At 53.3% G+C, this 45,814-nt stretch carries 43 protein-coding genes (1 of these 43 running past the window's edge); 26 read left to right on the top strand and 17 right to left on the bottom strand.

From position 1 onward, the window contains the following. Positions 1-458, bottom strand: the start of a protein-coding gene (locus VI01_RS18120) for an ABC transporter permease (protein ID WP_045816151.1). It extends 463 nt beyond the left edge of the window; only the first 458 of its 921 coding nucleotides appear in the window; the start codon lies at positions 456-458; its stop codon lies beyond the left edge, outside the window. Positions 459-461: 3 nt separating this feature from the next. Then, positions 462-1,997 (bottom strand): ABC transporter substrate-binding protein, encoded by a 1,536-nt coding sequence (locus VI01_RS18125; protein ID WP_045816152.1) that lies wholly within the window; start codon positions 1,995-1,997, stop codon positions 462-464. A 201-nt stretch (positions 1,998-2,198) separates the two neighbouring features. Between VI01_RS18125 and VI01_RS18130 the strand changes: the two genes are divergently transcribed. Genes VI01_RS18130 through VI01_RS18140 form a run of 3 tightly spaced genes read left to right on the top strand, consistent with a single transcriptional unit; the run spans position 2,199 to position 6,572 of the window. Next, the gene (locus tag VI01_RS18130) at positions 2,199-3,332 is read left to right on the top strand and encodes an ROK family transcriptional regulator (protein WP_045816153.1); all 1,134 of its coding nucleotides are present in this window, start codon (positions 2,199-2,201) and stop codon (positions 3,330-3,332) included. Between the two features lie 10 nt (positions 3,333-3,342). Further along, entirely contained in the window at positions 3,343-4,785 is a 1,443-nt protein-coding gene (locus tag VI01_RS18135; RefSeq protein ID WP_045816154.1) for a M81 family metallopeptidase, read from the top strand. Beyond that, positions 4,782-6,572: an ABC transporter ATP-binding protein gene (locus VI01_RS18140; protein ID WP_045816155.1), complete on the top strand. Its 1,791-nt coding sequence runs from the start codon at positions 4,782-4,784 to the stop codon at positions 6,570-6,572. The genes VI01_RS18135 and VI01_RS18140 overlap by 4 nt, the downstream gene beginning before the upstream one ends. Here the strand turns inward: VI01_RS18140 and VI01_RS18145 are convergent. After that, entirely contained in the window at positions 6,569-7,024 is a 456-nt protein-coding gene (locus VI01_RS18145) for an acyltransferase (RefSeq protein WP_045816194.1), read from the bottom strand. The genes VI01_RS18140 and VI01_RS18145 overlap by 4 nt on opposite strands. 370 nt (positions 7,025-7,394) lie before the next feature. Here VI01_RS18145 and VI01_RS25010 point away from each other — a divergent pair, with 370 nt between their 5' ends. Both VI01_RS25010 and VI01_RS18155 read left to right on the top strand, forming a co-directional pair. Further along, on the top strand, positions 7,395-7,643 hold the full coding sequence (locus tag VI01_RS25010; protein ID WP_075564116.1) for a hypothetical protein: 249 nt from the start codon (positions 7,395-7,397) through the stop codon (positions 7,641-7,643). Between the two features lie 393 nt (positions 7,644-8,036). Further along, entirely contained in the window at positions 8,037-8,738 is a 702-nt protein-coding gene (locus VI01_RS18155; protein WP_045816157.1) for a GNAT family N-acetyltransferase, read from the top strand. A 127-nt stretch (positions 8,739-8,865) separates the two neighbouring features. On the opposite strand, the gene VI01_RS18160 is transcribed toward VI01_RS18155, so the two are convergent. Then, positions 8,866-10,035: an ROK family transcriptional regulator gene (locus tag VI01_RS18160; protein WP_045816158.1), complete on the bottom strand. Its 1,170-nt coding sequence runs from the start codon at positions 10,033-10,035 to the stop codon at positions 8,866-8,868. A 261-nt stretch (positions 10,036-10,296) separates the two neighbouring features. On the opposite strand from VI01_RS18160, the gene VI01_RS18165 reads away from it, so the two are divergent. From VI01_RS18165 to VI01_RS18185, 5 genes are read left to right on the top strand one after another with little or no spacing between them, the layout of a single operon-like run. Next, a complete protein-coding gene (locus VI01_RS18165; protein WP_045816159.1) occupies positions 10,297-11,544 on the top strand; it encodes an extracellular solute-binding protein in 1,248 nt (415 codons plus the stop codon). Between the two features lie 9 nt (positions 11,545-11,553). Beyond that, a complete protein-coding gene (locus tag VI01_RS18170; RefSeq protein ID WP_045816160.1) occupies positions 11,554-12,462 on the top strand; it encodes a carbohydrate ABC transporter permease in 909 nt (302 codons plus the stop codon). Then, complete coding sequence (locus VI01_RS18175) at positions 12,452-13,291, top strand: carbohydrate ABC transporter permease (protein WP_045816161.1); 840 nt, start codon at positions 12,452-12,454, stop codon at positions 13,289-13,291. Before VI01_RS18170 ends, VI01_RS18175 begins: the two co-directional genes overlap by 11 nt. A gap of 8 nt (positions 13,292-13,299) precedes the next feature. Continuing rightward, complete coding sequence (locus VI01_RS18180) at positions 13,300-14,241, top strand: carbohydrate kinase family protein (protein ID WP_045816195.1); 942 nt, start codon at positions 13,300-13,302, stop codon at positions 14,239-14,241. Between the two features lie 3 nt (positions 14,242-14,244). Next, on the top strand, positions 14,245-15,327 hold the full coding sequence (locus VI01_RS18185; protein ID WP_045816162.1) for an ABC transporter ATP-binding protein: 1,083 nt from the start codon (positions 14,245-14,247) through the stop codon (positions 15,325-15,327). Between the two features lie 189 nt (positions 15,328-15,516). Here the strand turns inward: VI01_RS18185 and bamA are convergent, their stop codons facing one another. Further along, positions 15,517-17,955, bottom strand: coding sequence for an outer membrane protein assembly factor BamA (bamA, locus tag VI01_RS18190; protein WP_045816163.1), 2,439 nt, complete (start codon positions 17,953-17,955; stop codon positions 15,517-15,519). 205 nt (positions 17,956-18,160) lie between these two features. Then, entirely contained in the window at positions 18,161-19,570 is a 1,410-nt protein-coding gene (locus VI01_RS18195) for an MFS transporter (RefSeq protein ID WP_045816164.1), read from the bottom strand. 116 nt (positions 19,571-19,686) lie between these two features. Between VI01_RS18195 and VI01_RS18200 the strand changes: the two genes are divergently transcribed. Then, positions 19,687-20,541, top strand: a complete 855-nt coding sequence (locus tag VI01_RS18200; RefSeq protein WP_045816165.1) for a helix-turn-helix transcriptional regulator — start codon at positions 19,687-19,689, stop codon at positions 20,539-20,541. Between the two features lie 107 nt (positions 20,542-20,648). Here VI01_RS18200 and VI01_RS18205 read toward each other — a convergent pair whose 3' ends face one another. Next, on the bottom strand, positions 20,649-21,551 hold the full coding sequence (locus VI01_RS18205) for a LysR family transcriptional regulator (RefSeq protein ID WP_045816166.1): 903 nt from the start codon (positions 21,549-21,551) through the stop codon (positions 20,649-20,651). Between the two features lie 95 nt (positions 21,552-21,646). Here VI01_RS18205 and VI01_RS18210 point away from each other — a divergent pair, with 95 nt between their 5' ends. Then, positions 21,647-22,654, top strand: a complete 1,008-nt coding sequence (locus VI01_RS18210) for an NAD(P)-dependent alcohol dehydrogenase (protein ID WP_045816167.1) — start codon at positions 21,647-21,649, stop codon at positions 22,652-22,654. A gap of 116 nt (positions 22,655-22,770) precedes the next feature. Here the strand turns inward: VI01_RS18210 and VI01_RS18215 are convergent, their stop codons facing one another. After that, positions 22,771-23,292 (bottom strand): type 1 glutamine amidotransferase domain-containing protein, encoded by a 522-nt coding sequence (locus VI01_RS18215; protein ID WP_045816168.1) that lies wholly within the window; start codon positions 23,290-23,292, stop codon positions 22,771-22,773. Positions 23,293-23,749: 457 nt separating this feature from the next. On the opposite strand from VI01_RS18215, the gene VI01_RS18220 reads away from it, so the two are divergent. Next, positions 23,750-24,949: an MFS transporter gene (locus VI01_RS18220; protein ID WP_045816169.1), complete on the top strand. Its 1,200-nt coding sequence runs from the start codon at positions 23,750-23,752 to the stop codon at positions 24,947-24,949. Between the two features lie 152 nt (positions 24,950-25,101). On the opposite strand, the gene VI01_RS18225 is transcribed toward VI01_RS18220, so the two are convergent. Continuing rightward, the gene (locus VI01_RS18225; RefSeq protein WP_045816196.1) at positions 25,102-25,992 is read right to left on the bottom strand and encodes a LysR family transcriptional regulator; all 891 of its coding nucleotides are present in this window, start codon (positions 25,990-25,992) and stop codon (positions 25,102-25,104) included. A gap of 156 nt (positions 25,993-26,148) precedes the next feature. Here VI01_RS18225 and pckA point away from each other — a divergent pair, with 156 nt between their 5' ends. Together pckA and VI01_RS25435 are read left to right on the top strand one after the other, a co-directional pair. Then, positions 26,149-27,768 (top strand): phosphoenolpyruvate carboxykinase (ATP), encoded by a 1,620-nt coding sequence (gene pckA / locus VI01_RS18230; RefSeq protein ID WP_045816170.1) that lies wholly within the window; start codon positions 26,149-26,151, stop codon positions 27,766-27,768. Between the two features lie 169 nt (positions 27,769-27,937). Continuing rightward, a complete protein-coding gene (locus VI01_RS25435; RefSeq protein WP_156149381.1) occupies positions 27,938-28,138 on the top strand; it encodes a hypothetical protein in 201 nt (66 codons plus the stop codon). Positions 28,139-28,187: 49 nt separating this feature from the next. On the opposite strand, the gene VI01_RS18235 is transcribed toward VI01_RS25435, so the two are convergent. Beyond that, positions 28,188-28,655 (bottom strand): GNAT family N-acetyltransferase, encoded by a 468-nt coding sequence (locus tag VI01_RS18235; protein WP_045816171.1) that lies wholly within the window; start codon positions 28,653-28,655, stop codon positions 28,188-28,190. 207 nt (positions 28,656-28,862) lie between these two features. Here VI01_RS18235 and VI01_RS18240 point away from each other — a divergent pair, with 207 nt between their 5' ends. Further along, positions 28,863-29,345: a glutathione peroxidase gene (locus tag VI01_RS18240; RefSeq protein ID WP_045816172.1), complete on the top strand. Its 483-nt coding sequence runs from the start codon at positions 28,863-28,865 to the stop codon at positions 29,343-29,345. 17 nt (positions 29,346-29,362) lie between these two features. Here the strand turns inward: VI01_RS18240 and VI01_RS18245 are convergent, their stop codons facing one another. Beyond that, the gene (locus tag VI01_RS18245) at positions 29,363-29,902 is read right to left on the bottom strand and encodes a GNAT family N-acetyltransferase (RefSeq protein WP_045816197.1); all 540 of its coding nucleotides are present in this window, start codon (positions 29,900-29,902) and stop codon (positions 29,363-29,365) included. A gap of 230 nt (positions 29,903-30,132) precedes the next feature. Between VI01_RS18245 and proP the strand changes: the two genes are divergently transcribed. Then, positions 30,133-31,641 carry a glycine betaine/L-proline transporter ProP gene (proP, locus tag VI01_RS18250; RefSeq protein WP_045816173.1) on the top strand — a complete coding sequence of 503 codons (1,509 nt, stop codon included), beginning with the start codon at positions 30,133-30,135 and terminating at the stop codon, positions 31,639-31,641. Between the two features lie 295 nt (positions 31,642-31,936). Continuing rightward, positions 31,937-32,992, top strand: a complete 1,056-nt coding sequence (locus VI01_RS18255) for a mechanosensitive ion channel family protein (protein WP_045816174.1) — start codon at positions 31,937-31,939, stop codon at positions 32,990-32,992. 37 nt (positions 32,993-33,029) lie between these two features. Here VI01_RS18255 and VI01_RS18260 read toward each other — a convergent pair whose 3' ends face one another. From VI01_RS18260 to VI01_RS18280, 5 genes are all read right to left on the bottom strand, one after another. After that, on the bottom strand, positions 33,030-33,248 hold the full coding sequence (locus VI01_RS18260; RefSeq protein ID WP_369800373.1) for a hypothetical protein: 219 nt from the start codon (positions 33,246-33,248) through the stop codon (positions 33,030-33,032). 101 nt (positions 33,249-33,349) lie between these two features. After that, positions 33,350-33,841, bottom strand: coding sequence for a GNAT family N-acetyltransferase (locus VI01_RS18265; RefSeq protein WP_045816176.1), 492 nt, complete (start codon positions 33,839-33,841; stop codon positions 33,350-33,352). A 101-nt stretch (positions 33,842-33,942) separates the two neighbouring features. Next, positions 33,943-34,968 (bottom strand): Gfo/Idh/MocA family protein, encoded by a 1,026-nt coding sequence (locus VI01_RS18270; RefSeq protein ID WP_045816177.1) that lies wholly within the window; start codon positions 34,966-34,968, stop codon positions 33,943-33,945. A 119-nt stretch (positions 34,969-35,087) separates the two neighbouring features. Then, positions 35,088-36,269: an FAD-binding oxidoreductase gene (locus VI01_RS18275; protein WP_045816178.1), complete on the bottom strand. Its 1,182-nt coding sequence runs from the start codon at positions 36,267-36,269 to the stop codon at positions 35,088-35,090. 117 nt (positions 36,270-36,386) lie between these two features. Continuing rightward, entirely contained in the window at positions 36,387-37,328 is a 942-nt protein-coding gene (locus VI01_RS18280) for a 2-hydroxyacid dehydrogenase (protein ID WP_045816179.1), read from the bottom strand. Positions 37,329-37,569: 241 nt separating this feature from the next. Here VI01_RS18280 and VI01_RS18285 point away from each other — a divergent pair, with 241 nt between their 5' ends. Genes VI01_RS18285 through crtB form a run of 5 tightly spaced genes read left to right on the top strand, consistent with a single transcriptional unit; the run spans position 37,570 to position 43,334 of the window. Further along, positions 37,570-38,475 (top strand): polyprenyl synthetase family protein, encoded by a 906-nt coding sequence (locus tag VI01_RS18285; RefSeq protein ID WP_045816180.1) that lies wholly within the window; start codon positions 37,570-37,572, stop codon positions 38,473-38,475. Positions 38,476-38,489: 14 nt separating this feature from the next. After that, on the top strand, positions 38,490-39,761 hold the full coding sequence (locus VI01_RS18290; protein WP_045816181.1) for a glycosyltransferase: 1,272 nt from the start codon (positions 38,490-38,492) through the stop codon (positions 39,759-39,761). Further along, the gene (gene crtY / locus VI01_RS18295) at positions 39,761-40,927 is read left to right on the top strand and encodes a lycopene beta-cyclase CrtY (RefSeq protein ID WP_045816182.1); all 1,167 of its coding nucleotides are present in this window, start codon (positions 39,761-39,763) and stop codon (positions 40,925-40,927) included. The genes VI01_RS18290 and crtY overlap by 1 nt, the downstream gene beginning before the upstream one ends. Further along, a complete protein-coding gene (locus VI01_RS18300) occupies positions 40,927-42,408 on the top strand; it encodes a phytoene desaturase (RefSeq protein ID WP_045816183.1) in 1,482 nt (493 codons plus the stop codon). Before crtY ends, VI01_RS18300 begins: the two co-directional genes overlap by 1 nt. Continuing rightward, positions 42,405-43,334, top strand: coding sequence for a 15-cis-phytoene synthase CrtB (gene crtB, locus VI01_RS18305; RefSeq protein WP_045816184.1), 930 nt, complete (start codon positions 42,405-42,407; stop codon positions 43,332-43,334). Before VI01_RS18300 ends, crtB begins: the two co-directional genes overlap by 4 nt. On the opposite strand, the gene VI01_RS18310 is transcribed toward crtB, so the two are convergent. Beyond that, positions 43,273-43,803 (bottom strand): sterol desaturase family protein, encoded by a 531-nt coding sequence (locus VI01_RS18310; RefSeq protein ID WP_045816185.1) that lies wholly within the window; start codon positions 43,801-43,803, stop codon positions 43,273-43,275. The genes crtB and VI01_RS18310 overlap by 62 nt on opposite strands. A 154-nt stretch (positions 43,804-43,957) precedes the next feature. On the opposite strand from VI01_RS18310, the gene VI01_RS18315 reads away from it, so the two are divergent. The 3 genes from VI01_RS18315 to VI01_RS18325 form a co-directional block, all read left to right on the top strand. Continuing rightward, positions 43,958-44,197 carry a type II toxin-antitoxin system CcdA family antitoxin gene (locus VI01_RS18315; RefSeq protein WP_045816186.1) on the top strand — a complete coding sequence of 80 codons (240 nt, stop codon included), beginning with the start codon at positions 43,958-43,960 and terminating at the stop codon, positions 44,195-44,197. A gap of 3 nt (positions 44,198-44,200) precedes the next feature. Then, positions 44,201-44,509 (top strand): CcdB family protein, encoded by a 309-nt coding sequence (locus VI01_RS18320; RefSeq protein ID WP_045816187.1) that lies wholly within the window; start codon positions 44,201-44,203, stop codon positions 44,507-44,509. Between the two features lie 131 nt (positions 44,510-44,640). Beyond that, positions 44,641-45,814: MFS transporter (locus VI01_RS18325; protein WP_045816188.1), on the top strand; the 1,174-nt coding region annotated here is incomplete at its 3' end.

A 45,814-nucleotide genomic window follows, 5' to 3' on the forward strand; every position in this document is an offset into this window, starting at 1 on the left:
TTCATCGCCAGCAGCGCCAGCCAGAAGTTGGCTATCGACGCGCCCGCAATGGTCAGCACCATCACGATTTGATCGGGAATCCGCTGGCGATAAATCGCCCCAGTCATACCCGCAGGTACGCCGATGGCAATCGCCAGCAGATACGCCAGCGCCGCCAGCGATAAGGTGTAAGGCAAGCGCTCACTGATTTCGGTGATCACCGGACGTTGCGACTGCAAAGAGTCACCCAAATTGCCGTGCAACGCTTCAGTGGCAAACTTGACATATTGCAGCGGTAGCGGCTGATCCAACCCCAGCCGGATGCGCATGTTATCCACCGCTTCCTGCGGTGCTTCCGGTCCCGCCATCAGGCGCGCCGGATCGCCCGGCAGCGCGCGGATGGCGATGAATACGATGATCGAGACACCGAAAATAATCAGCGGCAGCGAGAGCACCTTTTTCGCAACGTACGCTTTCATCAATCAGTTCTTCACTGCATCACGAACCACAATCTGTCCGCCTGGCTGCATGGTGACGCCACTGATGTTTTTGCGCGAGGCATAGAGATCATCCTGATAGAACAACAGCACCTGCGGCGCCAGCCCGCTGATCTGTTTCTGTGCCTGGAAGTAGAGATCTTTGCGTTTCGCATCGTCGAGCGTGGAAGCGGCGGTATCGATCAGGTCATCAGTTTGCTTATCGCTAAAGAAGCCGAGGTTCGCGCCGCCCGGTGCAAAGCTGGCGCTGTGATACAGCGGGCGCAGTTGCAAATCGGAACCGTATAAACCGGAGGACCACGACGCCAGCACCGCATCGGTGCCCTGCTGGGCTTTCTCTTTGGCATCCGCGAAGGCGGCTTTGGTCCAGACGCCGCTTTCCATCTGGCGCACATTCAACTTCACGCCGATTTTAGCCCATAGCCCCTGCAACACCTGCGCGGTGCGCGCATCCGGTGCCTGCACAGCAATTGACATGCTAAAGCCATCCGGGTAGCCCGCCGCTTTCAGCAAGTCTTTGGCTTTCTGCACATCGTAAGGGTAATCCTTCAGGTTCTTATCGTAGTTGGCATCGACGGGTGCCAGTGAAGAGTTAGCCGGCTGCGCATAGCCAAACATGATGGCTTTCACCAGCGCCTGCTGGTCGGTAGCAAAGTTCAGCGCCTGACGCACACGTACGTCGCTCAACGCTTTGCTTTGCGTATTGAAATCCACCCAGAACACGGCCGCCCCCGGCGACTGTTTGAGATTCACGTTGGCATTGTTTTTCAACATACCGGCGAATTGCGGCGGTACCGGATTAATAATATCGACCTGGCCGGATTGCAGCGCCATATTCATCACGGAAGGCTCGCTGCTCCACGTCCATTTAATTTCATCAGGGCCGTTTGATTTACCCCAATAATCACTGTTCTTTTTCTCCAGCACATATTCGCCAGATTTATATTGTTCCAGCTTATATGGCCCGGTGCCGTCCGCCTTATTATTGATGCTGCCCGCTTTATCTGCGGTAGGGCTGACCATTAATCCGGGTCCCGATGCCAGCACGGTTAAAAATGCCGGATTGATTTTTTTCAGCTCAAACTCAACCGTTAAATCATCGGTTTTCTTCACATCCTGAATAAAGGTGCGGACTTTACCGCTGCCCGCCAGGCCGCGTTTGGTATCCAAATGGCGCTGGAAGTTTTCCACTACCGCATCGGCATTAAACGGCGTGCCGTCGTGGAATTTCACATTGGGGCGAAGCTTGAATGTCCAGTGTAATCCGCTGCTATCCGCACTCCAGGAGAGCGCCAGCGCGGGGATAATCTTGCCATCATCACCCAGACGCGTCAGGCCTTCATACATGGGATCGAGCACCGTGCCGGTAAAGGTAGCGGTCTGGTTGCCCGGATCCATGCTGCGTGGCGGTTCGTTTTGCATAATCACCAGCTGGCTGGCCATTGCCGCCGAGCTTGCCAGTGACGCCATGATACAACCGGCCAGCGTCAGTACCTTTAAATGCTTGAATGTGCTTTGCATGAAGGCCCTCAATGAATCATTGAAATGTTCGGTGAAATAACAACGCTATATAAGGCACACTCTCTGAACAAAAGCCAATACGTAAGTTCATATATTTTACTTATACTTAGATCTGCGTTCAGAAAATTAACTAAATATCGTTGAATTTGTTTTCCAGCCTCATTATTGTCAGGTCATATCGCTAATGCAGTGAGAACCAACATGCTCAATGCCCACCAGCAGCAAATTTTGCGTCTGCTTATTGCCTCGCACGGCATGAGCCGTACTGCGATTGCGGAAAATATGAAGTTGAGCAAAGCCGCGATTAGCCCACTGGTCAAAGAGATGCTGAATGCCGGATTGCTGGAAGAGAGCCTGGCGGAATCCAGCGGCCAGGGTCGCCCATCGGTATTATTAAAAATGCGTGCTGACAGCGCCTATTTTCTCGGCGCTTCGCTGCTCGGCGAGCACGTCGTTTTAGTGCTGATTGATATGCATGGATTGGTGCTGGCGAGCACGCACATGCCGCTCAATCCTGATCCCCAACAGCTGAGTGCGACGCTGGCGGCAGCGATTCCCGATTTGATTGCGCAGAAAGGCATTTCAGCCGATCAATTGATTGGCCTGGGCGTTACGCTCTCCGGATTTGTCGATGAAAATCAGGCGATTTGCGTACAATCAGCGCTGCTGGGCTGGAAGAATGTCCCGCTGGCCGACATGCTCAAACAGCAAACCGGCCTTGATGTCTCGCTGGAGAACGATGCCAAAGCGCTGGCCGTCAGCGAGAAGATCTTCGGCGTGGCGAAAAAAGCGCGCAACTTCACGCTGATTTCACACGGCGACGGCATTGGTTCCGCACACTTCTTCCAGGGCCAACTGCATCGCGGCGCACACGGTGGGGCCGGTGAAATCGCCCACTGCACCATCGAACCCGGCGGACGACCTTGCCGATGCGGCAAACGCGGCTGTCTGGATACTCTCGCCTCGCTGACCGCGATTCGCGAGAGCATGCGCGATAAAGCGCTGGAGAGCCAAACCATCGCCGAACTGGAAGCGCTGGCGGTGAAAGGCAACAGTGCCGCCATCGCCATTCTTCATCAGGCTGGCCACGCGCTGGGCCTCTCGATCGCCAACATTATTCAGATGAACGATCCCGAATTGATCGTCATCGCACATCAACCCGATGCTTTTGACGGCTTACTGAAAACCGTGGTGATGCAATCCATTGATAGCCACGTGTTGCCATCGATCATGGGCAAAACCCCGATTTCCAGCATCGTGATCAGCGAACAGAGCTGGGCGCGCGCCGCGGCAAGCGTGGCGGCATATCGATTCATCATTCAATTACCTGACTAGCGGAGGCTGTATGCGCATTGCTTTTGGTGGCATTCATACGGAGTGCAGTACATATAACCCGGTGCTGAACTATGCCGACGACTTCCGCATCGTGCGCGGTAACGATCTGCTGACCAACCCCTACTTTGCTTTTCTGCAGGATTACGATGCAGAGTTTTTACCGACCTTCCACGCGCGCGCCATCGCCGGTGGTCCGGTGGCGCGCGTGACTTATGATGACTTCAAGCAGGATTTTCTCACCCGTCTGCAAGCCCAGCTGCCGGTGGATGGCGTGTATCTCGCGATGCACGGCGCAGTGTATGTCGAAGGCATGGAGGATGCCGAGGGTGACTGGATCACTGCCACGCGCGATCTGGTTGGCCCGGACTGCCCAATTACCGTGAGTTACGATCTGCACGGCAACGTCACACAGCGCATCATTGATGCCATCGACATGTTTTCGACTTACCGAACGGCACCCCACATTGATGTGGAAGAGACCATGCGGCGCTCGGTATCGATGCTGGTGAAAAGCCTGCAAACCGGCGTGAAACCGGGTGTGGTGTGGGCACCGATTCCGGTGGTATTACCGGGCGAGCGGACCAGCACCGAAGATGAACCGGCAAAAAGTTTGTATGCGCGTCTGCCGGGCATTAATGACATCGACCACATCTGGGACGCGTCACTGATGGTCGGCTATGTCTGGGCCGATGAACCGCGTGCAACGGCGGCGGCGATCATGACCGGTACCGATGCTGACGTGCTGTCCGAACAGGCAGCAAAACTGGCGCTGGCCTACTGGCAGGCGCGTGATGAGTTTGTCTTTGGCTGCGTGACAGGCAGCACCGAAGCGTGCGTTAAAATGGCGATAGCCAGTGAAACTGCACCGGTGATTTTGGCCGACTCAGGCGATAACCCAACCGGTGGCGGCGTGGGCGATCGCGCCAATCTGCTGGCAGAGTTGATTCGCCAGGGCGCACAGGATGTGATCGTCGCCGGGATAACGGATAAACCAGCCACCGATGCCGCCTTCGTCGCAGGCGTTGGGGCGAAACTCACACTCACGATCGGTGCCACGCTCGATCCCGCGGGTGGCAAAGTCACCGCAGAATTTGAAGTGCTGCTGGTGAGTGATGATGCGCGTTCGCTGGCTAAACAGGCGCTGCTCAAAACCGGCGGCATTACGGTGGTGGTCGCCGATCGTCGTCGCCCTTATCACAACATCGCTGATTTTGAATTGCTGGGGCTTCATCCTGCACAGGCAAAAATTGTGGTGGTGAAGTCGGGTTATCTGTCACCGGAGCTGGCACCGCTTGCCAACCCTAACCTGATGGCGCTATCCGAAGGCGTGGTGGATCAATATGTCGAACGTCTGGCGCGCAAACGCAAACTGCAGCCCGCCTATCCTTTCGACACGGACTTTGAATTTCTGCCGGTCAGCACCCGTTCGGCTCGCTTTGTGGCGGCCAAATGAGTCGCGAGCCGGTTCTGCAGGTGGAAAACCTCACCGTTGCGTTTCGTCACGACGAACAGTGGCGTGAAGTGGTGAAGAACGTTTCGATGACCATCAATGCCGGTGAAACGCTGGCGATTGTGGGTGAATCGGGCTCGGGCAAAAGCGTGACCTCAATGGCGATCATGCGTTTGCTGAATATGCGCCATGCACGTGTGACAGGCAAAGTGCTGCTCAACGGTGTGAACCTGTTGAATCTGAGCGAAAAAGCGATGCGCGATATTCGTGGCAACGCGGTTGCAATGATTTTTCAGGAGCCGATGACCAGTCTGAACCCTTCGTTTACCATTGGTCACCAAATCGCTGAAGTGCTCATCAATCACCGCCATATCAGCAAACGTGCGGCGCGCGAAGAGACAGTGAAGCTGCTGGAGAAAGTGCGTATTCCCAACGCGGCAAAACGTTTTGATGATTATCCGCATCATTTTTCGGGCGGCATGCGCCAGCGTGTGATGATCGCCATGGCGCTGGCGTTGCGGCCAAAACTGCTCATTGCCGATGAGCCGACGACGGCGTTGGATGTCACCATTCAGGGTCAAATCCTCGACCTGATTAAGACATTGCAGGAAGAAGATGGCACCGCTGTATTGTTCATCACCCACGATATGGGCGTAGTGGCAGAGGTCTCGGATCGCACGTTAGTGATGTATCAGGGCGATGTGATGGAAACCGGCACCACGGCAGATATTTTCTCGGCACCTGCCGCGGATTATACCCGCACATTAATTGCTACCGTGCCGCAGCTCGGCGCGATGCGAGGGCTCGCCGGGCCACTGAAGTTCGCGATGAAAGGTGATGAAGTGGCATTACCACCGGAGCGCCCTGGCGCCACACAGCCGCTGCTGTCGGTGAAAAACCTCAGCACCCGGTTCAGCATCCACGAAGGTTTGTTAAGCCGCAAAACCGGCGCGGTACATGCGGTGGAGAATATCTCATTCGATCTGATGCCCGGCGAAACCTTGTCGCTGGTCGGCGAATCCGGCTGTGGCAAATCCACGACCGGTCGATCACTCACCCGGCTGGTCAAAGCCGATGCGGGCGAGGTCTCTTTTGATGGTTATGACGTGCTGAATCTCTCCACCAGCGAACTGCGTCAATTACGTCGGGCGATGCAGATGATATTTCAGGACCCGTTCGCCAGCCTTAATCCGAGGATGTCGATTCTCGAAGCCTTGACTGAGCCTTATTTGCAACATCGGCTTGGCAGCAAACAGGCTGCGCAGGAGAAGGCGGCGGGCTTGATGGAACGTGTGGGCCTGTCAGCCGCCATGATGAAACGCTATCCACATGAGTTTTCCGGCGGCCAGCGTCAGCGTATCTGCATCGCGCGTGCGTTGATGCTCGATCCCAAAATGATCATCGCCGATGAGTCCGTCTCTGCGCTGGATGTCACCGTGAAGGCTCAGATTATTAATCTGCTGTTGGATCTGCAAACCAGCCTCGGGCTGTCGTATCTGTTTATTTCGCATGATATGGCGGTGGTAGAACGCATTAGCCATCGCGTGGCGGTAATGCTGCTGGGCGAGATTGTTGAAATCGGTCCACGCGCGGCTATCTTTGAGAATCCGCAACATGACTATACGCGCAAGCTATTGTCATCCGTCCCGGTTCCCGATCCGGCGCGACGCCACCTTAAGCGACATATGGAAGTCAGCGAACTCAAAAGCCCGGTGCGCGCACTGGGATTTGTACCAGAAACACGGCGCTATCGCGAGGTGAGCGCCGGGCATTGGGTGATGGAGAGTTAAAGATATCGTAATAAACGCGCCGGGTTGCCGGCGTAAACGCCCTTCTGCGTGATGTCTTTCGTCACCACGCTGCCCGCGCCGATCACCACACCATCGCAGATGTTGACCGCCAAAATGCTCGCGCCACTGCCGATTGAAACGTTATTACCGAGCGTGATGCGCGCCCAGCTTTCTCGGTCGGCATTGGGTTCGCCATCACGGAACATATCGTTGGCGAACATCACGCCATGACCAATAAAACAGTTTTCACCTACGCTGACGTATTCACAGATAAAAGTGTGTGATTGCACCTTTGTGCCACGTCCAATTACCGTATGGGCCTGAATTTCGACAAACGGGCCGATGAAGACATCGTCTTGTAAGGTACATCCATAAACATTCGCAGGCTGGTAAATTGTGACGTTACTGCCGATTTCAACGTTCTTGACTGCGACTTCGCGAAGGTTTGGCATCATTTTAGCTCCATTTATTTTGTGTTAAAGATGCTCATCCGGGATGTGTTTTTAATAATGTGACTGAATCTCCTTACATGTCCTAACAACATATATGCTCGGTTTTGGAAACTGTAAAGCTAACAAGTCGAATATTAAAAATCGAGACGAGTATAGCTTTAAATCAGTATTAAGTCTCGTTACAAAAAAAACCAGTAACAACATGATTTGAATAGAAATTATTTTGATATCTTGCCTATTTAAATATTGCACATTGCTCATCGGATGATAAAATCATCTCGAATTTTTTACCGGCTTGTCGCTAAATCTGTATAAAAGGTGTAATTTCTGTCATCTATAATCGAAGTTAATTTCTTGATTGGGAGTCTGTATGTTTAAATTTGACATGCATATAGAGCAGAATTACGCCTCATTCTTTGATCCTGAGAGCGGCAACGCCGTCTTTGTCGATTCATTTGATAATGAAGTGTTTGATGTCCGGATGGGAACGCTAAGCTACAGCGCCCATGTTGCAACCGTTCATGCACTCTCAAATGAAGAGCTCAATCGCAAACTGAGCGAGGTTGCTGCGCAGCATTATGACCATAACGGAACAACAACTCCTGGATTTGGAAGCTGATATCAATGACGTCCTCGCTGAAGACTGCGCCAGAATTCATTTTACTTTCCATGCAGCATTTGAACGACTAAACGATCCTCGTAATAAACCATCCATCACATTGCATGAGCTGGATAACGTATTTCAGACATTCATTCAAACACACCTCTCTACGATAATTGATTATGATGAGGGCACGCGGTTTGTATTAAAGTGCAATAAAACAAATTTACATTTTCCGTGTGCAATCACCCATGATAGACAAGTCGGTAAGTTATGGGTGGTACAAAATGTCATTACGGTAATGCGTAAAAAGGATTTTAAATCGCCCGATAATTTTCTTGTTATAAACTGAGTGTATTATGGCGACACCGTGCTCTTGCGCATAATGTTCAACTCAACCAGGGACAGACGATGACGCAACTGAATCAATATGGTCAGCCAGTAGGTTTTGCTCTGCCAGATTGGCAGCCGCTAGCCTCGCCACCTGCTGTTCCGCTTAATGGCCGCTTCTGCACGCTTGAACCGCTAAATATTGCTCACAGCGCCGCCTTGTTCGATGCCTTCTCAAACGCACCTGACGATCGGGACTGGACCTGGCTGGGCGCAACAAAACCCGCTTCGCTAACCGAGATGGAGAAGTGGGTCAGCGGAAAGTGCCAGGATGGCGCGCTGGTGAGTTATGCGGTGCTCGACCATCGCACTCAGCAAGCCGTGGGTGCCGTTTGTTTTGCCAATATTGAGGAGCAGAACGGTGCGATTGAGATTGGCCATGTCACCTGGTCACCACTGATGCAGCGCAACGTGCTGGGCAGTGAAGCGATCTACTTGTTACTGCAACAGGCATTTGAGCTGGGTTATCGCCGGGTTGCCTGGCGTTGTGACTCGACTAACCTTGCCTCACGTCGGGCAGCGGAACGTCTTGGCTTCACCTATGAAGGGCGTTTCCGTCAGGCAATGACGCGCAAACAGCGCAATCGCGATACCGACTGGCTGTCGATCATTGATGGCGAATGGCCGCAGGTGAAGCATGCGATATCGGCCTGGCTGGCGGCGGATAATATGGATGAGCACGGGCGGGAGCAGCAAAAGATGAGCGTATTTTTCGCCGGTTAAATCCAGACAAATCACCTACCGCAGCCCAGACGTCAGGAACGGTACTCTGGCAGATGGCAAGTCAGGATTTCTGTTGTTTCATCGTCAAACAAGGGCAGGAATGGGCCTTGCCCGCGCATTCTTGCCCTCATTTCATCAACACCTGAAACTGCGGATTAAACTCATCAAAAATCGGCAACGCCGCCGCTCCCAACGCAGCGGTATCACTGCCGGTTAAGCCGGTTTTCAGGCGTGAGCCGGTGAGATAGCGCCCGCGCACCGACTGATAGAGCGGTGGTAAGCGCTGAATGATCTTATCCAGTAGCGCCGCAGGCATCATGCCGCCGATGATCACGCTCTCCGCATCGAAAATGCACTCCAGCATATTGATGGCCTGGCGCAGCGGTGTTAGCACCGTATCAATCCATCGGTCAAACACGGCGGGATCGACGTCCAGCAGATCGTCCGGCAACGCGGTCATCGGGTCCAGCCCACAGAATTCATAGGCAGCCTGCAGTGATACATAGCGTTCGAGGCAACCGTGATTGCCGCAATAGCATTCACGTCCCCCCGGTTCCACCACCACATGCCCGATTTCACCAGCATTGTGCGCATGACCGCTGTACACATGGCCATCCATGATGATGCCAGCGCCTAATCCCGTACCGATGTAGAGATAAATAAACGAGTTGAGATGGCGCGCAACGCCGTGGAAACGCTCCCCAATCGCCGCCACCGTGGCATCGTTCTCCAGCGTAACCGGCACGCCGCTCATTTCGGCCAGTCTTGCTTCGATATCGACCGACTCCCAGCCGTGTAAGGTTGTGGGCCCCACCGAGGAAATCCCCTCAACGCCAAACGGACCCGGCATCACTACGCCGATCCCCAGGACTTTCTGCCAACGGGCACCGAGCTGCATTTTAATCTCTGCCAGTACCTCTGCAATGCGCGCTAAGGTGGCATCAGGTTGCGGTTTTTGCACCAGGATAAGGCGACGGAAGTGAATCTCACCGGTGAGATCCACCAGCACAATCAGCAGTGTTTGGTGATCGAGATGAATACCAATGGAGAACGCACTGGCCGGATTCAGGATCACCGGAATCGCTGGTTGCCCGCGACCCTGCTTGCGTGGTTGACGGCTGGTGAGCAGTTCGGCGGCCTCCAATTCAGCCACGATATTCGATACGGTTTGCGGGGTTAACGCAGTGAGCCGCGCCAACTCAGCCCGCGTCAATTCACCGTGCAGGCGGATCGATTCAATGATCACACGACGGTTGTGCGCGCGCGCATGCTCCAGATTGGTTCCTGATGTTTTCATCCCGCTTCCCTCTTCTCACGCCCGCGACTGCCAGCGCATCAATATCTATGATCGAAGACACAATTTACAACCTGTTTACCTGACAGCAGCAAAAATCTGTGCAGAGTAATGTCCAGCGGCAAACACGATTTATGCCCTGGCACGTCACTTGCTTAAGCTATCTGATGTCAGCAGCAGCAATCTGACAACCTGTGCGCGTTATTAAATCAATCAAATTGATTTAATTAAACACCCTCTTCTTGCATCAAGGCGGAAAATGTTATGAAAATCCGGTTTTCGACCACATTGAAAGGCTGTGCCATCGCGGTGATGTTAGCCAGCGCCGGTAGCGCGGCAGCCGCAACCACCCTCAATGCGCTGTTTATGACTCAGGCGGCTTATAGCGAGAATGATATTCGCGCCATGACGCAGGAGTTCCAGAAAGCGCACCCGGATGTGCAGGTCAATCTGGAGTTTGTGCCGTACGAAGCGCTGCATGACAAAATTGTCGCGGCGCGTGGCGCAGGCGGTAATGGTTATGACGTAGTGCTGTTTGACGCCATCTGGCCAGCAGAATTCACAAAGTTTGATCTGCTGCAGGACGTCAGCAGCCGCATCGCTGCCGATGAAAAAGAGAAGATCTTCCCCGGCGCAATGAACACCGTGGTCTATAACGGCAAAACCCTCGGCATGCCGTGGATTCTGGATACCAAGTACCTTTATTACAACAAAGCGATGCTTGAGAAAGCCGGGATCACCACCCCGCCGCAAACCTGGCAGCAGGTAATTGATGACTCGCGCATCATCAAACAGAAGAACATCGTCAAATATCCACTAGTGTGGAGCTGGTCACAGGCGGAAGCGCTGGTGTGTGATTACACCACGCTGGTATCTGGCTTTGGCGGCAAGTTTTATAACAACGGCAAGCTCGATTTCTCCAGCCCGGCATCCTTGCAGGCGGTCAAGCTGATGAAAAGTTCGCTGGATGAAGGGTTGAGCAACCCCGCTTCACGCGAATATCTCGAAGAAGACGTGCGTAAAGCCTTCTCCAACGGCGATGCCGCCTTCGCGCTGAACTGGACCTACATGTACAACATGGCTAACGATCCGAAGCAGAGCAAAGTGGCCGGTCAGGTCGGGATCGTTCCGGCCCCAGGGGATGCGCCAGGTAAATTTGGTGCGGTGAACGGTTCGATGGGGCTCGGCATTGCTAAAGGCAGCACCCACGGTGACCAGGCGTGGCAATACATCAGCTACATGACTTCGCAACCGGTGCAAAACAAATACGCCACCCTGAGCCTGCCCATCTGGAAAAGCTCATATCAGGATCCTGCGGTGCTGAAGAATCAGGAAAGCCTGATCGCGGCGGCGGACAAATCATTGAACGTGATGCTCTCGCGCCCGGAAACCGCTGATTATTCGCGTCTCTCTAACACCTTGCAGCAGCAATTGCAGCAAGTGCTGGTGGGCAGCGCCACGCCAGACGCGGCCATGCAGGCAGTGGATAAAAGTGCGGCGCGTTTACGTTAAGGGGTCAGCATGCTGAGTTTGCGTCAACGCGAACAACGGCAGGCATGGGTGCTGTTAGCACCCATGTTGCTGGTGATGCTGTTGCTCACCGCCTGGCCGCTGCTGCGCACCATCTGGCTGAGTTTCACCGATGCTGCCCTTATTGGCAGCGGCGAAGCGCCAGCCTGGGTAGGTGTGGAGAACTATTTGTTCGCCATCACCGATCCCGATTTTCAAACTTCGCTGTGGCGCACGCTCTACTTCACCGTGGTATCGGTGGCGTTTGAGGGCATCATCGGTGTGTTAGTGGCGCTGCTGCTCAATCAGAAATTTGCCGGGCGCAATATCCTGCGCGTGCTGGTGATTCTGCCGTGGGCGCTCCCGACGATCGTCAACGCCATGATGTGGCGCCTCAACTTTAACCCCGATTACGGAAGCATTAACGCCCTGCTGACTCAATTGGGCATTATCGATGGCTATCGTAGCTGGCTGGGATCGCCGGATTCAGCATTAAATGCGGTGATGTTTGCCGATATCTGGAAAAACTATCCGCTGGTGACGTTGCTGGTACTGGCTGCACTGCAATCGATTCCCGACGATCTGTTTGAAGCCGCGCGTCTGGATGGCGCATCCGCTTGGCGACGCTTCCGTGCCATTACCTTCCCGGCCATTGTCGGTCCGCTCAGCGTCGCGCTGGTGCTGCGAACCATCGATGCTTTCAAGATTTTCGACATCATCTATGTGATGACGCGCGGTGGTCCGGTCGATAGCACTAAAACCCTGAGTTTCTACGTTTATCAGGAGTCGTTCAGCTATCTGCGCGCGGGCAGCGGTGCGGCGTACGCGATGCTGATGACCTTGCTGTGCGCCGTGCTGATCACTCTGTACATGTTGTTATTGTGGCGTCAGCGCCGCAAAGGGAGCGCGTATGAAGGCTAAATTACGCAGCACGGCTAAATATGCCGCCGCGCTGCTGGTGGCGATTTCCGTACTCGCGCCGATGGGCTGGCTGTTTCTGATGAGCGTCAGTGCCACCAGCGATCTCACGCGGGTTCCGCTGGAATGGTTGCCGCGCCAGTGGGACTTCAGTCGCTACGGCCGATTGATCTCACTGGAACCCGGTCAACCCGGCACGCTGTTCCTGCATGCGTTGGGTAACAGCCTGTTAGTGGCAACCGGGGCGACGATTATCTGTCTGCTGCTGGCCATTCCGGCGGCGTTCAGCTTCTCCCGTTACCGTGGTCGCGATGGCTGGCTGTTTGCCTCGCTCGCCATTTACATGGTACCGCCGGTGGCGTTTGTGCTGCCACTCTACTTCCTGCTGCAACAGTTTGATCTGCTTAATACCCGCCCCGGTTTGATCATCGTTTATTGCTCGCTGATCCTGCCGTTCCTGACGTGGATGCTGAAAAACCAGTTCGATGCCTTACCGCAGGATATTGAGCAAGCGGCGCGGCTGGATGGCTTGCGCGTCTGGCAGGTGCTGCTGCGCATTACCCTGCCACTGGCGAAACCGGTGCTGGGTGCAGCGGCGCTGTTTGGCTGGTTGCTGGCGTGGGATGAATTCTTCTATGCGCTGTTGTTCACCAGCAACATCGCGGCACAAACCTTGCCAGTGACGATTGCAGGCTTTACCGCCGGGCGCGCCACCGATGATGGTTTGATCGCGGCGGTCGGGATTCTGGCCTCGGTACCGCCACTGTTGATTGCTATCTGGCTACAGAAAACGCTGGTGAGCGGCCTGGCCAGTGGTGGGAGCAAAGGATGAAGATGAAAATGGACTCTACCGCCACGCTGTATGTGGTCGGCAATATTAACGTTGATTTGATCATGGGCACCCTCGACCACTGGCCGCAACGTGGCACCGAAGTGATGATGAATCACAGCGAACTGCGTCCAGGCGGATCGGCGGGCAACTGCGCGTTAGCCCTGGAAGCGATGCAGGTACGGCATCGGGCGGTGGCGAATCAGGGCGATGATGGATTAAGCGCCTGGCTGGGCAGTTACTTCCCACACAGCGTCGCGCACTGGACACGCTACCACTGTGAAACGTCGCTCACCGTGGGTGTGACGCATTCCGATCACGAGCGTTCCTTCCTCAGTAATCTCGGCCATATCGTGCGCCTCACTGCCGAAGATGTGCTGAATCAACTGCCGCTGCGTGCCAGTGAAGGCGATATCGTGCTGCTGTGTGGCACCTTCTTATGCCTGCATCTGTACGACGAATACCCGCTGTTGCTGAGTGAGTTGCAGCAGCGCGGTTATATCACAGCTGTCGATACCGGCTGGCCACCGCAGGGCTGGACCGAAGAGGTTCGTCAACACACTGCGCAGTGGTTGCCGCTGTGTGACTGGTTGCTACTCAATGAAGTCGAGACGCTTAGCTTGATGCACGCGGAGGATCTCAACCTGGCCGCAACCCAACTCGCTCAACAACTCAGCGGACGTGGCGCTTGCGTGGTGAAATGCGGAGCGCAGGGGGCGGGTTGCTGGCAATCGCAGCAGCACATCTTCCAGCCCGCCAGGCCCGTCACCGTGGTGGATACCATTGGCGCAGGTGACAGTTTTAATGCCGGTTTTCTCACCGCATTGCTGCATCAGCAGAATATCACCACCGCACTGCAATGGGGCATCGCGGTGGCTTCACTGGCAATCAGTACCCAGCCGCGTCGCTATCCCGACTGGCATCAACTGCAACTTTCCGCACAGGAGCGCTAAATCATGGCCAGTGTTGAACTCGTAAAAGTGGCTAAGCGCTACGGCAAGCAATCGGTTCTGCATCCGCTCGATCTCACCATTCCCGACGGCAGTTTTACCGTGCTGGTCGGCCCGTCCGGCTGCGGAAAATCCACGCTGCTCCGTCTGCTAGCCGGGCTGGAGAGCCTGTCAGACGGCGCGATCATGATGGATAAAGTCCAAATCAACGATCGCGACCCGGCCGATCGTGATATCGCTATGGTGTTTCAAAGTTATGCGCTTTATCCGCATCTGACGGTGGCAGAGAACCTCGCATTTCATATGCAGGTGAAGAAAGTAAAGCGCGAAGAGCAACAGGGCAAAATCGAACGCATTGCCGGGATCCTCGGCATTGATAAGTTGCTGGGGCGCTATCCGCGTGCGTTGTCCGGCGGGCAGCGCCAGCGCGTGGCGATGGGCCGTGCGATGGTGCGCAATCCGCAAGTGTTCTTGTTTGATGAGCCGTTGTCCAACCTCGATGCACAGCTGAGGATGGAGTTACGGGCAGAAATCAAATCACTGCACCAGCGCTTCAAAACCACCATGGTGTACGTCACGCACGATCAGGTTGAAGCCATGACGCTGGCCGATCAAATTGTGGTGATGAAAGAGGGCCGCATTGTGCAACAAGGTGCCCCGCTGGCGATTTATGATCGCCCGGCGGACACGTTCGTGGCGCGTTTTATCGGATCTCCGCCGATGAACCTGTTACCTGCACAGTTGATCACGCGCGATGGCATTCCGGGTGTGCAGTGTCAGGATTTATGGCAACCGCTACCTTTGCGCTGGCAAGCGGCGGCACGTGAATGCGATGGCGCGCAGGTGACGCTGGGTGTGCGTCCTCACGATCTCGTCGAGGCTGACACGCGCGCGCTCGCCACGGTAAAAGTGGTCGAAATCACGGGTGAATCCACGTTATTGCATCTCGAATGGCACGGCCATGCGATGCACATGCAGATCGCCGGGCGCCATGCTGCAGTGAGTGGTGATCAGATTCGTATTGGATTCAACGCCGAAAAGATTCATCTGTTTGACGCGGAAAGCGGATTACGCCTGAGCGAAGGGTAAATAATATAAAAAAGCCACCCAAATGGGTGGCGAAATATATTGATAGAAAATGCATAACAACGATGGTGGCAGGCACTCATTCCTTAAGCACCGTACCCTGACTATTTTACCCAAGTGGCTATTTTATTCTGTTCTCTCTGTTTAAAGATAACGTAAATCTTACTTCTTTCTTTAACAGATAAATAACCACTACCAGGTTTTTCCGATATTAAACTGGAACTGCTCAGACTTATCGCCTTCATATTTCTTGATCGGGAAGGCATAAGAGAACACCAGTGGACCCAGTGGTGATTGCCATTGCAGTGCCAGACCGCTAGAGACACGAATTTCACTGGGATCACCATAATCCGGAATGCCCGCCGCACGCGTTGCAGCGGTATTTTCCCATTTGGTATCCCAAACGGTACCGGCATCGACAAAGAACGAGGTGCGCAGTGAATCCGCATAACGATCGCTCACAAATGGGGTCGGGACGATTAACTCCGCGCTCGCCACGGCCATCGCATTACCCCCCACCGCATCATCCGATTTATTCACCGAACAGTTGCCATAGCTACTTTCACTGCCGGTGCAGCTGTAATAAGCCGCTTTTGGCCCGATGGTATTGGATGAGAATCCGCGCACGGAGCTGGAGCCGCCGGCGTAGAAGTTGTCGTAGAACGGTACTTCTTTGCCACCGAACCCATCCGCATAGCCCGCTTTGGTGCGGCCCATCAGCACCCAGCGATGGTCACTGCTCAGCGGTAAGTATGCGTTGGCACTCAGCGTACTTTTGTAATAGCTGTTGGTCGATCCCGGGATCGTCACTTTGGTGTTGAAGCCCGCTGAAACCCCGGAGGTCGGGAAGAAGCCGCGATCTAACGAATTGTAATTCCAGCCAATGTTCCAGAAGAAGTCATTGGCGACAAACTTCTCATCGCTGGTGGCGTAATCATCGTCATCATCTTCATTGGTGGTGATGACTTTCGGATGGATGCCCTGCGATCCCAGGTAGCGCCACATGGAGACCTGCGGTGCCATATTACTGACGCGGTTGTAGGTGTAATCCAGCCCTGAGCTCAGATTACTGTTTTCGCTGATCGGGAAGCTTAATGTACTGCTGGCACCAAAACTCTTCAGCGTGTATTCAGACAGGTCATTATCTTCGGCGCTGTAATCGTTGTAGAACAGTTTACCGCCAAGACTCACGCCATCCACGGTGAAGTACGGATTGGTGGCGGCAATTTCAACATAGGTTTGATAACTGTTTTTCGTGCCGCTAAAACTCACGGTATTACCGGTACCCATCCAGTTATCCTGGCTGACGCCAAGCTGGTAACTGATGCCGCTGTCGGTGCCGTACCCAAGACCGACGTTGAAAGTGCCGGTGTTACGCTCTTTCACCTTGTACACCACATCCACCTGATCAGGGCTGCCGGGCACACGCTGGGTATCAACATCGACGCTTTCGAAATAGCCGGTACGATTGAGACGGGCCTTACCTTGATCAACAGCATCGCTGGCTAACCACGATCCTTCCATCTGGCGCATTTCGCGACGTAACACCGAATCCTTCGAGGTGTCATTGCCGCTGAACTTCACCTGACGCACGTAGAAACGATGTCCCGCTTCAACATTCACATGCAGTTTAACGGTTTTGTCTGCATCGTTAATTTCAGGCTGAGAACTGACTTGCGGGAAAGCATAGCCGTAGCGACCGAGCAGCGCTTTGATCGCGCCTTCGTTCTCGGTAATTTTGGCACCGCTGTATAAAGCCCCTGACGGTATATGGGCCAGTTTCTCAATTTCTGCGGAGTGTCCCGCCATATCGCCGTTCAGGATAACATCGGAAATATGGTAAACATCTCCTTCATGAATATTGACTGTCAGGTAAATACTTTTCTTATCGGGCGTTAAACTCACTTGCGTTGAATCAATATCAAAACGTGCAAAACCGCGATCGAGATAATAGCTACGCAGTGTTTCTAAATCGCCGGACAGTTTTTGTTTCTGGTATTTCTGATCGGCAATAAAATTCCACCACGGCACATCATCACGCAATTGGAAGTGGGAGATGAGTTCATCAGACGAGAAGGCGTGATTGCCGACAATATTGATCTGCTGAATCTTCGCAGATACACCCTCGGTAAACACGAACTTCAGATCGACACGATTGCGTGGCAACGGCGTGACCACAGCTTTGACGCTGGCAGTGTATTTACCCGCGCTGTAGTAGAAATCTTCCAGCCCTTTTTCAATATCCGATAATGTGGTGCGATCCAGCGCTTCGCCGACCCGCACGCCAGTGGCGTCGAGATTTTGCTTCAGCTGATCTTCTTTGATTGCCTTGTTGCCGGAGAAGGAAATGCTGGCAATGGCCGGGCGTTCTTTCACACGAATGAGCAGCGCATCGCCATCGCGCAGCACTTGCACATCTTCAAAGTTGCCCGTGGCAAATAGCGCACGAATGGTGTTACGAATATCGTCATCCGTGACGCGATCGCCCACGCGTACGGGCATACTCAGCATGGCCGCACCCGGTGCGACGCGCTGCAAGCCGTCAAAATGAATATCCCTGAGGGTGAAATCGTCTGCACCAAAAGCTGTGGTGGTTACCATGAAAAGTAACCCGGTTAACATCTTTTTCATCTGCTATGAGCCTGCCGTTTTTCCATTCAACGCATTTCTGCCGCACCACAAAAAAACGGGCTGAACACGCGGTTCAGCCCGTTAGTTGCGGCGATATGTTCCGGAAAAAAGACCACTGCGCCAAAGGTAAATTCAGCGCAATTGAGGGATTTTCGCTTACCTTACAGTAAGCTGAAAAGCCGCTGCAGAAATGACAGCATAAGGATTACCCTTCTGCCGTCACCGGCTGGAAAGTACGACGATTCAGACTGGTCAAAATCACCAGTGTCACCATCATCAGTAACTCCACGCCAAGGGTGCCGGAGATGGCCGCCAAATGATTGCCATGCACGTTTATCTGTGTGAACACGCCGCCGAGCAGCATCGGGCCCAGGCCGAGTGCCGATTGCTGTACGGTGGATAACACCGCGCTGCCCGCGCCCGCCTGATGATGCGGTACACCGCTCATGCCGATACGGTAGAAGGTACTAACGATAAATGACTGACCAAAGCCAATCAGTATGGTGGCCGGCATCAGGGTAAAGACGCCAACCTCTGGCCAGGCAAACTGGAAAGTGGCGATGAGGGCGATCAAACCGATCATCTGGATGCCACAGCCGGTCAAGAGCGTGGTGCGCTTACCAAAACGTTCCACCATGCGTGTCGAACGCATCGCGCCAATGAAGTAGGCGGCACCCAGTGCGATAAACGCATTACCCGACTGAAATGCGGTTAAACCGATACCCGACTGCAGCGTCAGCGCTACCGCTAACATAAAGCCGCTCCAACAGGAGAAGAACAACACCGCCAGGGTTAAACCAAAGCGAACGCTTGGCAGACGCAGCAGCGAGGGGGGCAGCAACGGCGAACCACCTTCTGCTTCCAGACGGAGTGAACTCTGACGCAGACGATGCAATAACACCGGGAACAGCACCAGCAGCAGAATGCAGGGCCACGACCAGTGCAGCAGCGGACCCAGCGCGAGCGCCAGCATCAGGCAACCAATCGCGCCCGCTAACAGCAAGGTACCGCTGACATCGACCGGCACGCGCTGGTTATTGTGGGTTTCAGGCACAAAACGACGCGCAGTGATCAGCACAAACAGGCAAATCGGCAGGTTGATCAGGAACACGCTGCGCCAGCCGTAACCACCGATATCCGCTTTAATCAGGAATCCGCCCAACACCTGACCAATAATAAAGGCCAGCCCGCCAATGCCGCCGTACAGACCGATGGCGCGGGCATGCTCCCTGCCCTTCATGGTGACATGCATAGTGGCGAGGATTTGCGGCACGATGAAAGCGGCGCCTACACCCTGCAATGCGCGGGCAAACATCAACAGACCGACGCTGTTAGCGATGCCACATAATAAAGATGCAATACCAAAGATCCATACTCCTGCAAGGAATACGCGGCGACGTCCATAGTTATCCCCCAGGCGTCCGCCCATCGCCAGACAGATGGCGAATGCAATGCCGTACACGGCGACGATCAGCGCCAGCTCAATCGATGTGGCGCGCAACGTATGCGCCATGGCATCTAACGCCACGTTGACAATGGAAAAATCGATCATGGGCAGCAGTTGCCCAGCCAGCAGGACCACCAGTCCCGCGCGTTGAAGTTGCGATCTGTGCATCGTTTTTAACCTTGTTTTTAAGTGCAGTACGGCATAGCATCACCTAACCGTTAAACGGGTACCAGTTCTTATTTATCATGGTACAAATACTACCCGTCTCGTCCGGAGATCTGCTTATGAGTACGGCCACTGCGCTTGTCGCTGCGGAACACAATAATCGAAAACTGCTGGGCACTTTTTTACGTACCCGCCGTGAAAGCCTCGATCCTAACCGCCTCGGTTTGCCACCTATGCGTCAGCGTCGCACCCCAGGTTTAAGACGTGAGGAAGTGGCGCAGTTAGCGGATGTGGGCGTGACCTGGTACACCTGGCTGGAACAGGGACGCGATATCAAAGCCTCGCCAAAAACCCTGACGGCGATTGCCACAGCACTGCAGTGCAACGATGTGGAAACTCAGCATCTGTTTTCCCTTGCCGGGCACTCACTGCCTTCGGTGCGGGTGGCGGCCGCCTGCTGCAAAATTGCGGCGCACAATCAGCAAATGCTGGATGCGATTCAGTTACCGGCGATTATCGAAACACCACGCTTCGACATTCTTGGCTACAACGCCGCCTGGTGCGCATTGATGGGCGTGGATCTTGCGGAAATCGCCGTGGAGGATCGCAACTGCATCTGGCTGGCGTTTAATCACCCCGGGTGGCGCAAGGCAATTAATGATTGGGAAGATGTCATGCCGCAGATGGTAGCCATGTTTCGTGGGCAGATGGGCGAGCATCTCGGAGACCCGCATTGGGAGAGCTTCCTGGCTCGCTTGCTGAATAGCTCGGATGAATTTGCCCATACCTGGCAACGCTACGAACTGGGCAAGGTGGAAAATCGGCTGAAGCGTTTTTACCGCGAGGAAGTCGGTGAAATGACGCTGCGCCAGAATAACTGGTGGTCTGCTTCACGCAATGGCGACCGCCTGCTGGTGTATGTGCCGGATGATGAGCAGAGTGCGGCATCGCTGCAAAAATTGGTGAAACCATAAAATCGGCCACCAGCGCAACAATGCTGTACTTTCATTGAGGCAGCCAGCGCTAACCAAAGAACCGGCCTGAAGACCCGCCACCTCCGAATGACACCTGGGTTTCGACGCTACCAGCGCTTTTCGGCAAACCAGCTGACCAGCCATTCAGTTAAAGCGCTGATTTTTGCCGACTGAAGTTGGCTGGACGGTTTCATCAACCAGACGCCATCCTCCCCGATAGCCTGCCAGTCGGATAAAACGGCAACCAGCGAGCCCTCAGCCAGCTCCTTTTGCACCAGCCAGTTGGCCGCCAGTAATACCCCCATGCCTGCCTGAGCTGCCAGTACCAGTGCATCCATCTCGTCGCTCTCCAAACGCGTTTGCACTGGCACCGCGATCTGATGACCGTCTTTCTCCAGACGCCATTCCGGCCAGCTGTGCATTGGGGTAAAACCCAGACAGTCGTGCTGGCGGAGATCCTGAGGCTGGTTTAACGCGGAATGACGACCCAGATAATCGGGTGACACGCAGAGCAACCGACGGGTATCTGCCAGCTTGCGTGCTATCAGTCGGCTATCCGTAAGCACACCAATACGAATCGCCATATCAAAATTATCCCCCAATAAATCGACATAACGATCGCTGCAATTCAGCACAATGCGAACATCAGGATAAGCCTGCAAAAAGCCGGGTAGCGCCTGTGCCACCCAGCTACGACCGAATGATGCTGGCACGGTTAAACGGATGGTGCCCGCGGGGCGAGCGGCCAATGCTCGTGCCTCCTCCTCCGCCTCACGCAGCAACTCATCGGCCAGTTCGATTTTCTGGCGGTAGCGCTGCCCCTCCTCCGTAGGACGAATGCGTCGCGTGGTGCGCTCGATCAGGCGAATCCCCAGCCGCTTTTCCAGCGCAGCAATGCGGCGTGAGACCACAGAAACATCGCGTCCCAGTTCACGCGCGCCCGCACTGAAGCTGCCTGCACGTACCACGGCTAAAAACGCTTCGCGCTGGCGAAAATCGTCATCCTGCATTATTGCTCCCTGTGCAACAGTCATTTGGTTTAAGCATCGATTATAGCGTCTGTTTTCACGCCACACTAAACGCACATTGAACACAGGAGAATACGATGCAAGCTATCCAACTGACTGCCCCGAACATTAATGCCCTGACAATCAGTGAACTGCCCCGCCCACTGCCTGGTCAGGGCGAAGTGCTAATACGGCAACATGCGGTGAGCCTGAACTATCTCGATTTGGCGCTGGCAACGGGTCAGTTTGGGGACCTCTCACAGCCGATCATTCCAGGTGCAGATAGCGCGGGGGAGATCGTGGAATTAGGTGCGGGTGTGCATGGCTGGAAGATTGGTGAACCTGTGATACCCGGAATGATGCACAGCTGGCATGCGGGTTTGATTCGCGCTGAACATCATCATGCCCTACGCGGCGTGACGGGCAATGGTGGGTTGGCGGAATTTGCCGTAGTGCCGGCGGCTTCATTGGTGCGTATTCCTGAATTCCTTAGCTGGCAGCAGGCCGCCACACTGCCGATTGCGGCAACAACGGCCTGGAATGCCATCGTGCGCGGTAAGGTTCAGCCTGGCAGCACCGTACTGTTGCTTGGGACCGGTGGCGTAAGTCTGTTTGCGTTGCAATATGCCAAAGCGGCGGGCGCGCGGGTGATTATGCTCTCCTCTTCCGATGAAAAACTGGCGAAGGTGAAAGCCCTGGGTGCCGATGAAGGGATTAATTACCGCGATGAACCCGAGTGGGATAAACGGGTGCTGGCGCTTACGCACGGTCAGGGGGCGGATTTGGTGCTGGAGTCAGTCGGTGCGACAACATTTGCAAAATCGATTAATGCGGCGGCCTATAACGGAACGATTTTTGTGATTGGGTTTGTGGGTGGTGCGGAGTTGACTGTGCCGGTACTGCCAATCATTCAGAAGATGTTGAATATTGTCGGGAATAACACAGGCTCAACGGCGGACCTGCGTCAGGCGGTGAGAGCGATTGAAGTGTCTGGGATTGTTCCCGAGATTGATCGCGTGTTTACCTTTGCGGAAACGCAGCAGGCTTATCGTTATCTGCAATCTGCCGGACACGTGGGGAAAGTGGTGATTGATTTGAAAGTCTGAGTACGGGGCTTTCATTGCACATAGAAATTGGTCGGTGCACATCGGCTCGAAGCAGTCACCGTAAGGTCGCCATTCACGGCGACCAGCATGTAAGCCCTAAAAAGGGGGGCTAAAACTCAGATCGCATTCAAAATGCGTAACGCTTCGCGATTAAACGCAGGAAGATCATCCGGTGTGCGACTGGTGACGAGCTTATCGTCATCGACGACCACTTCCTGGTCATAAAAATCTGCCCCCGCGTTCCGTAAATCAATAGCGATAGCTTTAACACAGGTCATCTTGCGGCCGCGCACACCATTGGCGCTAATCAGCAACTGTGGACCGTGACAAATTGCGAATACCGGTTTGCCACTGGCGACAAATTCTTTGGTGAAATTCACAAATCGGTCATCACCGCGCAGTGCATCAGGCGAATGACCGCCGGGCAGCAGTAATGCATCAAATTCAGCGGCGTTAACGTGATCAATATCCTTGTCAATGGTGACTTCCGCTTTTCCTTGCTTCCCTTTAACAACCTTTCCCGCTTGCATCTCAATCGTCACGACCTCATGACCCGCGTTGGTATAGGCTTCTGCGGGCGAGGTGAACTCTGAATCTTCAAATTCATCAGTGATCAGGACGGCGATCTTCTTACTCATTTCTTTCTCCTTGCTGGGAAAACGCGGTGCGTTTATGGCCTGGATAACCCAACAAGTCTGGTCGCCATGTTTTAGAACGCAAGCCAGGCGGCAGGTAATCATGGCAATTTGAATGGGGAGTATTCTGCTTTGCATAGTTCTTCCCTATACAGCATGAGAGTGGAGAGTAAGCGTACGGTGTGAACCGTATTGACAGGATGTGCCGGAACTCTACGGATATGTAAACTCACCACAGTAGTCACCCACCCACGCGAGCGTCCTCGCTTCAATCCTTAGTCCCAAATCAGAGGCGGTGCTGTCTTTGACGAAGCGGGAGATCAGCACTATTTTTTGAGCGAGGTTCAAGACGATAAGCATCAAGGTTCTTCAGTCACAAAATAATCAAAAGACAGGCAAATCAACCCTGACCACAGCGCAGGGTATTTTAGGACGATAAAACTTTTCGGGGCGGGTATTGATGAGATTACGTTCACTGCAGGTTCTCTGTCTGCTCAACTTCTTTATCGCTGATGTCCGGGATGGGCTGGGCCCGTTTCTGGGCATTTTTCTGGTATCCCACCACTGGCGAGCGGAAGAAATTGGTCTGGTGATGACGTTGGGCGGATTAGCTGGACTATTGGCTACCTTCCCCGCAGGGATGATTGTCGATGCCACCCGTTTTAAACGACTATTGATTGTTACTGCATCTCTGCTGATTACTTTGAGCGCCCTCGCCCTCTGGTATTTCCCCACATCTGCTGTGGTTATTTTATCGCAAATTATTACCGGTATTGCGGCAGCTGTCGTTACGCCAGCGATTGCGGGTATCACCTTAGGTATCACCGGTCAGAAAGGTTTTTTGTCTCAGATGGGACGAAACGAAGCTTTTAACCATAGCGGCAATATGGCGGTGGCGGTGCTGGCGGCCATCACCTGCTGGATCTGGGGCACCGGTTCGGTATTCTTGCTGATGACCACCATGGCGGTATGCGCGGTTTTATGCACTTTAGCGATCAACAAAAACGATATAGATCACGATGTGGCCAGAGGAATAGAAAAGCATGAAGGTCCGACCGTGTCTGTCTCTGTGCTGGCATTAATAAAGCGACCCGAACTGGCACTAACAGGGTTGACCTTGCTTCTCTTCCATCTGGCCAATGCAGCGCAACTGCCAATGTTAAGCATGCAGGTTGCCTCCTCTCCCACGGAATCTTTGTTCTCGCCGGGAACCTATGCTGCCCTCACAGTCGCCATTTCTCAAGCGGTGATGATCCCTGTCGCATTGCTTACAGCGCGATATGCATCACGGTATGGTTATGCCAGACTTGTTGTTATTGCGCTGATTGTACTGCCATTTCGTGCAGCGATTGCGTCGTTCTGGAGCAATGAGTTCGTGTTGTTTCCCGTGCAGGCTCTGGACGGTGTCGCTGCGGGTATCTTAGGCGTTGCCGTTCCCGGACTTATTGCCTCATTATTTAATGGTTCAGGACATATCAACGCCGCGCTTGGGCTCGTTATGCTGCTACAAGGATTGGGAGCCTCATTCAGCCCGGCATTGGCTGGTGCCATCGTCAGCCACACCTCATGGAGCTTTGCCTACCTTATTTTAGCGGGCATTGCGCTTTGCGCCGTTTTCATCTGGATAATATTCAGCAAGCATGTTTTTAAATCACTTTAGGCTGAACAAAAAACGATGTTGGGAATAATAAAATGGAGATTTATTGGCATAACGTATGACTCGCACGTACCACACACGCTGATAAAAATCTCAAAAGCATCCCTGCCCCTCATTTTTATCCTGAATATCCTTTTCACGCATAAAATTTCACTTTATCCCTCAATATTCCGCCCTTTCACATAGCGCCAGAAGCGTTCCGCCGTGAGATTTAAGCGTGCGCCTGAGCGATAAACATAAGCCGAAATCTTAAGCGATAGGCTGTGGTCCATGATCGCCAGCCTTCTCTCCTCCAGTTCACGCTGAATCGAGTAACCTGGCAGCCAGCCAACGGCATCGCCTTTCAGGATCATTCTTTTCAGTAACTCGCTCATCGATGAAACAAAGGTCAGAATAAAGGTGGTATTGGGTATGCGATCAATGACCTGATTAACCTGGCGACCCATATAACTGTCATTGGCATATTTGACCAGCGGCAGTGTGTCGCCATTAATAGAGAATATCGGCTTACCGTGCTGATCACAGGGTGAGACCAGATGCAGAGCGGAATCGAAAATTTTATGGTTGATGAACGGGTAATTCATCAACTCTTCGTTATAAAAGGACAGGATAAAATCACTTTTCCCCTCCTTTAGATTGAATACTGCGTCATTGACGTTAATCGATTCAACAAAAAACACCTTGTCCGGGCTGTCGCGGTAATCCGCTAAGATGTCGGGCAGCAGAAGGACGGAAAGTGAAGGCGCCGCATCGATACGGATACTTTGCTTTGACTTATCTTCCCCCTTGATTCGACTAATCTGGAAGTCCATATCGTCAAGCATGTTTCTGGCATAGCCGACAAATATCCTGCCCTGCGGCGTCAACTGTGGCGGGTTCACTTCACGATTAAATACGCTGAAACCCAGGTTCGATTCGAGTGCCTGAATCCTTCTGCTAAACGAGGATTGCGAAATATTTCGTCTCTCTGCCGCAAGGGTAAAGCTGCGGCATTCTTCTAATGCAATCACATCATAGAACCACTTCACTTCGAGGTTACTTAGCACGTCTTCGCTCCAATTACAGCCCCCATTTCTATGCATTTTTTACATGACAAATGATTTATATGCAATTTCTGCATCAAAAAGCCAGTGCTACTATCCATCCTCTACTCGGGTCGGCCCTTGCCGTCTCGCCATGCATCCAATGAGTCAGGGTATTTTATGAGCGCAATTAAATCTGTCATGCAACATCTCTCAAGCCTTGGCATCAACGATGTCAGCGAGATCGTCTATAACCCGAATTACGAATTGCTGTTCGAGCATGAAACGTCAGCCGAGCTTAAAGGCCCGGCGCGCGGAATATTAACGACCTCAGGTGCGGTGACGGTTGATACCGGCGAGTTCACTGGCCGCTCTCCGCGCGATAAGTACATCGTTCGCGACGATGTGACGCGCGATACCCTGTGGTGGTCGGATGCTGGCCTGGGGCGTAACGATAACAAACCGATGTCCACTGAAGTGTGGGCACACCTGAAAACGCTGGTTGCCGATCACTTATCTGAGAAAGCGCTGTATATCGTTGATGCCTGGTGTGGTGCCAGTGCCGATACTCGTCTGGCCGTGCGTTTTGTCACTGAGGTGGCGTGGCAGGCGCATTTTGTCAAAAATATGTTTATCGCACCAACCACCGAAGAGCTGGCAAGCTTTACCCCGGACTTCACGGTGATTAATGGCGCCGGTTGCGTCAATCCGCAGTGGCAGGAGCAAGGGTTAAACTCAGAGAACTTTGTTGCTTTCAACCTCACAGAGAATATCCAGCTGATTGGCGGGACCTGGTACGGCGGCGAAATGAAAAAGGGGATGTTCTCAGTGATGAACTACCTGCTGCCGCTGAAGGGTATCGCGTCAATGCACTGCTCAGCAAACCGGGGTGAAAAAGACGACGTGGCGCTGTTCTTTGGCCTCTCCGGTACCGGAAAAACCACACTGTCGACCGATCCGCGTCGCCAGCTCATTGGTGATGATGAGCACGGCTGGGATGCAGACGGCGTATTCAATTTTGAAGGCGGCTGCTATGCCAAGACCATCAATCTGAAAGCGGAATCTGAACCGGAAATTTATGGCGCCATCCGCCGCAACGCGTTGCTGGAAAACGTCGTTGTTCGTGAAGATGGCAGCGTGGATTATGCCGATGGCAGCAAAACCGAGAACACACGCGTCTCTTATCCACTGTCGCACATCGAGAATATCGTGCAGCCGGTGTCTCGCGCCGGTCACCCTTCCCGCATTATCTTCCTTGCAGCGGATGGATTCGGCGTGCTCCCACCAGTATCTCGCCTGACGCCAGAACAGATGCAGTATCACTTCTTGTCTGGCTTCACTTCCAAGCTCGCGGGCACCGAGCGCGGGATTACTGCCCCAACGCCGACATTCTCTGCCTGCTATGGTGCGGCTTTCCTGATGCTGCATCCAACACAATATGCTGATGTGCTGCAGGAGAAAGTTGCGCAGAGCGGTGCTGAAGTGTGGCTGGTGAATACGGGCTGGAACGGCGCGGGTGAGCGTTTGTCGTTGAAAGATACACGCCAGATCGTCAACGCCATCCTTGAAGGGGAAACGGGCGCATTGCGTGAAGAAAAACTGCCGATCTTTGGCCTCGCCATTCCGCAAGAGATTGCTGGCGTCGATGTGAACACGCTCGATCCGCGCAACGGCTGGGCATCACCAGCAGAATGGCAGGAAGCGGCAGAGAAACTGGCACAGCTGTTTATCAATAATTTCAAACAGTACAGCAACAACGAGGCCGGGGCGCGTATTGCGCAGGCTGGTCCGCAGTTGTAAATGCGCTTAGGCTTATCATTCGCTGGCACGCGGTTGCCGCTGATGTGGCGCTGAAATCTCAGTAAACTCACGCTGCCCTGTGTAATATCGCTGGGCAGCGTTCTGTTTAAAAGAACAGAGAGAATGCTGGTCCTCAGGCATTCTTTATCACTTACCCAGCGGCGAGGTAGTGTTAGCACAAGAGCAATATTATACGGTGCAGGTTGTTCAACAGGAGATTTCAACCGCGGGATGGAGTCAGCACGAGCGGGAGGTGATGTCGGACTATCACTGGTGGAAACTGGAAGAACTGATATGCAGTGGGGAACGCTATTATCCGGAAAATTTAGCGGCTTTGCTGGAAATCGCCCAGCAGTCTGCTGCACGCTGACGGTTGCAGGCGGCAATCATAACCGCCTTCGATAAGCCCTGTCGGCGCATCAATTCTTATCGTTATCGCTACGGTAAATATCTGGACGCGTGATTGTCCACGCATAATCAGGACGATTGACTGGCTCGTAGCCAAATTTCTCATAAAGCCATGGCGCTGTCGTAGTGAACAACATGATCCTGCGCAGCCTGTTAAATAGAGGATGGTCATGAATGCACGTCATTAACCATCTGCCTAACCCCTCCCCCTGATGCGCTTCCAGTACATACACGTCACAGAGATAAGCAAAGGTCGCATAATCTGTTATGAGCCGGGCAAATCCGACCTGAGATTGATGATGATAAATGCCAAAGTTGAGGCTATTTTGAACTGAAGCGGTGACGGTTTCCACGTCTATGCCTTTCGCCCATGTTGAGCGCGTCAGATACTGGTGTATCGCCTCCACATCCAATTTTGCGCTGTCTGTACTAATGAGATAGTCATTTTGATGCCATTCATGGATTGATGGAAGCGTCACTCTTCACTCCAAATAACTTTTTCAGTGGTGCTGAAATCCTATCATAGCGGAATGACCATGGGTTCTGATGTATATTGCTTTGCGAGATCCGATGTTATTGATATCGATCCGTGTTAATTAACAGAGCGTTGGTTTTCGCTACTCTGTCATTAATCTGGGTGAAAGAAATCCTGCAGAATTAAACGGGTGTTCTTTGAGGACTTTGACATGACCCCCTTTTATCAACTTACCGCCACCAACCTGAGCGGCCAGCTTATTTCAATGGCTGATTACGCTGGCAAACTGGTTTTGGTGGTGAACACCGCCAGCCACTGTGGCTTTACACCACAATACACAGGCCTCGAAGCGCTTTATAAGAAGTACGCCGCTCAGGGGCTGATGGTGCTGGGCTTCCCCTGCAATCAGTTCGGTAAGCAGGAGCCCGGTGACGCCGACGCGATCTCACAAACCTGCCACATCAACTACGGTGTAAGCTTTCCGATGTTCGAGAAGATCGAGGTCAACGGAGCCGCTGCCCACCCGGTGTTTAGTTATCTGAAAAGCGAATTACCCGGCGTGCTCGGCGGTAGGATCAAGTGGAACTTTACGAAATTCCTCATCGGACGCGACGGCAACCCCATTAAGCGGTTTGCACCCTTTACTACGCCAGAGAAAATGGAATCAATAATAATGGCTGAACTTAAAATTTAAATGTTCCTGACACTGAACTATTCGGTTTGGTAAGACTTCCACTCCTGCAGATTAATGCAGTACATCAGGCTGGGTGGAAGCCCTTCTATGTCCGTTACTTTTTTTTGAAATTTTAGTCCTGCCTTTTCCAGCACCTTTTGAGAGGCAATATGATTTTCTCTCACTACGCCGACAATCTCGTCAAGACCAACCTCTTCAAATCCGAAGCGTAAAGCCCTTCTGGAAAGTTCAGTGGCATAACCTTTACCCCAGGCTTCTGGCTCAAATCTATATCCTAAGTTATTTGTTTTACGCCCATCAAAATGGCTTACAAAAACCCCGCCAAAACCAATGACATGCTGCGGATTCGCTTTCTCAAAAATGGTCCAATCGCCGAAACCGTTTTCCTTATCACTCTCGAGTGAGCGCATTAATGTTTCTTTCGCATAATCGATGTTGGGATACGGGCCACGCGGATTAAACTTATGCGTTTCAGGATTGCCGTAGATTCTGAAAAGGTCGTCCAGATCCTCAGCTAAATTAAAACGATAAAGCAAGCGTTCAGACTCCCAGAACATACCGTTTACCCCTGTCATTTCATCAGAGTCCTTTACTTTAATAGATCGAAGATAAATATGACTATAGGAGGGTTTTAAAAACCGCTAAATCATAGCCTCGCCCGGCAAATTGTAAATTTATGTCTATGCTGTATCTGAATCAACAGCTATGAGCTGGATTCAGCTTAACGATTTACAGTTTTTTATAATGAGAGATCAACCAAAAGTGTTTGATTTTTAAGGGAAGGGTAATGCTTAGTTTAAGACGTAAAAAGGTTAAACCGATGCGGCTGAAGGACGTGACAATCATTGATGATGCTCGTCTCAAGAAGGCGATTACCGCCGCCGCTCTGGGTAATGCGATGGAGTGGTTCGACTTTGGGGTTTACGGCTATGTTGCGGCCGTTTTGGGGAAGGTGTTTTTCCCAGGTGCCTCTCCGGGCATCCAGATCATCGCCGCTTTGGGCACATTCTCCGTTCCGTTTATCATCCGTCCGCTAGGGGGAATGTTCTTTGGTGTATTAGGTGATAAATATGGCCGCCAGAAGATCCTCGCCATCACTATCATATTGATGACCTTCAGTACTTTCAGCATCGGTCTCATTCCCTCCTATGCCACTATCGGCTTCTGGGCACCGGTCTTGCTGCTGATTGCGAAAATGGTGCAAGGATTCTCGGTGGGAGGGGAATATACCGGCGCATCCATCTTTGTGGCGGAGTACTCACCCGACCGCAAACGCGGATTTTTAGGCAGCTGGCTTGATTTCGGTTCGCTGGTTGGCTTCGTCTGCGGCGCCGGTGTGGTTGTGCTGCTCACCACCATTCTTGGCCAGGAAACCTTTAACGACTGGGGTTGGCGCATCCCCTTCTTTATGGCGTTGCCGCTGGGTTTAGTCGGCCTATACCTGCGTCATGCACTTGAAGAGACCCCGGCATTCCAGAAACATGTAGATTCACTGGAAGAAGGTTCCAAACAAGGTTTAAGTGAAGGCCCTTCCGTTCCATTTAGAGAGATTGCACGCAAGCACTGGCGGAATCTGATCTCCTGCATCGGCATCGTGATCACCACCAACGTGGCTTACTACATGCTGCTGACTTACGTGCCGAGTTACCTGACCCACAATCTGCACTATTCAGAAGACCGGGGTGTTTTGATCATCGTCGTTATCATGCTGGCGATGCTGTTTGTGCAACCGGTTATGGGATTACTCAGTGATAAATTTGGACGTCGTCCGTTTATCATTATTGGTAGCGTGGCCATGGTGCTGTTATCCATTCCCTCCTTCATGCTGATTACTCATCACAGTTTAGTCGCACTCTTTTTTGGTCTCCTCATTCAGGCAGTCATCCTCAACTGCCTGATAGGCGTGATGGCTTCCACTCTGCCCGCGTTATTCCCGACGGAAGTGCGTTACAGCGCGTTGGCCAGCACCTATAACATCTCCATTTTGGTGGCGGGTATTACCCCTACCCTTACCGCCTGGTTAGTGGAAGTGACGGGCAATCTTTACATGCCCGCGTGGTATTTGATGGTGGTAGGTGCGATTGGCGTGGTGACGGGTTTTACCGTGAGAGAAACCGCTAACAAACCGCTGTATGGTGATACCCCGGCGGCCTCATCCCTTGAAGAGGCTAAAGAGTTACTGCAGGAACATCATGATGGCATTGAGCAGCGCATCGAGGATATTGATGAACAAATTGAGGCGTTGAAGAATAAGCGCCGCAATTTAGTCGCTCAACACCCCGAAATAACGCAATAAATAATAGCCGCTGCCTTCGGGCAGCGGATTTTCATTCAATCGTATTCGCCCCCCTATACGTTACCCGGCGCAGAACACTCACAACCGTCTATACTTTCAGTGAGTTGGTTAGATGATGACTCCAGATTCAATTAACGAATAACATTGAATATCGCTTTATCATGGTCGCTAATGAGTAACAAATAAACTCATTATTAGTGAGTAAATGATTTATTGATAACCGGGTTGAATACGGTTACTGAATGTTTAATTTATCTGACAACGTTAAGTTGTCAGCTGAGTATGAGGGAAAATAATGCCATCGATATTTGATGAGTTATCTGACGCCCCTTCATGGGTGCCTGCTGTGTTACTTGTCACCCTTTCGCTTGTCGCGGGTTTTTTGGCTCGCTTCCTACTGCTTAGATTTATACGTTACTGGCAGAATCGCGACAGAAAATTATTTAAGTCACTTGAAAAGCATCTTCGTGGATCCTTATTTCTGTTCATTCCACTCATGTTGATTAATGTCGGGGCTGACTATGTTAATATTCATCCCGATTCACTTTCGTTCATTACTCCCACACTGAATGTTTTTATCATATTGTCGTTATGCTCCGTGTTAATCAGGTTGACCAACGTCGCGCAGGACATGCTATTTATTCGCTATGATATTAATCTGTCAAACAACCTGCGCGCCAGGAAGATTCGCACCCAAATCATTTATGTCAAAAAGGTCGCGATTGTCCTGCTTGTGTCATTCTGCCTTTCACTGATTCTTATCAGTATTCCCGGCGTAAGAAAATTCGGCACCACCATTCTCGCAGGCGCCGGGGTGGCAGGCATCATCATTGGTTTTGCGCTGCAGAAGTCACTGGTAAATCTGTTCGCTGGCATTCAAATCGCCTTCACGCAACCGATCAAAATTGATGATGCCGTTGTGGTTGAAAATGAATGGGGCTGGATTGAGGAGATCAACCTGACCTATGTTGTGGTGCGTATCTGGGACCTGCGTCGACTGGTGCTGCCGATTACCTATTTTACCGAGAACGCCTTCCAGAACTGGACGCGCAACAATGCCCAAATATTAGGCTCGGTTTTTCTTTACCTCGATTACTCGATGCCGCTCGAACCGCTGCGTCAGCATTTTGAAAAAATTCTCAGCGAAACCAAACTCTGGGATCAGCAAACTCAGGTGCTTCAGGTGACCGATACCACTGACAAAACCATGACGATTCGTTTATTAATGACCGCACAAAACTCCCCAACGGCCTGGGATTTACGCTGCTATGTGCGCGAGAAGATGATTGAGTTTATTCAGCAGAATTATCCGCAGAGCCTTCCTAAAGTGCGGGCAACGCTGAATGGATAAGAACGGAAACTGGCGGCCCAGAACCGCCAGTTGTTCTTCAGTGCCCGCGACGCGCCCGCATCATCGCAAGCCTGAACTGGCGGACATCTTGTGGTGTCCAGCAGCGGCAGGACAACGGTGCGGTGTCGTCAACCGCGGCGGGTAGCGGGACTTTCTCTAGCGTGCCACGATTGCAAATCGCACAGGCTAAAGTGGCGGAGGGCACGCCAAGATAGCGCGCCACCTCCGGCAAGGTCATCAGTGAAGTACGCATCATAACCTCCTCGTTGCATGTGATTTGACTGACATGGTTGAGCAGTTTTCAGCGTAATTTTATGATCGCGATCAGGTGATGAATTATTTTTGGTTAAAAAATAATCACAGCGTCATCAGCATCTCGTGCCACGCCATGCCACCGTGATCGGAATCCGAAGGTTTGATGTACTCATAACCAAACTTCTTATACAGATCAACGTGATGGGTCTTGCACATCAAATGAATGGTCTGCTTATCCATTTGCTTCATGAGCGTAATGAACTGTTGCATCATCAGCGTGCTGTAACCTTTGCCCTGATACGCGGGATCGAGCACCACTGACATGATTACGACGTTAGGTGCTACAGGATCGTGCCCGATTAACTCCTTAAACTCCTCATCTGACATCACCACATCCCAGGCACAACCGGCATTGATAAAGCCAATGATTTGCCCCTCGCTTTCCAGGCACATAAAACCTTGCGGATACTGTGCAATACGGGTAGCAATTTTCTCGCGCGTGGCTGCCTCATCGCCTTCGTAGGCATCAATTTCAATGGCATAGCAACGATCAACATCGGCTAAGGTGGCACTACGGAACATCAAATTCGACACAGCAGACCTCTAAACATAACATCTCGTGGACGCCATTTTAGCAGGGTGTCATGGGGAAAGGTGGAGAGAATAGAGCGCTGCTTCGCAGCAGCGCGACTGTTTTAAATAACTTCCACTACCCGATTTTCCCGTGCGCTGATAAACGCAGCATCCAGTACCGCCAGTACCTCAATGGCCTGTTCTGGCGTTACCGGGGGTTCACTGCCATCGCGCACTGCTTGAGCAAAAGCTTCGTAGTAAGCGTGATAAGCACCTTGTTCGGAAGGCACGCGCTCTGAACCTTGCAGCGTATTAAGTGTGCCCCAGCGCTCAGGCTGCTCATAGCCCCAGGCAGCGAGATCGTCCGCGGGGCGCTGGCCGGCAAAAATGGCCTGTGCCTGCACATCCGTCCCCTGCGAGACAAAGCTACCGGCATCGCCATAAAGACGGAACTCACGGCAAACAAAGCGATTCAGTTTGGTGGCGGAAAGATAGGATGTAGTCCCATTGTGGTGAGTCAGCGTCAGCACAAAACTGGCGTCAGTCGGTCCTTCCGGCAGGTCGATAATATCCAGCTGAGCATAAACCGATTTTACTGGCCCCAGCAGAAACAGTGCCTGGTCGACGATATGACTGCCCAAATCACGCAGCAGGCCGCCGGTTTCGCCGCCTTCAAGGGTATTGGCATCGTCAAAATCCATACGATTATGCAAACGCCATACTTTTCCCACCCGATTTTGCTCAATCAGTTTTTTCAGCGTGCGCACATCATGGTCGAAACGGCGGTTGTGATACACGCTCAGTACAACGCCTTTGGCTTTTGCTGCATTGGCCAATTCACGTCCCGTTTTCGCATCGGGTGCAAAGGGTTTGTCGGCGATCACCGCCACACCCGCGGCGATGGCTTCCAGCACCAGTTCGCGGCGTGTTTGCGGTGGGGTGGTAATGGTGACAGCATCGACACCCGCCGCCAACATGTCGGTCAGGCTGGCATAAATCGGAATGTCGGGAAAATCCGCTTTCACGCGTGCGATAGTGGCTGGCGCACGCGCCACAATGCCCGCTAACTCGACGCCTTCAGCCGCATTAATAAACGGTGCGTGAAAATGCTTACCGCCCGTTCCATAGCCCACGATACCGATTTTCATGCTGCCTCCTTGTGTCAGATAAGAGTTGTAAGGCAATCAGTAATAACATAATCGCAACAACTAAAACTGCTCACACACGCAAAAGTGGCACAAAAATATCATTTTCAGGAAAAATGGCTTTACTGTGCCGCAGGGAAGTTGCGTTTTATCGGCGCAAAGTCACTGGCGTTTTTGCCTAACAATCGCTGTGGGCGGAAATCTGTCAGTAGCTCACTGGCCTGATCCTGCACCAGCTCCTGCGCCACCAGCTTGCCAATCATCGGTGACAGCGTGATGCCACTGTGTGTGACTGCCACATAAACACGCTGCTGAGGCGTGACGTAGCCGATAGCAGGTAAACCATCCGCCGGTCTGGCGCGTTGACCGATCACAATGTGCTCAATCTGCAATTCGCCTGCATCTGCAAACAACGCGTGATAGCGATCGCGAAATGCCTGAGCAATATCGCCATGGCATGAAGGGGGGGCGGCAGGATCGGCAAGGTCATCCAGCGCCAGTGCCTGCAACAGCAATCGCCCGCCGCCGTCCGGACGCACATTAAGCTGAGGAGAGATTAAATTGGTTGCCAGCGATAGCGGCTGTGGCGCCGTGCGTGCCAGGAAACTACAGGCCACCGCGTTGGGTTTGCTGGTATCGAGCAGCGCCAAATCAAGATTAAGGGTGTTAAGCAGTTGATTGGCCCAGCGCCCGGTGGCAATCACCACGCGATCACCCTGCCACTGTTCACCGTTTGTCAGATGTAGCGTCACACCCTCAACGTGTTCGCTAAGGCGTTCAATGGCGTGATACTGATGCAATATCGCTCCGTTGGCACGCGCTTCAGACCAAAGTCGCGAGATATACAGTGCAGGATGCAATACCGATTCGGTTGGAAAGTGCCAGATACTTCCACTTACAGCCTGTGAACGCAGCTCCGGCACTTCACGCTGCAACGCATCCGGGGTGACCTCGTGCGCTGGGTAGCCCAGCGATTGCAGTGAGGTGACACGCTGACGCAATCTCTGTTGCGCATCCCCCTCTGCCGCCCACTCCCATGTGCCGCAGGTTTCCAGCCAGCGCAGTCCATTCGGTTGCGACAGCTGCAACTTGGCATGCTCCTCCATAGAAAGCGCATTGAGTTGGTGATAGCTAACGGGTTGTTTACCATTGGAGTTGACCCAGGCGAAGGTGGTGCTGCTGGTGCCGGCACCGATATGTTGCTGTTCAAAAACCGTGACCTGCACGCCCTGCAAAGCTAATGCGCGCGCCACCGCTAATCCGATGACGCCAGCGCCCACTATCGCAATCTTTTGAGTTGTCATAAATGGCTCCTGAATGAAGGGGCCTATCATAACAACGTTCATCTGCAGGGATTGCAATGACGATATAAATCTTATTTCACAGGATATAAGAAAATCCTCTGATGCCAGAAAATAGATTTATACGGTCGTCAGCATTTTCCCATTTGAGAAATAGGCCAGCAAATTCTCCAGCACATTATTCGCCATGCCTTCACGGGTTTCATGGGTGGCACTCGCAATATGTGGGGTTAATAATACATTATCTAATTCACGCAGCGCAGGATGAATAACCGGTTCTTGCGGGAAAACATCCAGCGCGGCGCCTTTTATCACACCCTGCTGCAATACCTGGATAAGATCGTTTTCATTCACCACCGTGCCGCGAGCGATGTTGATCAGCACACCCGATTTCCCCAACGCCGCCAGCACTTTTGCGTCCACCAGCTGGATATTTTCCGGGCTACCCGGCAGCGCCAGTACCAGGAAATCACTGCATGCCGCCAACTGTTCGATGCTCTCACAGCGTTGATAAGGCACATTTTTCTGGCTACGCGCAGTATAGGCGATCTCCATGCCGAATGCTTCTGCACGGCGGGCGATGGCCAGCCCAATCGCGCCCAAGCCCGCGATACCCATGCGTTTTCCGCTGGCCTTACTGGAAAGTGAAGCACCGGTATTTTCCCACGCACCAGAGCGGGCGAATTGATGGTAGGCCACCAGATTGCGCGAGAACGCTAACGTTAGCGTCATGGCTAAATCGGCAACATCATCGGTGAGAATATCGCTGGTAATGCTGACCTGAATAGCATGTGCAGCGGTGTAATTCAGGTCTATACGGTCAGTACCCACACCAAACACCGCAATGGCTTTACAGGCAGGCAACTGTTCAAGAATAGCCGTTTCCACACCGACGTCACCCCGCGTCACTATTCCCTGGATCTCTTTACCCTGACGCTGAAGAAATAGCGCAGCATCCTGCTCATCATATAAACGATGGCAATGAAAATGTTGCGAGAGTTTTTCGTCCAGCTGCGGCATCAGTGGCTGGATAATCAAAATGTGGGGTTGCGTAGACATCATTATTTTCCCGGATGGATAAGCATGTCGTTTCAGACTACCGGATGAATTTATGTTACGGCACCCTTGTTACTTTTTTCGCTAATAAGATCACGGGGAAAGTGAAATGAATCCCGGTGGACAATCAGGTTTTATTTCGGATCTGTTTACAGCGTAATGCGTTGAGCACGCTGGCGAACTCACCTTACGCAGTCTACGGTTAATAAAAAAACCATAACAATTCAACTTACCATGGAAAGCCGCTATGACCGCCCATGTCGATATCACAGCAAGCCAGGAACACGAACTTCACTCTTTGCAGCAATTATTGCAGGCGCATCTTGAGCAATTGCTGCCGGCGGGCCAGCCAGGCGATCAGGTTCGTGCCGCCATGCGCGCCGGTGCACTGGCACCAGGTAAACGCATTCGTCCGCTGCTGCTGCTGTTGGCTGCGCGAGATATGGGCTGCAAAGCATCACAACATGGCATGCTTGATCTCGCCTGTGCGGTAGAAATGGTACATGCCGCGTCGCTGATCCTCGATGATATTCCCTGCATGGATAATGCGCAGATGCGACGCGGACGTCCAACGGTGCATCGCGAATTTGGCGAAAGCGTGGCGATTCTGGCGGCGATTGCCCTGCTGAGCCGCGCCTTTGAAGTGATCGCCATCGCACCGGGTTTAGCCGCCCTGCAGAAATCAGAGGCGATTGCGGAACTCTCTTCTGCCGTGGGTTTACAGGGCCTGGTGCAAGGCCAATTCCAGGATCTCCAGCACGGCGCGCAAACGCGTAGTGCGGAAGCCGTCGCACTCACCAACGAACTGAAAACCAGCGTGCTGTTCCGTGCCACCTTGCAGATGGCAGCGATTGCTGCGGAAGCAACCCCTGCCATGCGCCAAAAACTCAGCTATTTCGCGCAGGATTTAGGTCAGGCTTTCCAACTGCTCGACGATCTCGCGGACGGCAGTAAACACACGGGCAAGGACATCAATCAGGATCAGGGTAAATCAACGCTGGTGCAGATGTTGGGGGCCGAAGGTGCTGAACGCCGCCTGCGTGACCATCTGCGCAGTGCCGATGCGCACCTCGCCTGTGCCTGCCATCGTGGTATCGCAACCCGTCAATATATGCACGCCCTGTTTAATCAACAGCTGGCGATGTTTCACTGACCGCGGTATTGCCAATGGGGCACTTTGCCGTTATTGCGCCGCCACTGTATAGCCATTTCCACGCGCTGCAGGCGTTATCACAAGTATTGATTGCGCGCGGTCATCGCATCACCTTTGTGCAACAGCAAGATGCACGCCACTTGCTGAGTGATGGATGCGTAGGATTCAGCGCCGTGGGTGAACATAGTCATCCAGCCGGTTCGCTAGCACGGCTGTTACAGCATCTGGCTTCCCCTCTTGCGTTATGGCGGGTGATCGGTGATATCGCCGCCAGCACCGATATGTTGTGTCAGGAACTGCCTGCGCGTTTAACGTCGTTACAAGTCGATGGTGTGATTGCCGATCAGATGGAAGCGGCGGGTGGATTAGTGGCAGAAGCGTTGCAGCTCCCCTTTGTTTCAGTGGCCTGCGCGTTGCCGGTGAATCGCGAACCAGGCATTCCGCTGGCGGTGATGCCGTTTCAATTTGGTCAGGATGAAAAATCACTGCAACGTTTTCAGACCAGCCAGGATATTTATGATCGCCTGATGCAGCGCCATGGCGCGGTGATCAGCCACCATGCGCAACGATGGGGTTTGCCCGATCGCCACAGCCTGCATGAATGTTTGTCACCGCTGGCGCAGATTAGCCAGCTCGTTCCGGCATTTGATTTTCCGCGCCAGCATCTGCCCAGCCATTTTCACGCTGTGGGTCTGCTGCACGCATCGAATCCTCCCCGCAGTGCCAGCGCGCCCTGGCCTGAGATGCGGCAACCGGTGGTGTATGCCTCTTTCGGTACATTACAGGGCCACCGTTTTCGCTTGTTCCTGCATCTGGCACAAGCGTGCCGCAACCAACAGCTCTCGTTGGTGATTGCCCATTGTGGCGCTTTGGACGCCAATCAGGTGCAGCAGCTGGAGCGCGCCGGTGCGGCGTGGGTGACGGATTTTCTCGATCAGCCAGCCGCGCTGCAACATGCGCAGCTGTTTATCACACATGCCGGACTCAACAGCACGTTAGAGTCATTGGAATGGGGCACCCCGATGCTGGCGCTACCGCTGGCCTTCGACCAACCCGGCGTGGCATCACGCATTATCTGGCACGGCGTCGGTCATCGTGCCTCTCGCTTTAGCCGCGTGCACCAGCTTGAACAGCACCTGCAGCAACTGCTGGCGGATGACAACTATCGGCTGCGCATCTCGCCGATTCAGGCGCAGCTACAGCGCGCAGGGGGTTGCCAGCGCGCCGCGGATATCGTTGAGCAGGCACTCGGTCAGCAATGTGTAGTGCGGGCGGAGGCGACCTGATGCCCGAACATTATGACGTGATTTTAGTGGGTGCCGGACTGGCTAATGGCTTGATCGCGCTACAGTTGCGCCAGCGCCAACCCCAGTTGCGTATTCTGATGCTGGAAAGTCATACGCACCCGGCGGGCAACCATACCTGGTCATTCCATCAGGATGACCTCAGCCCCGAGCAACTTCAGTGGCTGCAACCGTTGATTACCTATCGCTGGTCCGGTTATCAGGTGCGTTTCCCCACATTGCGCCGCGATCTCAGTGGGGAGTATTGCTCAATCACCTCTGCGGATTTTGCCCGGCGGCTTTATGAGGTGATGGGGGAGGACCTCTGGACCGATACCCCCGTGAAAGAGGTGCAACCCACACAGGTTACCCTTACCGACCATCGCGTACTGCATGCTGCGGTGGTGATTGATGGTCGCGGCCTGCAACACACGCCGCATCTGCAACTGGGCTATCAAACCTTTGTCGGTCAGGAGTGGCATCTGGCGAGGCCTCACGGTTTAACGCAGCCGATCTTGATGGACGCGACAGTGGATCAACAACAGGGCTATCGTTTTGTCTACACCTTACCGCTCAGTGCAGATCGTCTGTTAATCGAAGATACGCACTACATCAATCAGCCGATGCTGGCAGAGCACACTGCACGGCAGAATATCGCCGACTACGCCAAAGCACATCACTGGAGATTGAGCCTTCTGTTGCGTGAGGAGCAAGGTTCACTGCCGATAACATTGAGTGGCGATATTGATGCCTTCTGGCAGCAACAGCGTGGTCAACCTTGCAGCGGGCTGCGTGCGGGCTTGTTCCACGCCACCACGGGTTACTCGTTGCCCACGGCCCTGGCGCTGGCAGAACGCATTGCCCAGCTGTTGCCTTGTGATGCGGCAACGCTCAGTCGCGACATCGAACAGTTTGCGCGCGAGCAGTGGCGAACACAGCGTTTTTTCCGATTGCTCAATCGAATGCTGTTCTTAGCCGGACGCCCGGAACAGCGCTGGCGTGTGATGCAGCGCTTTTATCGGCTGGATGCCGGACTAATCAGCCGCTTTTACGCCGGGCAGCTTCGGCTCAGCGATAAAGCGCGCATTTTATGTGGCAAGCCGCCCGTGCCGATAGGTGAAGCGGTGCGCGCACTGATGACGACCTCTTCTAAACCAGGGAAGAAATAATGACACGCACTTATGTGATTGGCGCCGGTTTCGGCGGCCTGGCGTTGGCTATTCGGCTACAGGCAGCCGGTATTCCCACCACGCTGCTGGAGCAGCGCGATAAACCCGGCGGACGTGCCTACGCATGGCAGGAACAGGGCTTTATTTTTGATGCCGGGCCGACAGTGATCACCGATCCGACGGCGATTGAAGGGCTGTTCACGCTGGCGGGCAAGTCGCTCAGTGATTATGTCGAATTGATGCCGGTCACGCCTTTCTATCGCTTATGCTGGGAAGACGGCAAACAGCTCGACTATGACAATAATCAACCGTTGCTGGAGCAGCAAATTGCCCGCTTCAACCCGGCCGATGTCGCAGGCTATCGGCAGTTTCTCGCCTATTCACGCGAGGTGTTCAAAGAGGGCTATCTCAAGTTGGGGACTGTGCCTTTTTTGCATTTCCGTGACATGCTGCTCGCTGGCCCTCAGTTAGGGCGCTTGCAGGCCTGGCGCAGCGTTTACAGTATGGTGGCGAAATTTATACAGGACGATCACCTGCGCCAGGCATTCTCTTTTCACTCGCTGCTGGTTGGCGGTAATCCTTTTGCAACGTCCTCGATCTATACCTTGATTCATGCGCTGGAACGCGAATGGGGCGTATGGTTTCCGCGTGGCGGCACCGGTGCGCTGGTGCAAGGCATGGCAAAACTGTTTACCGACCTGGGTGGCGAATTGTTGCTCAACGCCGAAGTGAGTCAGCTGGAAACCGAGGGCAACCGCATAAGTGGCGTGCAGTTGAAAGATGGTCGCCGGTTTGCAGCGAATGCGGTGGCGTCGAATGCCGATGTCGTGCATACCTATGATCGGTTGCTGCGCGGGCATCCTGCCGCCAGCAAACGTGCCGCCTCGCTGAAACGTAAACGCATGAGCAATTCGCTGTTTGTACTCTATTTCGGTCTGAATCACCCGCATTCGCAGCTGGCGCATCATACCGTGTGCTTTGGCCCGCGCTATCGTGAGCTAATCGACGAGATTTTTAACAGCAGCCAGCTTTCAGACGATTTTTCGCTTTATCTGCATGCACCCTGCTCCAGCGATCCCTCACTGGCTCCGGCAGGCTGTGGCAGTTTTTACGTATTGGCACCGGTGCCGCATCTCGGCACGGCGGCGATCGACTGGCAACAGGAAGGACCGCGTTTACGCGATCGCATTTTTGCTTATCTGGAGGAGCACTATATGCCGGGACTACGTCAGCAACTGGTGACGCACCGCATGTTTACGCCGTTTGATTTTCGCGACACGCTGCATGCCCATCAGGGTTCAGCGTTTTCACTGGAACCGATTTTGACGCAGAGCGCATGGTTCCGCCCGCACAATCGCGATGCGGATATCGCCAACCTCTATCTGGTTGGTGCTGGCACACATCCCGGCGCCGGGGTACCCGGTGTGATTGGCTCGGCGAAAGCCACTGCGCAACTGATGCAGGAGGATCTCGCTGGATGAATCGCCAACCCCTGTTAGAGCAAGTGACTCAGACCATGGCGGTAGGCTCAAAGAGTTTTGCCACCGCCGCGAAACTGTTCGATGCGCCCACGCGGCGCAGCACGCTGATGCTGTACGCGTGGTGTCGCCACTGTGATGACGTGATTGATGGACAAACGCTGGGCGAAGGCGGCACACAGCATGTGGTGGAAGATGCCGAAGCGCGCATGCTGCATCTGCAAATTGAAACCCGCCGTGCTTACAGCGGTGCGCATATGGATGAACCCGCATTCAAAGCGTTCCAGGAAGTGGCGTTAATTCACCAGTTGCCGCCACAGTTGGCGTTTGATCACCTGGAGGGCTTTGCGATGGATGCGCGTGAGGCGCGCTACGTGACGTTCGATGATACTTTACGCTACTGCTATCACGTCGCGGGAGTGGTGGGCCTGATGATGGCCCGCGTGATGGGCGTCCGTGACGAAGCGGTGCTGGATCGCGCCTGCGATCTGGGGCTCGCCTTCCAGCTCACCAACATTGCCCGCGACATCGTCGAAGATGCGCAGAACGGGCGCTGCTATCTGCCGCAAAGCTGGTTGGATCAAGCAGGCTTAACCGGCCAGAATCTTGCCGATCCGCAACATCGCGCCGCCCTGGCGCCACTGGCCGCGCGACTGGTGAGCGAGGCAGAACCCTATTATCACTCTGCTCGTTCCGGCCTACCAGGGTTGCCGCTGCGTTCCGCGTGGGCTATCGCCACCGCACGCGGTGTCTATCGTGAGATTGGGGTGAAAGTGCAACATGCGGGCGAACACGCCTGGGATGCGCGACAACGCACCAGCAGCGGAGAAAAACTGGCGCTGCTGGTAAAAGGTGCCGGATTGGCGCTTACTTCGCGTTTGGCTCGTCCGGAGTCGCGTCCTGAGGGGTTATGGCAGCGTCCGCGTTAGCAGATTTATGGCGCTGTCGCAGCGCCGCCTGCAACTTAGGTAACGGCGGCGCATAGAGAAAGCCGAACGAAACACATCCTTCCCGCCCTCGCACCGCATGATGCATGCGGTGCGCCATATACAGACGCTTGAGATAGCCTTTGCGCGGAATATAGCGGAACGGCCAGCGTTGATGAACCAGTCCGTCATGCACCATGAAATAGAGTGCGCCGTACAAGGTTACGCCCGCACCAATCCATTGCAGCGGCCAATAGCCGTTTACGCCGATGTAGATCAGCGCAATCGCCATGAACATAAACACCACGGCGTAGAGATCGTTGAGTTCAAATTTGCCTTCGTGCGGTTCATGGTGTGACAAATGCCAGCCCCAGCCCCAACCGTGCATGATGTACTTATGCGACAGTGCCGCCACCACTTCCATCACTACCACTGACGCCAGCAGGATCAGCGTATTCCATAACCAGAGCATCGTGCATCCATTTGTGTTGAACAGAGGCTTTAAAGGTGGACGCGGATAGGTGGAGAGGCAAGTCACCAGCATTTATTTTTGTAAGATTGAAGACAATTGCCTTTTCATCCATACTCACTCGCAGTGCAACACGTGTATTCAACACGGGGGATTCATGCCTGATACCAGTGTTAACCAAAAGAAAACCGTCAGCGTTACCGTCGAACCAATGCTTTTACAACAGGCCAGAGATGCCGGTTTAAACTTATCCGCGATTCTGAGTGAAGCATTGCGACAAGAAGTACGGATAGCTGCTGCAAAAAAATGGAAACATGAAAATAGCGCCGGTTTACAGGAACTGAACCGCATAACCGAAGAGCATGGTTTATTGTCCGATGAATACAGGACGTTCTAAAAAATGCATTACATCATTTATAACAACACCAGTAAAAACAGTGCTTACCCTTATCTGGTCGATGTCCAAAGCGATATCATTGATGAGCTCACGACGCGTATTGTTATTCCCTTGTATCCCATGAATCGACTTCAGGCTGGCCAGGTAAAACGGCTTAATCCTGTTATCGAAATTGAGGGAGAAGGATATCTCGTCATGACCCATGAAATGGCAAGCGTGCCCGTATCATTGTTAGGAAAACAGGCGATGGATGCCCGCCCTTATCGCCAGCGAATCAAAGATTCTATTGATTTTATCTTTGATGGATTTTGAGACTTTACATGTCAAGCATCCCTCGCTAGTATCCCCCCTCCTCAGCGGAAATGAACTGCTGCGTAAGCGTTAACGTCAATCAACGCACCATATGCAGAATCGTTCTGCCTCAATTCTATGGTGCGCAAAATATGTCCCATACCGCGATAACCCAAAATCCAGCCCTGCGACGCCCGGGTTTTTTCCTGTTTTTATTGCTGCTTACCGCTGCCAATCTGCGCACGCCGATTACCGCCACCGGTCCCATACTGGAGAATATCCGCGCCAGTTTTGGACTGAGCGCCAGTGCCGCAGGTGTGATCAACTTTTTACCGCTGCTGATGTTTGCCACGCTGGCACCGGCGGCTGCCTGGTTTGGTAATCGCTTTGGCCTGGAACGCAGTTTGTGGGGTTCGCTGCTGCTGATCACGCTGGGGTCGTTGCTACGCATTACCGGCAGTGAAAATGCCATGTGGGCAGGAACCCTTATTCTGAGTTCCGGGATTGCCGCCGCCAATGTCCTGTTGCCACCGCTGATCAAACGTGACTTTACTGAGCACACGGCACGCTATATCGGGTTGTATGCCATGGTGATGGGGATTTCAGCCAGCATTGCATCGGGCATTGCGGTGCCGCTGGCCGAAATGAGCTCCGCAGGTTGGCGTCTTTCACTCGCGGTATGGCTTGTGCCGGCGTTTATCGCGCTGCTCGCCTGGCTACCTTACCTGAAAACATCGGGGCCGCAGGTGCACGCAGCAGCACCCCACAGCGTGATGCGATCGCCCTGGCGCTCAGCATTGGGCTGGCAAGTTTCGCTGTTTATGGCCAGTCAGTCACTGCTGTTTTATACCCTGATTGGCTGGTTCACCCCGTTTGCGCAAGACAACGGTATTAGCCAGATTGAGGCAGGCGGCATGCTGTTCATCTATCAGATTGTCGCCATCGTCTCCAATCTTGCCTGCATGAGTGCCCTTAAACGACTGCGCGATCAGCGCGCTATTGGCTTTGTCGCTTCATTCCTGATTTTTGTCGCGGTAGGCGGCTTGCTGCTGCTGCCTGCATGGTCACTTTTGTGGCTGATTCTGGCTGGATTGGGCGCGGGCGCATCGCTGGTGATCAGCCTTTCACTGTTTAATCTGCGCACCCAGGATCATCGGCAGGCATCAAAACTCTCCGGCATGGCGCAGTGTGTCGGTTACGGGTTGGCGGCACTTGGCCCGCTGTGTTTCGGTATGCTGCACGATGCCAGCGGCAACTGGCTGGTGCCGCTGATCATGTTGCTGGCGGTCACTGTGGTTCAGATGGTGATGGCGTTACTGGCGGGGC

Origin of the sequence: Pantoea sp. SM3, from assembly GCF_000963995.1 — a bacterium.
Lineage (GTDB): Bacteria > Pseudomonadota > Gammaproteobacteria > Enterobacterales > Enterobacteriaceae > Pantoea > Pantoea rwandensis_B.

What these genes read in the sequence shown, in the direction of transcription:
- bamA (WP_045816163.1), bottom strand. Translation starts at nt 17,955, where the DNA reads ATGAAAAAGATGTTAACCGGGTTACTTTTCATGGTAACCACCACAGCT.
- VI01_RS18155 (WP_045816157.1), top strand. Translation starts at nt 8,037, where the DNA reads ATGACGCAACTGAATCAATATGGTCAGCCAGTAGGTTTTGCTCTGCCA.
- pckA (WP_045816170.1), top strand. Translation starts at nt 26,149, where the DNA reads ATGAGCGCAATTAAATCTGTCATGCAACATCTCTCAAGCCTTGGCATC.
- VI01_RS18320 (WP_045816187.1), top strand. Translation starts at nt 44,201, where the DNA reads ATGCATTACATCATTTATAACAACACCAGTAAAAACAGTGCTTACCCT.
- VI01_RS18290 (WP_045816181.1), top strand. Translation starts at nt 38,490, where the DNA reads ATGGGGCACTTTGCCGTTATTGCGCCGCCACTGTATAGCCATTTCCAC.
- VI01_RS18130 (WP_045816153.1), top strand. Translation starts at nt 2,199, where the DNA reads ATGCTCAATGCCCACCAGCAGCAAATTTTGCGTCTGCTTATTGCCTCG.
- VI01_RS18140 (WP_045816155.1), top strand. Translation starts at nt 4,782, where the DNA reads ATGAGTCGCGAGCCGGTTCTGCAGGTGGAAAACCTCACCGTTGCGTTT.
- VI01_RS18240 (WP_045816172.1), top strand. Translation starts at nt 28,863, where the DNA reads ATGACCCCCTTTTATCAACTTACCGCCACCAACCTGAGCGGCCAGCTT.
- VI01_RS18170 (WP_045816160.1), top strand. Translation starts at nt 11,554, where the DNA reads ATGCTGAGTTTGCGTCAACGCGAACAACGGCAGGCATGGGTGCTGTTA.
- VI01_RS18255 (WP_045816174.1), top strand. Translation starts at nt 31,937, where the DNA reads ATGCCATCGATATTTGATGAGTTATCTGACGCCCCTTCATGGGTGCCT.
- VI01_RS18125 (WP_045816152.1), bottom strand. Translation starts at nt 1,997, where the DNA reads ATGCAAAGCACATTCAAGCATTTAAAGGTACTGACGCTGGCCGGTTGT.
- VI01_RS18165 (WP_045816159.1), top strand. Translation starts at nt 10,297, where the DNA reads ATGAAAATCCGGTTTTCGACCACATTGAAAGGCTGTGCCATCGCGGTG.
- VI01_RS18195 (WP_045816164.1), bottom strand. Translation starts at nt 19,570, where the DNA reads ATGCACAGATCGCAACTTCAACGCGCGGGACTGGTGGTCCTGCTGGCT.
- VI01_RS18220 (WP_045816169.1), top strand. Translation starts at nt 23,750, where the DNA reads ATGAGATTACGTTCACTGCAGGTTCTCTGTCTGCTCAACTTCTTTATC.
- VI01_RS18205 (WP_045816166.1), bottom strand. Translation starts at nt 21,551, where the DNA reads ATGCAGGATGACGATTTTCGCCAGCGCGAAGCGTTTTTAGCCGTGGTA.
- VI01_RS18275 (WP_045816178.1), bottom strand. Translation starts at nt 36,269, where the DNA reads ATGACAACTCAAAAGATTGCGATAGTGGGCGCTGGCGTCATCGGATTA.
- VI01_RS18145 (WP_045816194.1), bottom strand. Translation starts at nt 7,024, where the DNA reads ATGCCAAACCTTCGCGAAGTCGCAGTCAAGAACGTTGAAATCGGCAGT.
- VI01_RS25010 (WP_075564116.1), top strand. Translation starts at nt 7,395, where the DNA reads ATGTTTAAATTTGACATGCATATAGAGCAGAATTACGCCTCATTCTTT.
- VI01_RS18185 (WP_045816162.1), top strand. Translation starts at nt 14,245, where the DNA reads ATGGCCAGTGTTGAACTCGTAAAAGTGGCTAAGCGCTACGGCAAGCAA.
- VI01_RS18260 (WP_369800373.1), bottom strand. Translation starts at nt 33,248, where the DNA reads ATGATGCGTACTTCACTGATGACCTTGCCGGAGGTGGCGCGCTATCTT.
- VI01_RS18285 (WP_045816180.1), top strand. Translation starts at nt 37,570, where the DNA reads ATGACCGCCCATGTCGATATCACAGCAAGCCAGGAACACGAACTTCAC.
- VI01_RS18315 (WP_045816186.1), top strand. Translation starts at nt 43,958, where the DNA reads ATGCCTGATACCAGTGTTAACCAAAAGAAAACCGTCAGCGTTACCGTC.
- VI01_RS18210 (WP_045816167.1), top strand. Translation starts at nt 21,647, where the DNA reads ATGCAAGCTATCCAACTGACTGCCCCGAACATTAATGCCCTGACAATC.
- VI01_RS18175 (WP_045816161.1), top strand. Translation starts at nt 12,452, where the DNA reads ATGAAGGCTAAATTACGCAGCACGGCTAAATATGCCGCCGCGCTGCTG.
- VI01_RS18200 (WP_045816165.1), top strand. Translation starts at nt 19,687, where the DNA reads ATGAGTACGGCCACTGCGCTTGTCGCTGCGGAACACAATAATCGAAAA.
- VI01_RS18215 (WP_045816168.1), bottom strand. Translation starts at nt 23,292, where the DNA reads ATGAGTAAGAAGATCGCCGTCCTGATCACTGATGAATTTGAAGATTCA.
- VI01_RS18280 (WP_045816179.1), bottom strand. Translation starts at nt 37,328, where the DNA reads ATGATGTCTACGCAACCCCACATTTTGATTATCCAGCCACTGATGCCG.
- VI01_RS18270 (WP_045816177.1), bottom strand. Translation starts at nt 34,968, where the DNA reads ATGAAAATCGGTATCGTGGGCTATGGAACGGGCGGTAAGCATTTTCAC.
- proP (WP_045816173.1), top strand. Translation starts at nt 30,133, where the DNA reads ATGCTTAGTTTAAGACGTAAAAAGGTTAAACCGATGCGGCTGAAGGAC.
- VI01_RS18180 (WP_045816195.1), top strand. Translation starts at nt 13,300, where the DNA reads ATGGACTCTACCGCCACGCTGTATGTGGTCGGCAATATTAACGTTGAT.
- crtB (WP_045816184.1), top strand. Translation starts at nt 42,405, where the DNA reads ATGAATCGCCAACCCCTGTTAGAGCAAGTGACTCAGACCATGGCGGTA.
- crtY (WP_045816182.1), top strand. Translation starts at nt 39,761, where the DNA reads ATGCCCGAACATTATGACGTGATTTTAGTGGGTGCCGGACTGGCTAAT.
- VI01_RS18135 (WP_045816154.1), top strand. Translation starts at nt 3,343, where the DNA reads ATGCGCATTGCTTTTGGTGGCATTCATACGGAGTGCAGTACATATAAC.
- VI01_RS18160 (WP_045816158.1), bottom strand. Translation starts at nt 10,035, where the DNA reads ATGAAAACATCAGGAACCAATCTGGAGCATGCGCGCGCGCACAACCGT.
- VI01_RS18245 (WP_045816197.1), bottom strand. Translation starts at nt 29,902, where the DNA reads ATGTTCTGGGAGTCTGAACGCTTGCTTTATCGTTTTAATTTAGCTGAG.
- VI01_RS18300 (WP_045816183.1), top strand. Translation starts at nt 40,927, where the DNA reads ATGACACGCACTTATGTGATTGGCGCCGGTTTCGGCGGCCTGGCGTTG.
- VI01_RS18310 (WP_045816185.1), bottom strand. Translation starts at nt 43,803, where the DNA reads ATGCTCTGGTTATGGAATACGCTGATCCTGCTGGCGTCAGTGGTAGTG.